Raw genomic sequence first — 49,891 nt, forward strand, 5'->3', positions numbered from 1 at the left:
GGCAGGGTGAGTGTGGCTCTAAAGAGGGAGAGAACTGCCAGAAGAAAGACTATGTTTAAGAAAAGAGCTACATCGGCCACCAGGCCCGAGAAACGGTAGTAGATGATCATGAAGACGATCACCAGGCTGGCCCCAATGATCCCGGATATGAGCCCTTTACGGATAGAATCAGCCCCCATGCTGGGGCCTACGGTGATGTTCTCGATGACCTTGACAGGGGCTGGCAAGGCTCCGGCCCGGAGGACAATGGCCAGATCCGAGGCTTCCTCATGGGTAAAGGCGCCCGAGATCTGGGCATGGCCTCCGGTGATCTTTTCTCTGATCACCGGGGCCGAACGAACAACGTCGTCAAGGACGATAGCCAGCCTTTTGCCGACATTTTCTTCGGTGATCCTCTCAAAGACCCTGGCCCCTCGATCGGTAAGTTCAAGGGCCACATAGGGCTCGTTGTAGGGGCCACCAATCCGGACATGGGCTGTCTTGACCATGTCGCCAGTCATAAGAGACTTCTTCTTGAGAAGGATCGGGGTCTTAGTGGTCCGACCGGTCCGGGGATCCCTTTCCACCAGGAAATAGACCTCGTCATCGGCAGGGATGTAGCCTTTCAGGGCCCGATTGACCTCTTCTCGGCTGGCCCCCGGCTTAAGGCGTCCTTCTTCGATGGCCTCTCTGATGAGTTTAGAGAGATTGATGCCAGCTTCATCGTCGACCAGCTTGAACTCCAGCTGGGCCGTTTGGCCGATGAGTTTAAGAGCTCGTTCTGGATCCTTTACCCCTGGAAGCTGGACAACGATCATATCCTCGCCTTGGCGGACAATAACTGGTTCGGCCACTCCGAATTGATCTATTCGATTGCGAATAATCTCCAAGGATTGGGCTACGGAGTTCTCCCGGATGAACTTCTCCCTTTCGGCCGAAAGCTTCAGGACTACCTGAGGAAACGTCTTGGCCTCATCGATGTTGACGATCTCAAGATCTGGGAAGTCCTCTTTGAGGATCTCCTTAAATCTGGCCAGGGCCTTTTTATTTGGAAGAGCAAAAACTATTTTACCGGGTTCGGATTCCTGGCGGACAACAGTGATGCCCTTGCGGGCCAGAACGTCCTTAAGGTCCCGGGCAGCAGCTTCGGTGGCGTTTTTGACGGCCTGGTCAATATCTACCTTAAGGACAAGGTGCATCCCTCCCTGAAGGTCCAGCCCTAACTTAAGCCCCTGACTGTAGAGATATTTCTTCCACCAGCCGGGAAGATTGGAATAAAAGGAAGGCAAGACAATAGCGATGGAGATCAGGGTAAGGACGAGGACAAGGGCAATCTTCCAACGTAACGCCTTAGGCATATGACCACTCCCGCTAGAAATTTCTTATTAAGGTCGTTTTTTCCTACTCCAGCAGGGTCTTCTTTTCAAGGGAAAACCAAGCTGGATTAAGGCGAAGATCTTCATTAAGTTTGCTTCTATGCGTCAGCTAAAGCGTCTGCTTAAGATCGTTATTGGCCTGATCCTGCTTCTGGTGGGCATCGCCATGATTGTCCTGCCAGGGCCGGCAACGGTAGTTATCCCCCTGGCCTTAGGTATACTCTCAAGCGAGCTCCCTTGGGCCAAAAAGCTCCTTGATTGGCTTAAAGAGCGGGTCAGCCCCTTGATAAGAAGGCTCAAACCCTATCTTTCCCGCAGGCCTAAGGTGGCCAAATAGATCAGATAAAGACAGAGAAAGAGAAAGCCTTTTTTGCGGTCAAGCTCATGGGTTTTCCCCAAAAAGAGGCTGACAAAGAGGGCCAAAGTGGCCACGACCACCATGGCAATATCGAGATTCAGGCTGCTCCTGAAGGGTATGGGAGAGATAGACGAGGTAGCCCCCAGGATCCAGAAGATATTAAAGATGTTTGAACCGACCACATTGCCTACAGCAATCTCTGTCTTCTTCCGAAAGGCGGCCACCACTGAGGTTACTAGTTCCGGAAGCGATGTTCCCAGGGCGACAATGGTCAGCCCGATAAAAGCCTGAGAGACCCTTAGAAGCTCCACCAACCCCCGAGCCCCATCGACGACCATGTTCCCTCCAAGGCCAAGTCCGGCTATTCCTCCTAGGGTCATCAGGAGGGCCAGAGGCCAAGGAAGAGATTTTACCCGGTAGTCAACCTCATCTTGGCGATCGAGCCCAAAGGCGTAGAAGAGAAAGATGGCAAAAAATGAGAGGAGAACCAGACCATCTGAGCGGGAGATCATAGAGGGCAGATCGTCAAAAAGACGATCATTGGCCATGAAAAAGAGGACCACCACCGCCAAGAGACTAAAGGGGATCTCCTTCCAGACGGTTCCCAGATGGATGGTCAGGGGATAGACCACGGCGGAAGTTCCCAGGATGAGGAGGATATTGGCTATATTTGATCCCAGGATGTTACCAATGGCCAGATCAGGGCTTTTCTTGACAGCAGCGATGACATTTACCAAAAGTTCTGGAGCAGAGGTCCCAAAGGCGACTACGGTGAGGCCAATAGCCCGCTCAGAGACTCGAAGCCTCTTGGCTAAAGAAGCAGCCCCTTCCACCAGAAAGTGCCCTCCAGATAGAAGAAGGGCAAATCCGCCGATGAGAAGAAGGATATCCTTCATTTTCTGCCCCTCTTCAAGCTCCGACTTAAAGCCTTCTCCAGCTCGATGAGAACGAAAAAGATCATCCCGGAGGTAAGGATTACCAACCATCCCAGGGGTTCAAAGGGCCTTACCGAGAAAATCTTGTTGAAGAAAGGCAGGTAGGTGAAAGCCAACTGGAAGATTAGGATGGCCAAAAGTCCAAGGACGACGGCCTGGTTCTGCCAGATATCACGTGGCGAGACAACTGGAGCCAGTAGTCTTCGGCAGTTAAGAAGATAGAAGGCCTCAAAGAAGACGATCATGTTTACGGCCAAGGCTCTGGCCTCTTCTACCTGGAGAGATTTCTTAAACCACCATTCAAATCCCCCCCAGGCAAAGGCGGCCATAAGGATGGAGACCAAGGCCATCCGCCTGATCAGGTAGCCCTCAAGAAGAGGGGCTTGGGGGGGCCGGGGAGGGCGATCCATGACTCCGGCCTCTCGGGGCTCGAAGGCCAAGGCCACAGCCAGGGCTACAGTGGTGACTAAATTGATCCAAAGAATATGGAGGGGGAGGACCGGGAGAGTAGTGGCCAAAGCAATGGCTCCCAGGAGCAGAAGGCACTCTCCGCCGTTGGTGGGAAAGATAAAAAGAATGGTCTTCCTCAGGTTGTCAAAGACGGTGCGTCCTTCCTCTACGGCGGCCACTATACTGGCAAAGTTGTCATCGGTGATGACCATGTCCGAGGCCTCCTTGGCCACATCTGTCCCGCTACCCATGGCAATGCCGATATCGGCGGCCTTGAGGGCCGGGGCATCGTTGACCCCGTCTCCAGTCATGGCCACAATTTCCCTCTGGGCCTTTAAGGCCTGGACGAGTCGGAGTTTGATGGCCGGGGTGACCCGGGCAAAGATGTCTGTCTGCCGGGCGATTCGGGAGAATTCCTTCTCTTCAAGGTCTTCTAAGGCCCGCCCTTCAACTACCCGGCCTTTTAGACCGAGCTGGTGGCCAATGGCCTGGGCGGTGAGCGGATGATCACCGGTGGCCATTTTAACGGTGATTCCGGCCCGGTGGCAGAGGGAGATGGCCTCTGCTGCCTCTGGCCGGGCTGGATCTATCATGGCCAGAAGTCCTAGGAATCTCCAGCCCTTAGAAGAAACAGTCTTTTCGGTAAGTGGAGGAGAGAGTTTTCTTTCGGCCACAGCTAGTACCCGGAGCCCGGAGCGGGCCAACTCCTCCACCAGCCCAAAGAGTTCCTCTTCTCCAGTAAGGGGGAGGATCTTCTCAGGGGCCCCTTTGATGAAGGCCATCTCCTGGCCATCGATCTCATGAAGACTGACCATGAACTGGCGGTCCGAATCAAAGGGCAGAAGATCAAGGCGGGGAAAACGGGTCCGTAGTTCTTCATCAAGACCGGCCTTTCTGGCCACCACGATCAGGGCTCCCTCAGTAGGGTCGCCATCGATAAGCCACTGCCCCTCTTTCTCTATAAGGCTTGCTTGATTACAGAGCAGGCCGGCTAGAAGGAGCCTCTTGAGCTGGAGGTCAGCTTCAGCAGAGATGGCTTCCTTCCCAAGGAGAAGCCTTCCGTGGGGGGCATAACCAACCCCCTCAACCTTTATTTCCCTCCTGTCTGGCAGGATGATCTTCACCACGGTCATCTCATTGCGGGTAAGGGTTCCGGTCTTATCAGTGCAGATCACCGTAGTGCTTCCCAGAGTCTCTACTGAGGGGAGGTAGCGAATAATGGCTCCCCGGCGGGCCATTCTCTTGACCCCAATGGCCAGGGCCACGGTCATAATTACTGGAAGACCCTCTGGAATGGCCGAGACAGCTAGGGCCACGGCGGCCATAAAGGATTCCTCAAAAGGCAGTTTGCGAAAATAGCCTAGAAGAAAGGTAAGAGCGGCAAAGGCCAGGATGGCAAAGGTGACCTTGCGGCTAAAGACCTCCAGTTTGCGAGTAAGGGGCGTCTTGGGGGTCTCGACAGTGGCCATCATCTTGGCAATCTGGCCAAACTCCGTGGCCTCTCCGGTGGCCACCACCAAGGCCTGTCCCTCACCGGCCACCACCAGGGTGCCCGAATAGACCATGTTACGCCTTTCGGCAAGAGGAGTCTCTGGGGGCAGGGGATCAGCGGTCTTTTCTACCGGGAGGGATTCTCCGGTAAGGGCCGCCTCGTTAGTCAAAAGCCCCTTGGTCCAGATGACCCGAGCATCAGCAGGAACCTTGGCCCCGGCGGCCAGGGTAATCAAGTCGCCTGGAACGAGTTCCTCGGCCGGGATCACCTCTACTTGGCCCTCTCTTATTACCGTGGCCTTGGGGGAGAGCATTTCCTTTAAGGCCAGGAGAGCAGCCTCAGCCTGGCTCTCCTGGACAAAACCGATGACGGCATTGATGATGACCACGGCCATAATGACGGCGGCGTCGATAAATTCTCCTAGGGCCAAGCTTATCCCAGCGGTAGCCAGAAGTACGTAGATGAGGAGATCCCGAAACTGATCCAGAAAACGTAGCCAAGGGCTCCTTTGGGGGCCTGAGGGGAGACGATTGGGGCCGTATTGGGCCAGACGTCGCCGGACCTCTTGGTGACTTAACCCCCACTTAAGATCGGTCTTTAAGTGGGAGGCAGTCTCTTTGACCTTTAACGAATGCCAGTTGGATTCCATTATTCCGATTTCCTGAGAGCCTCTTGGTAAAGGGGCCAGAGGATTCGAAAGCAGGGGGTAAAGATCTGGGGTTCCTCTTTGAGGAGTTTTTCAACCTCACTTAAAGAGAAGAAACGTCCGTCCTCAAGTTCCCGGGGATTGGGACGAGGAGGCTTTTTGGTCTCTCCCCGGAAAAGGCAGACATGCTCCCAGCCCGTTTCTTCACAGGCCGGAAGCTTGAGGATAAGATCCAGATTACAGTTAAGCCCTAGTTCTTCAAGAAGTTCTCTCTTGGCTGCGATCATGTAGGGTTCTCCAGGTTCGACGTGACCAGCGGCAGAAGAGTCCCAGAAACCGGGGTGTTCGTCTTTATTTTTGGCCCTTTTTTGGAGATAAAGGCGCCCTTCTGGATCAAACAGAAAGATATGGACAGCGCGATGCATGAGCCTCTGCCGGTGAATCTCATCCCTGGCAAGTAGAGCCATCACTCGATCTTCTTCGTCACAGACCTCTAGCAACTCGGTGGTGCTCACCCGGTCCAATCGCATAACGACCTCCTCTTTTTATAAAAATATATGGGATCTTCGACCTTGATTATTTTCTCCGGCCTCCAGCCCGGCAGAGGAAAGTTACAGCTTATCACGGTGGCCCCTTCGGGGAGTTCCCGGTCGAGCTTTTCGGCCAGGGGCTTCATCAGGTCTGGGAAAAGATAGCAAAAGACCACTTCTGCCTCTGAGAGATCGACCTGCCAGAAATCCTCTCTCCGACAGACAACAGGGGCCCCCAAAAGGAGGGCCTTTAATCTGCATAAGAGATAAGCATAAGGATTTATTTCATAACCAATACCGCAGACTCCATATTTCTGCCAGGCGGCCAATAAAAAACGCCCGTCACCACAGCCCAGGTCATAAAGCCTGGTCCGGCCCTCCATAGGGACCTCTTTGAGAATGGCCTTTATCTTGGCTGAAGAGGTCCGGGTAAAGAGGGCCCCACCTGTCTTTTTGGCCACGGCGGCAGTGGAGACGGCGTAGGTAATCTTGAGCGCTGAAAGGGCCAAAAGAGGTGCCAGTAGCCATAAAAACTTCATCTTTTGACCACCTCTATCTCCCCAAAGGGTTCGACCTGGATGATAAAGATCCGTTCTTGCCTGGCCAGCTCAAGGAGGGCCAAAAAACAGGCAATAATTTCCACCCTGGAGGCCTCTTTTACAAAGGTCTTGAATAAAAGACGCCCCTTTAGGATAAGCTCATGCCAGATCTGATCGAGCTTTTCCTTCACTGAGACTTTGGCCAACCTTACCTCTAGGATCTCCGGAGGACGGTTCCGTTTGAGGAGATCTCTCAGAGCAGAGATGAGATCAAAAAGGGAGGCCTTGACCGGGGTTGGCCCCTGGTCGTATTCCTGGAGGCTGATTCCCCTGGGGAAGACATCGCGGTAAAGAACCGGACGCTCCTCAAGGGCCTCTGCTGCCTCCCGAAAACGTAGAAGTTCCACCAGCGGACGGACGATTTCCAGACGGGGATCTTCCTCCTCTGGGGGATCAGGCTTGGGGAGTAGCATACGGCTTTTGATGTGAAGAAGGGTGGCCGCCATGACCAGAAACTCGCCGGCTAGCTTGATGTCTAAAGTCTTCATAAACTCGAGGTATTCCAGATACTGACGGGTGATCTCAGCAATGGGAATATCATAGATGTTGAGACGATTTTCCCGGATAAGGTGAAGCAAAAGATCAAGAGGGCCTTCAAATTCTGGCAACCTCACCGGATAGAGGGCCAGTTGTTCGCCCATATCCTCTCCCGTCAGGGTCCAAAGATGCTCCGGCGGACTTCGGCCATGGTTTGGGCGGCAAATCTCTGGGCCCGCCGGCGTCCCTGCTGGATGATCTCCTCCAGAAGCCCTGGCTCGTTCTCTAATCTCTGGGCCCGCTCCCAGATGGGGCCAAGGCCCTCGATAACCTTTTCTGCCAGCTTTTGCTTGCACTGAACACAGCCGAGTTTGGCTGCCTTACAGGCAGATATAATCTCGGCTATCTCCTCCGGGCCAAAATAGAGCCGGTGGAGATGGAAGGCCACACAGCGGTTCTCCGGATCACCGGGATCGCTCTTCCGCGGACGATCAACGTCGGTGACCATCTGGGAGATCTTCTGCCGGACCACCTCCGGAGGATCGCTTAAAAAAATGGCGTTGCCGAAGGATTTGCTCATCTTCCGGCCATCTGTACCCGGGACCTTGGGAACCTCTGAGAGAATGGCCTCTGGGAGGGGAAAGACCTCGGTGCCGTAGAGATAATTGAAACGTCTGGCAATCTCCCTGGTGAGCTCGATATGAGGAAGCTGGTCGATGCCTACTGGAACTCGATGGGCCTTGTAGATGAGGATGTCGGCTGCCTGGAGCACTGGATAGCCTAGAAAGCCATAGGTGGAAAGATCCCGTTCTTTGAGTTGCTGGAGCATGTCTTTGTAAGTGGGATTTCGTTCCAGCCAGGAGACCGGGGTAATCATCGAGAAGAGAAGATGGAGTTCGGCATGTTCTTTGATCTCTGACTGGATGAATATGGTCGCCTTGGTAGGATCTATCCCCACCGAGAGCCAATCTATGAGAAGACGTCGGCTGTTGGCTCGAATGTCTCGGGAGTGGGCATAATCGGTGGTCAAGGCGTGCCAGTCGGCAACGAAGAAGAAACATTCGTATTCTTCCTGAAGGGCCTTCCAGTTTTCCAGGACTCCGTGAAGATGGCCTAGATGCAACGGACCAGTAGGTCTCATTCCCGAAAGAACACGTTTCTTCTCCACCATAGGTTACTCCTTGCCTTCAGATCTGTATCTGGCTGCCGAGGAGGAGGGCGCTTAGCCAAATAATTGGCGGCAATATAATTTTGTCGATAATGCCTGTAAAGACTAAGGCCAGGATGATAACAAAGCCTACCGGCTCAAGATAGGCGTAACGTCGGGCAAGATTAAATGGTAAAAGGCCATAAAGGATCTTGCTTCCGTCAAGGGGAGGAACGGGGAGAAGATTGAAGACAGCCAGGCCAATATTTATCTGGACGGCCAGATAAGCCATGAGAAATAGAGGCTTAAGGATGGCTGCGGCCAAGGGGGCCGAGACGGCCGAGAAGAGACCATATATTACTGGTCCAAGCCGAAGGACTGCGGCCAAGGCCACGGCCAGAAGAAGATTGGCCCCTGGGCCGGCCAGGGAGACCCAGATCATCCCCTGGCGGGGATTCCGAAAATAACGCGGATCCACGGGGATGGGTTTGGCCCAGCCGATGGCCTGGGTGAGGAAGAAGACCAGGGCTCCTAGGAGATCCAAATGCTTGAAAGGATTTAGGGTCAAGCGGCCCATCTTTTTGGCCGTCGGATCTCCCAAACGATAAGCCACATAACCATGGGCCAACTCGTGGACGGTAACCGCGGCCAGAATGGGCAGGATAAGGAGGACAATACGGAGAAGGATTTCGTTCACTTTACTTTGGCCCCCGGTTCAGCATCCTGGAGGGTGATAAGATGGAGTCCATTTTTATCCTCGGCTACAAGCATCATTCCCTGAGAGACAACTCCTCTTATTTTGGCCGGCTTGAGATTGGCGACGATGATAACCTTCTGGCCGATAAGGTCTTCGGGTCGGAAGTGTTGGGCAACTCCAGCGACAATGGTCCGTTCTTCTGGAGCCATGACTGTAAGTTTTAGGAGCCGATCGGCCTTGGGCACAGCTTCTGCGGCCACTATCTCGGCCACCCTGAGTTCAACCTTGGCAAAGTCATCGATGCTGATCAACGTCTCCTCCTTGACCTCCTTGGGAGAGGAAACTTCAGAATCCTTGGGCTTTTTACTGGCCTCGTCCTTGCGGGGAAAAAGGGCCGGCCCGCAGGTAGTCCTCCTCTGGGGTTTAAGGAGACCAAAAACCCTGGCCTTCTCTAGGGAAAGAGCCTCCTCGGCCTCAAGTCCCAAATAGGAAAGAAGCCTTCCAGCAGCTAGCGGCATTACTGGTGAGACCAAGATGGCCACAATCCGCAAGGTCTCCAGGAGATGGTAAAGGACGGTCTCTAGACGCTCCCGTTTTTCTGGATCTTTGGCCAACAGCCAGGGAGCCTCCTGGTCTATATATTTATTGGCTTTAGCGATAAGCTCAAAGACAGAGGCCAGAGCCCGATGGAACCGATAGGCTATCATCTCTTCTACATATCGGCTGACAGTTGAAAGGGCAGCCTCCCTTAGAGAGAGATCCTCGGCCTTAGGGATACCAGGGGTGGGGATCTCTGCCTGGTTGTATTTTCTCACCATGGTGAGACTTCTCTGGACCAGATTACCGAAGTCATTGGCCAGATCCGAGTTGAAGCGTCTCCGAAGGGCCTCAAGGGAAAAATTGGCATCAAGGCCAAAGGCCATCTCTCGCAGAAGAAAATAACGTAGACCATCGGCCCCGAACTGTTTTATGAGCTCTTCGGGCCGGACAATGTTGCCTAAGCTCTTGGACATCTTGGCCTCATTGACGTTCCAGTAGCCATGGACATGGAGACTTCGATAAGGTGGAAGCCCTGCGGCCCGAAGCATTGTCGGCCAGTATATACCATGAGGCTTGAGGATATCCTTGGCAATAATGTGGTGGGCCTCAGGCCAAAGGCGGGAGAAACGATCCTCATCCTCAGGCCAGCCAAGGCCAGAGACGTAGTTGATCAGAGCGTCAAACCAGACATAGGTGACGAAGGCATCATCAAAAGGTAACTCTATTCCCCAGGCAAGTCGGCTCTTGGGTCGGGAGATACAGAGATCTTCCAAGGGTTCTTTGAGGAAGGAAAGGACTTCATTGCGATAGCGCTCAGGGGTGATAAAGTCCGGATGCCTCTTAATATGATCTATCAGCCAGTCCTGATAGCGGCTCATCCTAAAGAAGTAGTTGGCTTCTTTAAGGTAAACTGGTTCAGTCTGATGATCAGGGCAGAGGCCATCGACAAGCTCCTTTTCGGTGAGGAATCTCTCACAGCCAAAGCAATAATGTCCCCCATATTCACCAAAATAGATGTCTCCGGCCTCATAGACCTTCTCCAAGAATCGTTTTACGGCCAGTTTGTGCGATTTGTCAGTGGTGCGGATGAAGTTGTCGTAGTCTATATGGAGTTTGGGCCAGAGGTTGCGGAAGGCCTGGCTCATCTTATCTACATAGTCTTGAGGACTGAGTCCAGCCTTACTTGCTGCCTGGACGATCTTGTCTCCGTGTTCATCTGTGCCCGTCTGAAAGAAGACCTCCTCTCCGGCCAGACGGAAAAAACGGGCCACTACATCGGCCACGATAGTTGTGTAGGCGTGTCCGAGATGGGGTTCAGCGTTTACGTAATAGATAGGAGTGGTAACGTAGTAGGGCATCAGCCTTCCTCCTTGGGGCGAACCTGTTCAATGGGGATGTCCACCTCACGACCATCCTGAAGCTCGAGGGTGACCGTACGTCTGAAGATATTGTGCCGGATCACCTTCCCCTCTCCCTGGGGGCAGAGATAACGTTTGCCAAACTTGGGCATCTCCTTCTTAAGATCTAGGTAGACCTGATGTTCGTAGACTAAGCAACATAGCAGACGGCCACAGATCCCTGAGATTTTGTTAGGGTTAAGGGGGAGGCTCTGCTCTTTAGCCATCCGGATGGAGACGGCGTCAAAGTCCCGGATGAAGCTGGCGCAACAGAGCTCCCTTCCGCAGGTTCCCAGGCCTCCGAGCATCTTTGCCTCGTGCCGGACACCAATCTGGCGCATCTCTATCCGGCTCCTCAGCTCTCGAACAAGTTCTTTTACCAGCTGACGGAAATCCACCCGGCCATCGGCAGTGTAGTAAAAGATGATTTTGCTTCCATCAAAAAGTCTCTCCACCCGGGTGAGTTTCATCTCTAGGCCCAGTTCTTTTATCTTGGCTTCGCAGACATCCCAGGCCTGATCCTCCAGGGCCAGGTTTTTATGATAACGCTTGATCTCCTTAGGAGTGGCCCTCCGCAGGACTGTTGGTAGGCTTCCGTTGAGCCCGGGGTAGAAGATGGGTTCGAGTACCACTTGTCCTACTTCAGGCCCATAAAGGCCCTCAACCAGAACCCAGTCTCCAGGGGCCAGGAGAAGGTCTTTGGCATCGAAATGGGAGGTGGGAAGCTCAGGACGGAGCCTGATTTCAACTACCCGCAGACCGCCGTTTCTCTGGGGAATTTGGGCCTTGATCTCCCTGGCCTCAGTCTGTCCTTTAGGGTTTGAAGGGCGTTTTTTGTCGCCCAGAAGTTTCTTGTTGGCCTTTTTGTTGCCCATAATTTGATCAAGATACCATGACCCTTAAAGCCTCGAAAGACGCAAGGCCAGGGCCTCTGCAACTAGACGGGGATTGCCTTGATGTTCTAGGCCCCAGATGGCCTCTTCAATAAGGGTTATCATCTCAGGTAGACGCTTATCTTCGGCCTCAAGAAGTTCTTCCCTTAAAAGCAAGGCCCAGGATTTAAGAATACTGATCATCTCTTCCCGGCTGCCGTCTATTCTGCTCGCCAGACGAAAGGCCTCAACCGGAGAGGCCCCCCAAAGGGCCTTTATCTGGGAGAAGGTCTCTCGAACCTTCTTCAAGCCTTCTGGTCCCAGGCTCATAGCTGCCCCCGGACTTCCCAGGGAAACCTTGGCCCCAAGGTGAGCATCCTCTGGGGGCAGACCCTGGTTGATGAGGACCTCTTCGGCCTCTTGGAGACAGAGGGGGCCGAAATAAAGACGCTGGCATCGGGAGACAATCGTTGGCAAAAGATCCTCGATTTTAGGGGCTACCATGACAAAATGGGTGCCCTGAGGAGGCTCCTCAAGGATTTTGAGCAGGGCATTGGCCGCCTCTCGCCCTAGCCTCTGGGCTTCATCGATAAGTACCAACCTCCTCTGACCCTCAAGGGGGGCAAAAGAGAGTTGTTCCTGGAGATTCCTGATATCGGCGATCCGGATCTGGACCCCTTGGGGCCTGATGAGGATAAAGTCTGGATGGGTTTGGTGGATCATCTTAAGACATGAGGGGCACTGGCCACATCCAGATCCCTCCTTGCAGAGGAGGATCTGGGCTAGGGCCTGGGCACAGGTGGCCTTACCGACCCCTGCCGGTCCGTAGAAGAGATAGGCCTGAGCGATCTGCCCTTGCTTCAGGGCCCTTTGAAGATGGGCCAGAGGACGTTGATGACCGATAATCTTACTGAAAGGACCCATGGTCTCTAAAGTTAACTTGTTTTTGGTTTCCTTTTCCAGAGGTCTTGTCTTCTAAGGGGTTGCTGGCTATGGTAAGCCCTTCGAGGGGCAAACATGGCCAAGGTGCGGGGGATATTTTTCGTTATTGTTCTGGTTCTAAGTGTTCTTATCCTGGGGCCTTTAACCATTGCCCTGGGCCCCTTTGACCGGACAGGCCGCCTTCCCCACAGGATCGCCCGTTTTTGGGCCCGGCTTCTTCTCAAGGTGGCCGGGGTCCGGGTGGAGGTGATCGGCCTGGAGAGGCTCGATCCAAACAAGGCCTATGTGTTTGCCGCTAATCACGCCAGCCAGTTTGACATCTTTGCCCTTGAGGCCGGGTTGCCCTTTGAGATTCGCTGGCTGGCCAAGAAGGAGCTCTTCAATATTCCCATATTTGGCCACGGTCTGCGAGCAGTGGGCAATATCCCTGTTGATCGAGAAAGCCCCCGGGAAGGATTGAAGAGTTTGGCCAAAGCTGCTGAGAAGGTCAAAGAAGGCCTCTGCGTGGTCATCTTCCCAGAGGGGACGAGAAGCCCAGACGGACGTCTCCTGCCTTTTAAACCCGGGGGAATGATTCTGGCCATAAAAAGTAAGAGACCTCTAGTTCCCTTGAGTATTGTCGGTAGCCACCAGGTCCTCCCCAAGGGTAAGATTCTCCCCCGGCCCGGGGAGATTAAGGTCATCATCGGGGAGCCCATCGATACCAGAGCCTACAGCCTGAAAGACAAAGAACGACTGGCTGAAGACTTACGCCAAGCCATTGCCGTTGGGCTAAAAAATTAGCCTGTGAGTTTTTTGGCCCGGGCCTGATTACGTCCGGCTTCAGTAAGGAAGGCCCCAAGGTCAGGCTTCTCTCCCTCAAGATCCCAGTGGACCAGCAACTGGATATCGTGGAAAATCTGGGCCTCGAGGGAAGAGGGGACCTTAGTAGAGAGGATTTTTTTTACCTCGGCAATCATGTCTTCTGAGGCCCTGATATCCTCAAGTATTTTTTGAAAATAGTCCGGGAATTCGGCCAGATAAGAGGCCATGAGGACGATAGCCAGCCTGCCGCCTTCTTCAGGGACAAGGCGCTCTGCGTATTGACGGCGAAGATTTATACGCTCGGTGGCCTCTGGCCTTTCTCTAAGAAGAGATTCAACTTTCTTCTCCAGGCGATCCTTGAGAAACTCCTGGCGCTGCTTGAGGAGCTCTGGTGAGATGGATCCTAAACACTGTTCGGCATAAGGGCAGTAAGCCGCACAGCCGAAATCCATCCGCGGATTCGGAAGACGTTTGCCACAGTTGGAACAACGTCGGGAGGCCTCGTCCTTGAAGAACTCGACCTCTTGACCGCAGTGGGGACATTTGACCTCAAAAATGGCGTCTTCTTTCCAATAGCGGGTATCCTGACCTGGACATCTCATATCTTAATCTTACTCTCAATTTGGATTTAATTTAAGGGGGGCGATCGCCCCCCTTAGGGCTCAACTTTATATCTTTCCGGCTTCTTTTCTCATCTTTCGGGCCATCTCTTTGATCTCGGCCAGGGTTTTCTTCATCTTGGCGTACCCGTACCAGGTAGTGTAATCCGGATTTATATGAAAGGCCCCCTGGAAGGTCTTCATCCGGTAGTCCATGAACATCATATAGAGGAGTTGTTCTATCTTGTAAGGGGTCTCGTAGAAGCGAAGGAGATCAGGATATGGATTACCATCAGTGGCCTTGATGATGCCCTCTCTCCTCAGAGAGGCCACGGTCTCGATGGCCTCGGCAAAAAGCCTATCGGCCTCCTTGAGCATCATGTCAGCGTCATGGAGCTGTTGCCTAACAAAGTTGCCGTTGTGACACTGCTGACAGACTTTGACCATCTTCTCCCGCTCGGCCTGCCACTCCTCCTTGCTAAGGCGGGCGACCTTGCCAGCCTTGACCACCTCAAGCCGTTCTGTAGGCTGACCTTGAGGGTCCAAGACCCGGAAGGCTTTAAGGATAGTCAGACGCCAGTTAAGCCATTCTTTATCTTCTTCGGGAAGCCTTACGCCCAGAAAACCCCAGGCCGTCATCACCCGGTGATCCCCTTCAGGCATATGACAAGTCTGGCAACGGGGCCCCCTTCGATCTTCAAGCTTCCGTCCCATGAGACGATCAAGTCGATAGGCTACGCCATGTTTGGATGAAGACCACATCTCCCATTGAGGATGATCAAAACCCATATGACAGGTCATGCAGGCCTCAGGTTCCCGGGCCTCGGCCTTGGAGAATGCGTGTCTTGTGTGGCAGTTCTGGCAATCCATGGCGTACTTGGGATAGTCTGGGCTGGCCTTGACTTCGGCAGTGGCCCCGAGAGAGTGGCACCCCCCACATCCCTTGCGTCCTTTGATAAAGGCCTCGGGTTGCATATGGGTGGTGGGCATGGCGTTCATGGCTATCCAGCCCAAAAAGTGTTTGCCAGCCATGTACTGTTTGGCTTGTTTAGGATGGCAACGCTGGCAGGTCTCGATGGAAGGAAGTTTTGCCTTGGCTACGTCTTTGGCGCTCTGGTGGTCTTTGCCATGACAGGAATAACAGGCCAAGGTCTTTGACATCTTACTACGATGGAAATCCTTGACGATTCCCGGGGTCACCTTAAGGTGACAGTTTTCACATGAGGATGGTTTACCCCAGGAAGGATTAGAAAAGAAGAAGACGGCCACAATGAACCCAATAACACCCCATCCCTTATACATCTCACCCTCCTTTAGCGTTTCTTTGAAAGTTGAGCCCTTTTAGGGTCAACCTTCTTGCCAGGAGATGGCTTCAACCGGGCAGGTATTTATGGCCTCCTCGCAATCACAAATTGCGCAGGCCTCTTCGTTCTTGACAAAGGATTTTTCTTCATCATCGAGTCAAAGACCTCTGGGCAAAGCTCCACGCAGGTCCCACACCCAATACAGGCCTCCCGGTCAACTACCAATCTGGGCACTTTTTCCTCCTTGTGTGGATGTTAGCTCTCTTTGATAAGTCCCTGGAGTTCCTTCATCAGGGGATCAAGTCCGGTTTTCTCTACGGCCCAGGCTAGACGTTTTCTGGGGCGTCCGTAACGATTGAAGAATTCTAGGACGGCTTCCATGGCTCCTAAGGCCTCCTTTTCCCCCGAGGCCTTGCCCAGCAGGACCCCTGGTCTGGGCCTGTATCCCCCTTTGCCACCGATATAGATCTTGAATCCGTCCCTTACGGCTACAAAGCCCAAATCTATATTGTTGGCCCAGGAGCAACAGGCCGGACAACCGCTGATGGCCACTTTGAACTTATGGGGTACAGGCCGGCCCTTAAAGGTGTAATAGATCTTTTCTGCTAGGGGAAAGGTCTCTTTTAGGGCCAGTTTACAGAAGGGAAGGCCTACACAGGTTCGGGGTTGAAAGGATGTTCCTGATTTGCGGACCTGGGCTCCGGCTGTCTCCAAAGCCTCAATGACCCCGGCAACCCTATCCTTCGGAATCCCCAAAATCATGATTTTCTGGGCTGTGGTCGGATGGACAAGATAGCCTTCCCTGGCCAAATCTGCGAGCAGGGAGAGGACTTCGGCCTTTAGGGCCAGCTGGGGAAGCTCAACAGAGATCGCAAAGCTTCCGTCCTTCTGGACAACAGCTCCCGGAATTTTGACCTCCGCCATTGTTACCCCCCTTTGTTTTTCTCGAACTTCAGTGCTTTGCCAAAAGTTCTTCAAAACGCTCCCAACCAACCTTCTGGATGATGGTTCCCAGACGCTCCCCTTTTCGGTTAAGTTTTTTATAAAGCCTAAGCACGGTATCCAAGGTCTCCAAGACCTGGGTCTCATCGGCCAGAGGGATAATTTCTCTGGCCAGTTGGGGATGGCGGCCCAGTTTGCCTCCGATCAGAATTCTATATCCCTTGGGCCCGGATTTGATCGTTCCTGAAGGGCAGATCTTGGCGCAGGCGCCGCAGGCGAGACATCTCTCCGTGGCAATTACCGGGCCTTCGGCCAGACTGATGGCCTCTTCCTCACAGACCTCAAGGCACTCCCCACAGGCCAGGCAAGATTCCCCCGTGACCTCGGGTATTGTCTGACCGATGAGGGCGAAGTCTCGGATGTGAACCTGAGAGCAGGCGTTGGGACATTCAGCAAGGCCAATTCGGAACTGATGGTGGTGTTTAAGGGGGCCGCCGACCTTTTCCTCCAGGAATCTGGTCAGATCGGCCTCTTTGAGAAGGGCCTCGATCTTTTTGAGAAGTTTTCCGGAGCTGGTCACAGCATTGGGACACCCACTGGTCCCGAAACAGGCCTCGACACTGAAACCCTCGCGGACCTGGGCGGCCTTGTCTCGCAAGACCCTTTTGGCCTCCAAGACATCGGCTTCAGAGACAATCCTTTTCCCCTTTTGGCGGACAAACTCCTCGACCTGCTTACGCACTCGGCTACGGACAAAAAATGGGACACGTTTGATCAGGGCCTCGGCCTCTGGTTCCCAGTGCATAGTTGGCCTCCTGAACTACCAGCTTTCCTCTCTAAGGATTTCACCTCTGGTGCTGATGGTAACCACCCGGAATGGAACCTTTCGGCCAGAAATCTCCAGCCCCTTTTTGACGATTACCGGAAGTCCTCCACAGCAGGGCACCTCCATAATAAGGATGGTGACTTCTTTGATGTCGGCCTGGCTGAAGATCTGAGCGAACTTCTCTACATATTCCTGAGGATTGTCGAATTTAGGACATCCGATAAGGATGATTCTTCCGGCCAGAAAGTCTTCATGAAGTCGGGAATAGGCCACTGGGGTACAGTCGGCCACCACCAATAGTTGCGCTTCCTTGAGGAAAGGGGCCGTTGGCGGGACAAGCCTTATCTGAACCGGCCAGTGAGAAAGGGCAGAGTTGGCTTGCCCTCGAGGGGTATTGGCACTTTGACAGGCCGGGGCTTCAGAGGCCAAGAATTGGATCTTGGCCGAGGGACAACCACAGACAGGGGATTCCTGGGCCTTTTTTTTCTCTTCAAGGTAGCGTTTGACGGCCTCTTCATCGAATTCTTCGGCTGGCCGCTCAACGATCCTCAAAGCCCCCTTGGGACATTCTCCCAGACAGGCCCCCAGACCGTCGCAGTATTTTTCGGCCACCAGACGGGCCTTGCCGTTGATAATTTCAATGGCCCCCTCGGCACAGGCCGGAACACATTTTCCACAGCCGTCACAAAGCTCTTCGTCTATCTCGATGATTTTACGGACACTTTTGACCATGATTCATCTCCTTCTTCGGTTAGTTTTTCCTTAAAATAAAGGCGAAAATTCTTTTTTCCCTTGATGCAGATCAAAGCCTTGCAGTTTTTAGGCAAGGATCTTACTTTGAGTGTCTCTTCTGGAGCCAGTTGAGGAGATTCCGGTAAGGGAGGCAGTTTAGAAGGTCTTGGGCCTCGCACCAGCCTCTCCTGGCCATTGCCACTCCTAGGGGCAAAAAAGCTAACTGTTCCAGGCTGTGGGCGTCTGTGCCGATGGCCAGCTTTACTCCGGCCTCTTTGGCCGCTCGGGCATTGACATCGTTTAGATCCAGGCGCTTGTAATAGGCATTTATCTCTAGGGCCACTCCGGCCTCTTTGGCCGCTGCCAAGACAGCCTTAAGATCAAGAGGGTAAGGGGCCCGTTCTCCGAGAAGTCGACCAGTAGGGTGGCCAATGATGTGGACGTAAGGGTTTTTTATGGCCGAGAGAATGCGTTTGGTAAGGGTGGCCTCATCTTGTCTGAAGCCACTGTGGATGGAGGCAATGACCAGGTCAAACTCCTTGAGAAGTTCATCTGGATAGTCCAGGGTGCCGTCGGCCAGGATATCAACCTCAGTGCCGAAAAGGAGTTTGACCTTCTTTTTTCTTCGGTTGAATCGAGAAATGGCCTCTTTTTTGGCGGCTATATCTTCGGACTTAAGCCCACCGGCCACCCGTAGCCCTTGGGAATGATCGCAGATCCCCACCCAAGAAAGACCCATGGCCTCAGCCCGCTCCCCAATCTCCTCAACACTGGCGACACCATCGCTAAAGCTGGAATGGACGTGAAGATCACCCAGGATCGCTTCATAGGCCACCAGATTAGGGAGCCTTCCCTCTAGGGCTGCCTCTATCTCGCCACGGTCTTCCCGAAGCTCAGGGGGGATCCAGGGGAGACCCACAGCGGCAAAGACTTCTTCTTCCTCCCGGCCACCGATCCGCTCCTCACCCCGGAAGATCCCATATTCGTTTATCTTGAGACCCCGCTGGACTCCAAGTTCCCGAATGCGAATGTTGTGGGCCTTAGAGCCTGTAAAATAGGCCAAGGCCGCTCCATAACAGGCCGGATCAACCACCCGCAGGTCGACCTGGATGCCTTCCTTTAGGCGGACACTAGTCTTGGTCTCCCCCCTAGCAATAACCTCTCCTATCAGGGGAAGCCCAACAAAGATCTCCATAACCTTCAGCGGATGGCGAGAGGTCACCAGGATGTCGATATCCTTGACCGTCTCCCGACGCCTTCTGATGGATCCGGCGATGTCGATCCGGTCAACCGGGGACTTTTGGCGGAGTGTGGCTACTAGGGCTTCAGCCAAGGGCAAAATTTCCCCCAGGGGTCTTCGTTCAACGTGTTTTTTAATAAGTCTGATTCCCTTGAGGATGTTTTCTTCGGTCTTGGTCCGGATGCCGGGTAAGCGACTTATCCGGTGTTCAAGGCAGGCCCTCTCAAGTTCTTCTATGCTTTTGATGCCCAGTTTTTCGTAAAGGAGCTTGGCTGTCTTGGGACCTACTCCGGGAATAGAAAGGAGGGTAATCAACTCCGGGGGAATCTTCTGTTTTAGCTCTTCGTACTTTGGGCAAGTCCCGGTGGCGATTATTTCTTTTATCTTGGCCGCCAGATCCTTTCCAACCCCCGGAATACGCTCCAGTTTCCCGGCCTGAGCCAGTTCAGCTACATCGGTGGTGAGGGATTCGATATTCTGGGCGGCCCGCTGATAGGCCCTAACCCTGAAGGGATTATCCCCTTTGATCTCAAGAAGGGCAGCAATGTTACGGAGAATCTCGGCTACGTCTTTGTTCTTCATGGAGAGCCTCTCTTGAGAAGCTTTCTAGCCAGGGAGGCATAAGGGCCCTGGGGGTCAACAGTAAGATAGTGTTTAAGCCAGAGGCGTCCCTCTTCCAGACGACCCATGAGGAGAAGGGCCTCACCCAGGGAGAAAAAGGCATCGGTAAACCCTGGCTCCAGCTCTACCACCCGGCGGAAGAAGATGGCCGCCAGCTGAGGTTCCCCTTCCTCCATGAGGAGGCAAGCCAGGTTAAAAGAAGCCTCTGGATGATCAGGTTCAAGCAAAAGGGCCTGGAAATATAGCTCTTTGGCCCGGGAGAGTTCCCCTTCCTGGTAGTCAATGTTGCCCAGGTTGACCAAGCTATCGGTATGGCGAGGGTCAAGTTTGAGGGCCTTCTCATAGGCCTCCTTGGCCCCAGATGAATCCCCCTGGGCCTCCCGGGAAAGCCCTAGAAAGAACCAGGCCTCAGCAGTGGTCGGAGCAAAAGGGATGGTTTGGGACTGTGGCGGAGAAAAGTCAAGGCAGAGTTGCCCTCCAGGCTCTATCAGGGCCCGACCCCGTCGCAAGACAAACCTGTTGCCCCGCATCTCCGTACGGTGAAGATCTTCAGGGGCCAAGCTCTTTAGATCCTTGATCAGCCTCTCTAGACTTGCCCCCTGATCAAGGAGGTCCCTGATCCTTCTCAGGGCTCTGATCTCCTGGAAACCCCAGAAGGGACCTTTCTCGTCCCTTCCAGGGAGGACGACTTTTTTTCGAGCCAGCCTTTCTATCTCTGGAGCCGAAAGGCCCGTGAGCCGGACGACCTCTTCCAGCCTGAAAACCTGCTTCATTCAAGAAGTCCTTCAAAGACCGGGGCCCGAAAACGGCCCTGATTGGTCACCTCCTGATAGGATACCAGACAGCGAAGTTCTGGTCTTACCCAGTGGGCTCCGGAAATCCGAGGGGCGAATCTTGGATGTTCGATCTCCGGAAGGCTCTTTAAAAGTTTGAGAATACGTTTTTGTTCGTCCAAACCAAGGCCGCTTCCCACCCGCCCCCGGAAGCGAAATCCTTTCTCGGTCTCCTCGGCGATCAAAAGGGACTTAAGCTCCCCTTTATTGTTTAAAAGATATCCGATGATGAAACAGAGGCTTTTTTTTCGGGGCTTGAACTTAAGCCAATAATGACTCCGCTGGCCAGGAAGATAGGGGCTGGTAATCTTCTTGGCCATTACCCCCTCAAAACCTTTGCGGCAGGCGGCCTCAAAGAAACTTTGTCCTCTTTGGAAGACGTAGCTTGATTCCACCAGCTGAGGATCCTCGGGAAGGACCTTTTTCAAAAATTCTTTTCGGTCAATGAGGGGTCTTTCCAAAAGAGGTTCAAAATTAAGGTAAAGGAGGTCAAAGACCATGTAGGTGGCCGGAAGATAGCGGCTTAAAAGGCGGATGCGGTCCCGAGAGAGGGTGTGCTCTCGTTCTTGAAGGCTCAAAAAGTGGGGGATCCCGTTTTTTAAAACGACGATCTCTCCGTCAAAAACTACTCCATCAGCAGGGATCTTGAGGGGGAGGTGCTCAAATTCTGGATAACGATAGGTGATATTACTAAGCCTTCGATTCTGAAGGCGAAGCCTCCCTTTTTCGATAAAAAACAAGCATCTGCTCCCATCCCATTTTATTTCGTAGAGGTAGTCAGGGGAGTCAAAGGGTTGACTGAGATGGGCGAGCATGGGTTTAAGACGTTCAGGAAGTCTGGCGGACACGTTTCCCTTTTGTCCTTTTTCTTGCTCGAACCAGCCTTTTCCTGGCAGTCTCCTCGGCGCTTTGCCTCAAGGCCTCCATAAGGCTGATCACCTTGGCCTTCTCCCTCTCTGGCCGGGGTTTAAGGGCTTCACCTCGGGCCTTGGCCTCAATGAGGGCCAGGACCGATTCTCGATAGTGGTCAACCAGGGTCTCAGGATCAAAGTCGATAGAAAGATTCTCTACGATGGTCTTGGCTAGATACAGACCTTTTTCATCACCCTGTTCTAGATTGATAGCTAGATCCTCAGCCGGGATGACCTCGTCTTTAAAATGGAGGGTACTGGTCAAAAACTTTCCCTGATAGGGCTTGATGATGAGGGGGCGTTCCTTATGCCGAATAATGGCGGTGGCTAGGGCCGCTCGTCCGCTTTCTTCCATAGCCCGATAAAAAAGGGCAAAGGCCTGACCGGCCGTGGATCCGTCAGGGACCAGGTAGTGAGAATCGGCGTAGAAGGCCGGAGGGATCTCTTCGGGCCTAAGAAAGCCTTTAACCTCTATTGCCTCTGAAGAGCCTAGGCGAAGCTCCTCTAGCTCCTCATCAGTGATAATTATGTAGTGTTCGTTGTCCAGCGGCCAGGCCCGGGCAATCTCTTCATCGGCCACTGCCCGGTCGCAGTTTGGACAGACCTTTTCGTATCGAATCCGGGTTCCGCATACCTTGTGGACTAAGTGAAAGGTGAGCCCTTTTTTGATCACGGCTTGATATAGCTTGACTGGGATAGTTACCAGAGAGATCTTCAAGACCCCTGACCAGATAGCCCTCATGCCTCCTCCTTTGCTACTTTAAAAGAACTCTATTCTGACCATATAGTTCCAGAATTTGGAGATCAAGGGGATTCTTGGAAGCTCGAAGATACTTTAGGTCTTATCGGTGTCTAGTTGCGGGCCTCTGGCAAAGGGACGGGCCAGAAGGAGTCCAGCCTCAAAGAGGAAGTAAAGGGGCAGGGCCATCAGGGACATATTAAAAACATCAGGTGTCGGGGTGAGGACAGCCGAAAGGATCGAAATTATCAAAATGGCGTGACGGCGATAGTGGGCCATGGTCCGAGGATGAACCAGACCGAGCCTTGACAGGAGTATCATTATCAGGGGTAGCTCGAAGATGAGGCCGAAGGAAATGATAAAAAGCCCTACAAAAGAGACAAATTTCCCTACAGATATGACTGGCTGGATCTTTCCTGTTCCATAGGAGAGGAGGAAGTTTATACCAAAGGGTAGGGTGACGAAGTAGCAGAAGGCGGCTCCTGCATAGAAAAGGACCGTGGCCGCAAATACAAAGACAATGCCAAAGAGACGCGAGAGATGAAAGGTGGCAGCCAGGGCCAGCCAGATACGCAAAAGGATCAGAGGCATGAGGACAAAGATGGCCGTGGCTACCGAGAGCTTGATCAGGGCGATAAAAGGCTCGGCAACACCAAAAAAGGCCAATTTCTGATTGAGATGATGCTGGAGATAACGCAAAAGGGCCGGAGAATAAAAGTAGATGACAGCCACTGTGGCCACAAAAATAGCCCCCATAAGGAGGAGGAAACGGCGCAACTCAAAAAGAAAGACCAGAGTGCGATGATAAAGGCTTGGATCAGTTGCCACCCGCATCAGGCCGACTGCTCACGGAGATATTCTATGGCGTTGCGGAAGATCTGAAGCCCCAGCCCCTCTTCTGGTAAGGACTCTCTGGTCCAAAAAGGATGATTTGTTCGGTGATTGAAAGCCTCAGGGTGAGGCATAAGGCCAAAGAGGCGGCCACTCGGGTCACATATTCCGGCAATGGCCACAGTGGATCCGTTGGGATTAAAAGGATACTGCTCGGTGGGCTCCTCCGTCTCTGGAGAGATGTACTGGAGGGTGTGGAGATTAAGAGAGAGGATATTTTTGAGGACTTCATCATCCAGGGTGACAAACTTTCCTTCTCCATGACGGATAGGGAGATATAGCCGGTTCAGGCCCCTGGTAAAGATACAGGGGGAGTCCTGATTGACCTTGAGCCAGACCCAGCGGTCTTCAAAGCGTCCGGAATCATTATAGGTAAGAGAAACCAAACGTTCGGTATAGCGACCTTCAAGACCTGGAAGGAGACCAAGCTTTACCATGAGCTGAAAGCCATTGCAGATACCCAAAACGACTCCTCCCTGATCGATGAAGGACAAGAGCTGGTCAAGGAGAGGTTCCCCAGTGGTCTTTACCCGGGCATAGCGAAATCGGTGGGCAGCTGCCTGAGCGGCTCCCAGGTTGTCTCCATCTAAGAAGCCTCCGGGCAGGCAGAGAAAGTTGTAATCATCAAGACGCTTTTCTCCATAAATAAGCTCAGCCTGATGGACGATATCCACCTGATCGGCCCCGGCTGCCCGGCAGGCATAGGCTGTCTCCCTCTCACAATTAGTCCCGAAACCGGCCAGAACAATAACCCTTACCTCTCCCATAAGAGCCTCTCCTGAGAAGAAATATCTTTCCATCTCTACAGCCTCTTGGGCATCACTTCAAGCCTCCAGGCAGGGTCAAACTTGACCAAGGACGACTGAAGGGGAGAAGATCCAGGAAGAATTTGAAAATCTTGCTGGCAAGGAGGTTCCCATGGTTCGGGTAATCACCGAAGACCTTGAGCTTTCCACCCGTGGCTTTGGCGACACCCATGACATAACCCCCCAGATAAGAGAAATACTCCAGCGATCTCAACTCAACGAAGGCAACTTGACGGTTTTTGTTCCCGGATCTACGGGGGCGGTGACGACCATTGAGTTCGAGCCGGGGGTCATCGAAGATCTACGCCGGACCCTAGAGCGTCTTGTCCCTACTGATATTGCCTACGAACACACCTGTCCAAGAGCCCCCAAACTTGCGTCAGGTTGTCTTGTCCCTACTGATATTGCCTACGAACACGACAAGGCCTGGGGGGATGGCAACGGGTTTTCCCACGTAAGAGCGGCCCTGATGAAACCATCTTTGAGTATTCCTTTCTCCGGGAGGCGGCTTCTTTTGGGGACTTGGCAACAGGTGGTCTTCCTTGATTTTGACAACCGTCCGCGCAGACGAAGACTCATCGTCCAAATAATAGGCCAATAAAAAAACGGGGCCTAAGGGGCCCCGTTTTTTTCTGGAAGAAGCAGATTTACCTTAGGAGTTCTTCCCGGCCCTTGATGAGATCCTCTACCACCGCTGGATCGGCTAGAGTGCTCGTATCACCTAGGTCTTCATATTGGCCAGTAGCGATCTTCCTCAGGATCCGGCGCATGATTTTGCCGCTTCTGGTCTTGGGAAGGCCGGGGACAAACTGGAGAAACTCCGGCGTGGCAATGGGTCCGATGACTGTTCTGACATGTTTAACAAGTTCTTTACGGAGCTCATCCGAGGGCTCATAGCCATCCTTAAGGATGACAAAGGCATAGATGGTCTCTCCTTTGACCTCATGGGGAACACCGATGACCGCTGCTTCGGCTACGGCTGGATGGGCCACTAGAGCGGATTCAAGCTCCATAGTCCCCAGTCGATGCCCGGAGACATTGATGACGTCATCAAGGCGTCCCATGATCCAGAGATATCCATCTTCATCCTGGCGGGCTCCATCACCGGTGTAATAGTAGCCTTTGAAACGGCTGAAGTAGATCTGTTTAAAGCGTTCTGGATCTCCCCAGACCCCCCGGAGCATGCCCGGCCAAGCCCTCTTCATGCAGAGGTGTCCCCCTTCGTTTACTCCGGCCGGAGTGCCGTCGTCTTTGAGGATTACGGGTTCAACTCCTGGTAGAGCCACAGTAGCTGATCCCGGCTTAAGAGGTACGGCGTAGGGGAGCGGAGAGATAAGGAAGCCTCCGGTTTCGGTCTGCCACCAGGTATCAACGATAGGACAGCGGCCCCGGCCCACGTTGGTGTAATACCAGAGCCAGGCCTCAGGATTAATGGGCTCACCTACGCTTCCCAGAATACGGAGGGAAGAAAGGTCATACCTCTGGGGCCATTCATCCCCCTCACGCATGAGGGCCCGGATGACAGTGGGAGCCGTGTAGAAAAGGGTGACCGCATAGCGTTCACAAAGCTCCCAAAAGCGTCCCGGATGGGGATAAGTAGGAACACTTTCATACATTATTTCCGTAGCTCCCAAGGTAAGAGGGCCATAAACAATATAGGAGTGGCCGGTGATCCAACCGATGTCGGCTGTACACCAGAAAATGTCCTCCGGTTTAAGATCAAAGACCCATTGAAGGGTATGGGCCGTATAGACGAGGTAGCCCCCTGTGGTGTGGAAGACCCCTTTAGGTTTGCCAGTGGAGCCGGAAGTATAGAGGATGAAGAGGATGTCCTCGGCATCCATCTCCTCGCACTCACACCAATCTTCAATATCATCGGCCCAGACGGCCTCGTGGTACCAGAGGTCTCGCTCATTGATCCAGTTTATCTCCAGCCCCAGACGTCTGACGACTACACATTTCTCAACAGTGGGGCAGTCCTTAAGGGCCTCATCAGCATTCTTTTTGAGTTCGATCTTGCGTCCAGCCCGCCAACAACCATCGGCGGTGATGAGGATCTTGGCCTCACAGTCCTGAATCCTGGTTTTGAGACTTTCGGAAGAAAACCCCCCAAAGACTACCGAATGAATGGCTCCGATGCGGGCGCAAGCTAACATGACCACCGGTAGCTCCGGGATCATGGGGAGATAGATGGCTACCCGATCTCCCTTTTTTATGCCCAGCTTTTTGAGAACATTAGCAAAGCGGCAGACCTCTCGGTGGAGCATCTGGTAAGTATAGACTCGAACGTCTTCATCGGGCTCTCCCTGCCAGATAATGGCAGCCTTGTTCTTGGTCTCGCCGGTCAGGTGCCGGTCCAGACAATTATAGCAGGCGTTGAGCTTTCCCCCCTCGAAGAAGCGAATCTCTGGCTTTTCGAAATCCCAATAGCAGGTCCGATCCCAGAGGCGAAACCAGCTGATTAGTTCTTTGGCCCGCTCACTCCAGAAGCCGTCGGGATCCTCCAGACTGTAGCGGTAGATCTCCCGGTATTCATGCATGGTGGCGATATAGGCCTCATCTCGGCCAACCTGGGGAGGATAGAAGATCCGCTGCTCTTTGAGGACCGATTCTATCTTAGTTGTTTGGGACATAGGGGGCACCTCCTAAAAAGATTGTGATTTTGTTAGCAAATCACAAAAAAAGCGGGGCCTTAAGGCCCCGCTTTTTTTGGACCCAGGTCCTAAAATAGATACTGTACAGAGAGAGTAAAGCGATTGGCCACATCGGTCTGTTTATCTCTTTCGGTCTCAATGTGGATGACCTCAAAGCCTACCTTTACCGGTTTGGTAAGCTGATACCAGATGTTGGCAAAATATTGGGTATTCTGAGTGAACTGCCGGTCAGAAAGATTAGCAACCGTGCGTCCCTCCATGATATCGCTGTCGCTGGGGTTGTCAAACCCAAATCCTACGGTGGCCGACCATCTGGGGGCAAAGAACCAAGTGAGATCAGCCCAGCCTCCGGAGGCCGAAACCGGATCACCGTTCTGGGTGGTATCAAGCTCGTAGCGGAGAAAGTTTTCGCCGATGCCTTCACCAACCCAGGCCTCTCCTTTGAAGAGAAACTGCTTGCCCAGAAGATAGAACTTCCATTCTGCCACCGCCAGCCAGCGATCGACGTTGTCGGAGTCTTGGGTCTCATAGCTGGCATGCCGATAGCCGGCACCCAGGGCGATCATATTTCCTGGGCCAAGGATGCCGCCGCTATAGGCCACTCTGGTCAACAACCAAGGCATACGATCCTCTCGGGCCGGGTCAATACGGCGATGTTTCATGAGGGCCACCAGGACCTCCCAGTTGTCGTTCAATTTCTGGCGGACTGTAGCCTGAGGGACCCGCCACCAGAGGTTGCCTGCAGCAGTAAGGATACCAAAGTCAACGGTTGAAGGGTTGAGCCGGGCAATGGGAATCCAGTCTTGGCCAATACGCAGGCTGGTCTTAGTGGCCAGATTGGTGATGTCGGTATAGGCAAGCCGCATCCGGGGGATGAGGTTGTTGCCGTTGTTGTATCCATAGAAGTCCATCTCAAAACGTCCCTTGACCAGCCAGTTGCCCTCCTTGTGGGCTGCCCAGAAGCCGAAGCGCGTATCCCGGGGGTTGAAGTTGGTGGAATCGTTGCTCACGTCCGGGTGTTGGGCCCGATTGGCCACCGCCCCAATGAAATCCTTGTAGTAAATCATCTGGGCAGTGTCATAGTTGAAGTCGGTTTTGATCTTGCCGTAGAGAAGCCACTCGGTGTTCTTTTTGCTAAAGACCGGCCGGGCCTCCTTGGCCACCACCTGAGGGGCTACTCCCTGGCTTTGAACTTGTTCCAGCTTCTTCTGGAGGGCCTCAATCTGGGCCTGCATTTGGGCCTGCATCTCGGCCATCTGGCGTTTTAAGACTTCGATCTGGGCCTTAAGTTCTTCCGGGCTTTCGGCCCGGGCAGGAATACTCACCATCAAAAGGGCCAAGAGAACCAGGAACAAAGTCTTTAATCGGTTCATCTCTCACCTCCTGTAATTTTTTCATCTTAAATGGTCATTTTTAGCTCAATCGCAAATTTTAAGCTCTAAGTCAAGTCATGGTTAAAGAGCTAGGACTCAGAGGATCAGGCCCCCAAAGGCGGCGTCTACCAACTCTTTGAGTCTTTTTACGGCCTGAAAGGCGTAGCGCAACATGTCTTGGTCATGGGCCGAGAGCCTTCGGGGATCAAGGTAAAAAGTTATCGGTTCCCCTCTTTGCCAGGAGTCGATCTGGGCCTGGAGGGCGTAGTGGACGAGAATGTGGAAGGCATGTTCGGCATATTCGGCGTCTTCCCGGGAGAGGACTCCCCTTTTGACTAGGCTCCGGAGGCGCTCAAGGGTTGAGGCCTCGGTAATGCCGGCCTTGAGGGCCAGAACCCTTACGGCCTCAACCACGAAGATGAGCCCGCTTTGTTTAAGATTGAGTTTGCCCCGATAAGGGCCCTCCTTTTCAGTGATGAACTGGCGAAAAAGCCCTAGGGGGACCTTATGGCCGGCCTCTTCCTCATACATCTGCCGGATGATGTTGTGGTGTCGTTGAATAAGTCCGATTTCATAGGCCTGGAGATCCTCAAAAAGCGCTTCTTCACCCAGGATAGGGCTGGCGTCGAAGATAAGGGTCAGGTACCTCACGATGTGATAGGCATCAATTCCAAGCCAGATAAGAAACTGAGCCTTCCACTCCGAGAGCCGTTTCCTCCAAAGGGGATTCTCGGCCATGATGTAGCCCGGGCAACGGGGATAGCCTATTGCCTCAAGCAGAGAGCCGAATCTGGTGGCCAGCTTTCGAAAATAGCCATCAACGGCCTCGTATTGGCCATCGGGATAGTCGGCCAGGATGAGACCGTGGTCTTGATCAGGAGCTAAAAGGGCCTCGGCCCGACCGTGACTTCCGGTAAGAAATAGAGAGAAGCGGGCCGGGGGGGGGGTGTTCATCTCCTCTAGGGCCAGCTCAAAGGCTCGGCGGTGAAGGTCTCGATGAATGAGGGAAACCATAGTCATGATCTCTGTGGCCGGAAGACCAATTGAGAGACGATTAGCGGCCAGAGCCGGCAGGCTAGCCTTTAGCTCGGCCAGTTCCTCCGGACCTTTGGCTGCCTCTATCTGGCCGATGATCACCAGGGGCTCAGAGTGGGTGAGACGGATTATCTGACGCAGGGTGATAATGCCTACAACCCGATCGTCCTCTACTACCGGAAGGTGCTTGATGCCGTAGCGGGCCAACAAGGACAGTGCCTGATAAAGTTTGGCCCTGGGAGTCAGGGTCAGCGGGGGGGCGCTCATAATGGCTGCTGCCGGTGTTCGATCTGGATCAACCCCCTCCTGGGAGACAACTTTGGTCAAGATGTCCCGTTCGGTGATTATCCCTACAGGAGAGCCTTTTTCGGAGACGATTACCGCTGAGGATATCCGTCGTTTGGCCATCTCTTGGGCCACCTTCCGGACGGGAAGGCTCGAAGGGCAGGTAAAGACCGGCGAGACCATGACTTCGGCCACGGGTGCCTCATAGGAGAAGGGACTCAGGGCCTGAAGCCTCCTTCTTATGGCCTCTTGGGAGGATTCTGATCGGGACATCTAAAATTTCCTTTGAAGTCTCCTCAAAGAGTACATCTTCCGGCAAAACTCAAAGAGATCCTTAAGGGTTTTTATTCCCCGGCGCTCAAGATAAGGAATAAAGCGGAGGAAGATCTCCGCGGTAAGCAGGGCATCTCCCAGGGCGCTATGGAGGCCGGCAACGACGAGGCCGAGGCGTCCGGCGATCTCGTCAAGATTGTGTCCGGGAAATTCCTCAAACAGTCCGTAGGAGATAAGCAGAGTGTCCACCACCGGCAGATCAAGCCTTAAGCCCTGACGTTCGGCCTCAATTTTTAGAAATTTGAGATCAAAGGCCGCATTGTGGGCCACTAGCACGGTTCCCTCACAAAAGGCGAGAAACCGTGGGAGAACCTCAGCCAGACTGGGTTTGTCTCGAACCATCTCGTCAGTGATACCATGGATCTTGGTCGCTGCCTTGGGAATCGGGCGTCCTGGATTAACTAAAGTGTGGAAAATAGCCTCTCTGAGCAGGCGTCCTCCCTCCAAACGAACGGCTCCGATGGCGACGATCTTATCTCCCAAAGAAGGCTCAAGACCGGTGGTCTCGGTATCAAAGACTGTGTAGCGAAGCTGTCTCAGGGGAAGCTCAGGATCAACATTTGGAGAACAGCTGGCAGCAAAAAGGTCAAAGTCAAAGGCCACCGGACGCCAAAGTCTTGGGGCTTCGGTAACCGTGAGGCTTGAGAGGTCCTCTTTGGGACCTTCTCCTAGGCTGTCCGGAGGTTGCCGTCCAGGAGGACTCTGAAAGGTCATCACTATGCCCAAAGTTTGCCCTCTTTGGTCCTTCATGAGACAGGCCCAGCCATTTAGACCTTGGTGGGAAATGGGGCGACAGGCCTCTGGGGCCTTCTCCAGATCCTCAAGGATCCTAAGGAGAAAATCCTGATCGAAGACGGAAAGAGCGCTTCCACCGAGGAAGGCCCTGTCTTCTCCAAAGAGCCTGTTGGCTGCCGGGTTTACCAGAACAATGCGAAAATCACGACTAATGACCAGGACCGCCTCGGCCAAGCTCCGCAGTATCAAGGCCAAGGCGTTTTTTTCAAGTTCAAGCCTCCTAGTAGCCTCCTCCACTAGATGTTCAAGCTCAAGGGCCCGTTTGCCAAAGGCTGTTCTCAGGTGGCGGAGATATCCAGCCAAGGCCTCAAGGGAATGGGGGGCCTCGTTAAGGCCCTTAATGAGCTCAGGGGCATTTTCCATAACTAGAATCTCAGCCTCTTTGGCCAGCCGGCGGATCTCCCGTAAAGGATAGGTATAGATGAGCATCATCAAAAAGAGGAGCCAAAAGGTATAGGCAAATCCGAAGACTAAAAAATAAAAGAAGGTCTTCTTATCGGCGGCTGGGATCTGGTGGAAGAGCCAGATAAAACCCACCCAGAAGACACCCAATACCCCTGCCAGCCAAAGGAGGAGAAAAAGGGTCCTCAGTCTTAAAGCCGGTGGCCACATAGGTAAAGAACGCTACTTTAGATAGGGAAGCATGGCCTTGAAGGCCGTGGTGTCGGCCCTTCGGAGAAGTTCGTAGATGACCATTTCCGTGGAGACCACAGGGAATCCCAGGGATCTTAAGTGGTTGAGGCCATAGGTCATGTTTTCAAGGTTTCTTGAAGAGGTGGCATCAGCTACCACCCTGGGGACAAAGCCGGCCAGGGAGGCCCCCAAGGCGGTCTGATAGACGCAGATGTGGGTCTCTACCCCGCAGAGAAGAATTTCTTTGCGTCCTATGTTTTTGGTTACCGAAAGGATCTCGGGGTTCGCGAGGGCATTAAACTCTATCTTGTCATAGAAGGGAGTCCCAGTCAGGAACTCTCTCAACCCCGAGACGTAGGGGCCAAGGCCTTTGGCATACTGAGTGGTGGCCACAATGGGAATCTCCATGATCTTGGCCAAGTGAATCAGAAGGGAGATGTTCTTCTCTACCCGCTCGGCCTCACTTATGGCGGCCATGAGTCGTTCTTGGGGATCGATAATCATCAAGACACAGTCCTTGGCCTCTAATAGTGCCTTCTTCATAGAAACCTCCTACGGGTATTAAGGGGCTGTTGCTGATCTAGCTCTGGTATTCGGAGGAGACGTTCCTCCGGGGGCTTTTCAAGTTCGCTTTGCAGGTATCGGAGACGGTCGGCTATAGTCGAGGGCTTTTGGGATATGTTGTGGAGGATCCGATAGATAATTCCTGGGCCCTTCGCCAGATCGGGTTTAAGCTCAAGGGCTTTTCGATAGTCTCTTATGGCCTCTTGGTATCTTCCTAAGTGATCAAAGACGATCCCCCTGTTGGCCCAGGCCTCAGCAAATTCAGGATCCTTCTGGATGAGAGCATTTAGGATCTTAAGGGCCTCAGAATAGTGTCCGACCTGGATATGGACCAGGGCCTCTCCCAAATAGGCCGGGGGGAAGTTGGGATTTATTTTCTGGACCGTCTTAAAACACTCAAGGGCCCGGTCATATTCACCCCTCTCCAAACGGTAATTCCCCTCCCGGTAAGTCATCTCTCCTGGAAACTCCTCGTAGTCGGCGGTGACCTTGAGGAATCCCCAGACCAGAAGCCCCACACAGATCAAACCCAGGGTGAGATTTCGGAAATCTTTTCTGTCCATGGGTCAAAAGAGGGGGGATTTCCCCCCTCTCTTTTAGTCTGGCATGTCGAGGTCAAAACGGGCCTTTTTAAGATCAGCGATGTCCTCCACCAGGGCAACGATCTCCTTGTCTGGCATGGTGGACATTTCCATCTTATAGGCCAGGAACCACATCATAAAGACCCCTAAGGCCCACCAGATAATCTGCCAGGCCCAGATAGAGGGTATGCCAAAGATCCAGGTCGTCATATCCTTGGGATTGCCAAAGATGGTGTTGCTGAGAACCGCTCCCGGACCTATGGCGAAGAAGAACCAGATGAGGGTGATGGCCCAGGCCCAAGGAACGAGTTTTTTCTTTCCCGGGGAAAGGCCGGCGTGGTCCTTTAGGAAATTGTGGAATTGGGCCTTGTGTTCTTGGGATTTTTTGTCCTGGGTGAAGGCGCTGACTATGATGGCTATACCCAGATTGAAGATGATCCCCCAACCTGCAGAATGGATGGTCAGGGGCCAGCGTCCCCAGGCCTTAATTCCTAGCCATTTCTGGCCGATGGTCTCTGTGCAGGTGACAGCCACAAGGCCGGCAATGAGCCCTAAAACAATGCCTTGTCTGGTCAGCCAGGGCCAGTAGCAGATACCGATGAGAGCCGGCCACATCTGGAATCCATAAGCCACGGCCAGACCTCCCAAAAGGACCAGGGCGTCTTTTGAGGTGGTGGCCACGATAAGGGCTGCCCCAACAACAATAAGGACGGCTATCCGACCAAAGAGTTTCTGTTCAGCATGGGAGGCCTCTGGCCGGAGATAATAACGATAAAGGTCCCGGGTGATCATCCCAGCCGCGGTGGACATATAGGCCGAGCCTGTGGACTGCATGGCGGCCAGGGCACAGACAGCCAAAAGCCCTACCAGCCAGGGGGCTGTCTCGGCCATGATATTAATTAAAGCCGGCACTAACATTCCCTGTTTCCCGGGCATCTCCATAAGGTCTTTGTGAAGGTTAAGGACGTCTTTGGCCAGGCCCAGCTCAAGAAGCTTGTGGTCAGCACCGATTAAGTGACCTCCCATCCCCTGGATGGCCGTAAAAACGATAAGGATAAAACCAATGCCTGCCGAAGAAGCCCAGACCTGCTGAGGAGCAAAGGGCTTGGGATTCCTGTTGGAGAAAGCCCACATGGAGAAGGCCGGAGCCGACTGAATGCCCATGAGGGCAAACATGTAGGTGAGGATCATCACTCCTGTCCAGGCTCCGCCTACCGCACTGGGCCCACTTTTGACAAACTGGATCACCCCCGGGATGGCCACGTAGTGACTATAACCATCCGGGGTGAGTTTGGTGTCCACTTGGGTCATCTTGAAGATGCCTTCCTGAAGGGCATGCCAGCCGCCTACTGATTTGAGGGTGATCAGACCAATGGCAATAATTCCCAAGGCCAAAAGGATACACTGCATGGTGTCCACATAGGCCACGGCCCTCAGGCCCCCCATAGCTACATAAAGGATGACCACAATGGACAAAAGCCACATGCCGACCTCGACATCCAGGAGACCATCGGTAAGGACGTTGAAGAGAAACCCCGAGGCCCTTAGCTGGACTCCCAGATAAGGGATGGAGAATACTAAAGCAACAATGACTACCAAAAGACGGATAATATTAGACTGATAATAATGGGCAAACATCTCCCCTGGGGTCACATAACCGAACCTTTTGCCCAGCATCCATTGACGTTTGAGGAAAATGACTCCGGTAAAAGGAATAGTAATGGCATAAAATGAAGCAAAGGCATACTGAAAACCGTCTCTGTAGATAAGGCCGGGGTGGCCGATAAAGGTCCAGCCGGAAAATGAGGTTGCCGTTGCGGCTAAGACGAAGACCCAGAGGGGGATCTTTCGCCCGGCAATGAAGTAGTCAGAGGCCGTCTTCGCACTCCGGGCCCCTTTGATACCCCAGAAGATACAGTAAATCCAGTAGAGAGCGACAAAGACAAACAGCCAAATCACCTTTGGCGCCATAGGAACCTCCTCTCTGTGATCTTTGTGTTAGTAAAGCCTCAAGAGCACTCTCGCTTTTATCACCCCCCTTTTTTTTAAAACTTCTGGTCTTGCTGAATATCCCGTTTGTCAAAAAAAGTCAAAAAGAAACATTTTTCGGTAAAAAGAAGTCTTGTTTTTGTTGTTTTTTGCAAAACTCTGGCGGAATAAGGAGAGGTAGGTCTATTCCTGGCGGAAAATAATCTCATCAGGCAATTCGTTTATATCTCCAGGCCTTACAGGGAGATGTTGGGCCAAGCTCTGGCCCATTTCTTTGATGATTTCGCACAATCCCTCGATGGCCTGCCCCTGTTTTATCTTCTGGGCCAGTTTTTTTGCCCAGCGGTCAAGAGCCTCTTGGCTGACATGGGCCATTATTCCTTTGTCGGCTAAGATCATGACCCGTCGTTCAAAGAGGGAGATAAAGATGAGGACTCCGGTGGCCTCTTTTGTCTGGTGGAGCCCTTGTTCGAGGAAGGCCCTTTGGGCCCGAAAAAACACCTTTTCGGCCCTTCTCCTGGGGCCGATGAGGGGTTTCTTCAAAAAGGGGAAGCGACGTATAAGAGGATAAGAGGCCAGAGAGAGGCCGAACTCTAAGGGGACGTAATGCCAAAGGGAGGCAGAGAAGAGTCCTACTGTAAGAACAAAGGCCAGAAGATGGCCCAAGATGAGGGCGCTCAAGATCTCAGCTTCCCGATAGCGTCCGCTCTGGGAGACAACCATAACAGCAATCTCAGCCGCTGTGGCCTTCTCGGCCTGGGCTATAGCCTGAGCGATCTTTTGCTGACCAGCCGGATCAAAGGGATGGGGAAAGGTCTTCATCTTTTTCCTCCTTGGGACCGAAGGCGGCCCTTTTAAGGGCCCTGATCTCCTCCGGTCTCAGATACCGCCACCTTCCTGGAGCTAAATCTCCTAGGCTTAAAGGCCCAAAGCGGACTCGCTTGAGGTACTTTACCGGATGCCCCAAAAAAGCGAACATCCTCCGGATCTCCCTCTTGCGTCCCTCGGTCACAACGACCTCAAACATAGTCGTCCGTCGGGTGCGTCCCAGTCGTTTTATTGATCGAGGCCTCACGGTCCGACCCTCCACTTCTACTCCCTCTTCAAGAAGGCGCCTTAAGGCCCCAGGGCTCGGATGGCCTTTTACCTGGACACGGTAGACCTTTTCCACCCCGTAACGTGGATGAAGCAGTCGGTTGGCCAGCTCCCCGTCGTTGGTAAGAAGCAGAAGCCCTTCGGTGGCGTTGTCAAGTCGGCCAACAGGAAAGACCCGATAAGGGACCTCGGCGATAAGGTCCTTTATGGTCCTTCGCCCGTAAGGATCTGAAAGGGCCGTAAGATAACCAGAAGGCTTATGAAGGAGGAGGTAGACCGGTGGCTCGATGGAAATCAGCTGCCCATCGACGAGAATCCGGCTCTTTGTTGGGTCTACCTTTAGTCCCAGCTCGGTGACCACCCTTCCATCAACCATCACCCGACCGGCTCTGATAAGGGCCTCGGCCTTTCTCCGGGAGGCAATCCCGGCCCGAGAGATCAGTTTTTGGAGCCTTTCTTCGCTCAAGGACCCTCCTCGGATGTGTTCAATAGTATGAGTCTCAAAATATTAACCTCAGATTTGTTAACATCAAAATTTATTTGCCTCTAGCTTATAAATTGTTTTATTATAAAGACAAAATTAGACAAAATTACACTAAAATCCCAAAGGAGGTTGGTTTTGGATAGAAGGTGGCTTTTTCTTCCCATTTTTCTGACCTTGTTGGTCTTTAGTGCCTGTGCTCCGCGTTCTATAACAGTAATCAAAAGTGATTGTCCTTATGGCCCTCGGGGCCGAGGCGAGCAATGGGCCTTTATGGGTAAGAAGGATCAGGCCCTTATCGCCAACGAGCTCTGTGGAGCCGGAGATTTGGAGAAGATTCTGGCCTCTTCTAAACTTTCCCCTGAAAAGAAAGACCAGATCTATTTGGCCGTCTGCTCCCCTGAGGCCTCTCCTCAGAAGTTCTACCATCTCTATCGCTCTCTTTCCCTTGAAGAGAGGCTTGACCTCAAGAAGGCCTTCCAGAAGTTTGGCTACTATCTAAACGAATATGGTTGATAGTCTTGTCGGGGTCGGGTCCGACCTCCCGGTCGTCTTTGGTAACCTCCCTGAAAAGCCCTCTCTCGAACCAGAGAATTCGGTCACAGAGGGAGGCCAGAAAATAATAGTCATGAGAGACGATAAGGTAGGTCCTTTTTAAGGATTTGAGGATTTTTTTGAGCTTATTGGTGTTGGCCGGATCCAGGTCTCCGGTGGGTTCATCAAGGATAAGGACCTCTGGTCTCATGGCCAAAATGGTGCCCAAGGCCACCATCCGTTTCTCTCCTCCAGAGAGCCGGTAGGTGGGGCGCTTCTCGAGGTCTCTTAATCCAAGGAGATCTAAGGTCTCGGCGACCAACCTCTTGACCTCATCCCTGGGAAAGCCCAGGTTCAGGGGGCCGAAGGCGATATCTTCGGCCACCGTAGGGCAGAAGAGTTGGTCTTCTGGATCCTGAAAAAGAAAGCCGATTCGTCGCCTCACCTCGTAGAAGTCTTCCTCACGGCGGCGTTTCTGTCCGAAGATAATTACCTGGCCAGCCCGGGGGCGGTTGAGGCCCATAATGAGTCGCAACAAGGTCGTCTTGCCTGCCCCATTTGGGCCCATAAGACCGATTCGTTCTCCCTTTTTGAGAACAAATGAAAGATTTTCAAAGATCACCCGTTCCGGATAACTAAACTCTATCTCCTCCAGGCGGATAAGATCCTCTGGTTTCCGTTGATCCTGCATATCCTCAAGACGCTTAGATATCATGCCCAAGGGATGACGGAAAGTCCTTAGCCAAAGGCCCATATGGCCAAGGCCAACCAATAGGCCCCTGAGAGCCCCAGGAAGAAGACATCCCTTCGGTTCAGGTGGAAGTGATGATATACGGGAAATGTCCCTCTGAACCCCCGACAGACCATCGCCTGATAGATCCTTTCGCTTCGATCATAGCTACGGATGAAAAGGCTGGCCAGAAGATAGGCATAAGTCCGATAGGTGAGCAGGTTTGTCCGGGGGCGAAAGCATCGGAGTTTGGCGGCTTCAAGCATCTTTTTGAGCTCTTCTTCCAGGACATGGAGATAACGAAAGGTAAAAAACAGAAGCTGGACAAACCTTGAGGGTAGATGGAGATGATGAAGGGCATGAGCCAGGGTAAAGACTGAAGAGGTGGAAAGGAGAAGAATCATGGCCAAGAGGATAATATTGACCTTGGCCAAGATGAGTCCGGCCAGGATCAAACCCTCGCGGCTGATCTTGACAGCTCCTATCCGGTAGATGATCTCTCCGGCAGTGCTGAAAGGAAGGGTCAGAGCCAAGAGGATGACAAAGGTGTTTACCAGGGCCATCCGTTTGGCCACCTCTAAGAAGGGCAAGTCTGAGCCGGCTAGAAGGATGATGACAAAAGAGGCGGCCGGAAGAAGAACGCCTGGTTTAGGGCTGGTGGCTACGACCACAGCCAGGAAGCAAGCGATGGTAATCTTGACCCGGGGGTCGAGTTGGTGGAGGAGACCGGTGCCTTCGGCAAAACTTTCCCTGATCAAGGCCGCCTCTTGCGGGAATAAAAATAGGCCAAGGCTCCGAAGAGACCGGCAATGTAGCCTAGGCCGCCAATGATCTCTGAGGTCGAAGGTTTCTCTTCCCGACGGGCCATTTCCTTTAGGGTCTTGTAAAGGGGGGCGAGCTTGAGATCCAGTTGCTGGCCGACGATCTCCTTGAGCTTTTCTTCATCAAGGCTACAAGTTTCCTGTTTGGAGGGGGAGAAAAGGGTGCCAATGGCCGCTTGGGTATCTTGGTTCGGCCTTTTTTCTCTTAATGAGAGGTGGTATTCGGCCCGATGACCGAGTTCGGCAATGGCCACGATCATCAAGTCTTTCTTCCGGGGAGCGTTAAAGACAAATCGTCCTTCTCTGTCTGTTCGTCCGGAAACAAGGACCTTGTCGCTGCCGGTCTCATAGATCTTTATAAGGCTACCTTTGGCGGGAGTGCCATCGTTGAAATAGACCTCGACGACCACCTTTTCTCCTTCGCTATAGGCAAAGACATTTATCCGATGGCCCCAGGCTGGGGAGGGAAGAAAAGGTATGGTCAAGACCAGGAGCAAAAGGCTTAAGGCTTTTTTCATCTGACCCTCCTTGCTCGGGCAACGGTCAAGGACTCCAAGATCTCCGGCTTAGCCCGTTTGATAAAACCCACCAAGACGGCTGAGACTATCCCTTCGATGACCATTACCGGTAGATGGGCTACCAAGACCAGCCTTGCGGCCGGATAAAAGGCCTCACCTCCTGCGGCCAACTCCAAGGCAACCATCATGCCCGTGACGGCTATCCCCAGGGCTGCGGCCAGGGATGCCCCTATCTGGGCCAGCCGTCCATTGCCTTGGCGGACTAGAAGCCCAAAGAGATAATAGGCTACGATCCCGCCGCCAGCCATGTTCAAGGTGTTTATCCCCAGAGTGGTCAGCCCTCCGAATTGAAAGAGGACGGCCTGGAGGAGCAAAGCCACAAGGAAGGCCGGGAAGATTATCCAGCCGAGGATAAGGCCAGCCAGGCCATTTAAGACCAAATGGACCGAAGTCGGTCCTAAAGGGATGTGGATTAGAGAGGCGATAAAGAGGGCGGCGGTAAAGAGGGCCGTTTGGGGGATCTTTTCGGGCTCAAGCCTTTTGAGACCAACCGCCACTCCGGCCAAGGCCGCCAGCCCTCCGCCAACCAAGATAGGTACAGGAAGGATGCCGTCGGAGATATGCACTATTTCACCTCTTTAGGCAAGGAATAGGCCTTTATCCAGATCACGGCGTCAAGTTCAACTGGATACTCCTTACCTTGGTATTTTAAAGTCCCCCCTTCTCCCAGGGCGGAAAAACCCCACCATCCAGACCAGGGGATAGTGTAGCAGAAGATACCGTTTGCATCGGTTTTGATTACCTGGGTAATGAAGGGATCTGCCGGGGGTTTGATACCCTGGTTGTTCAAAAATTCAACCTCTACCTCGATGTTGGGAGCAGGCTTCCCGTTGATGAGAACCAATCCCCGGAAGGTGTTTCCGGCCCAGAGACCGTAGGGGCGGGTCAAGGGGACTATTTCTGCGACCAGGCCGATCTTCTTGTCCCAGCCTTCCTCGGCCCCAAAGGCATTGACCACTACCTTGGTGACCTGTTTTATGAATTTTTCTTCTGCGGGCTCAAAGTATGGTTGAGGAACTAGATAAAATAGATGATCTCCAGGGCGCTTTAGCTGGTATCGGGCTTGCCAAGCACTGACCTTCGATGGCCTTCCAGGAAGGCTGGGAATCTTGATCTCCTTAAGACTTTGCTGGAGATCATATCTTTTGCCCCGTATCATGACCCCGAAGGCCTCGGGACGCTTCATCTCCATATTTGGTCCTCCCTCGACCGGATGGGTAAAAACCATCTGAAGCTCAAGATTTCGGGGCTCATCCACAGTGACGATGTCATCAGAGGGGATAAGGAGCTGAAAATGGGCCTCACTTCTGCCAGCAAGGAGAAGATAAAGCCCCAAGACCACCAACACTAGGCAGACACCTCTTTGGACATTCATAGGACTCCTCCGGATAACAATTTTTTTTAGATGTGTAGCACCAATCCTTTTCCCTGCAAAGATTTTTTTCTTGACTTTTTCTTCTCTCTCTTTTATAACTCTTCTTCAATAATATTGATTCCAAAAAAACTTGTTCTCTTGACACTGGGGCAAAGGGATCCAAGATTCTGAATTACGAAAAAGGAAGAAAAATTCTTTAAAACTGAACATTCTAGATCTACAAAAATCTACAAAATCTGTATCTGTAAATAAGGAGGAAGATCTATGTCTTGTAAGAGCTGTGGTTCAAATGGGCTGACCGAGGAGCAGAAGAAGATTCTGGCTGCTTTAGCCGAAAAGGGAGAGCCTTCAGGCTGCAAAGACATTGCCCAGGCCATCGGCCTGAGTAGTCAGGCGGTAAGTTGTCGTCTGAGGAGTCTAAAGTCAAAAGGCTATGTGGAGAGTCCAGCTAAGGGCAAATACGTTATCACCGAGACTGGCAGGGCCCAGGTTGGGGCCTAAAGGGATCAGAAAATAAACTTTTTAAGGAGGGAGTTATGGGAAGTCTTAAGGGAACTCGCACCGAAAAGAATCTGCTGACCGCCTTTGCCGGTGAGTCTCAGGCTCGCAACCGTTATACCTACTTTGCCTCCCAGGCCAAAAAGGAAGGCTATCAGCAGATTGCGGCCATCTTTGAGGAGACAGCCAACCAGGAAAAAGAACACGCCAAACGTCTCTTTAAGTTCCTGGAGGGGGGTATGGTTGAGATTCAGGCCAGTTTCCCGGCCGGAGTGATCGGCAATACCCTTGAGAACCTAAAGGCCGCTGCCGAAGGAGAAAATTACGAACACACCCAGATGTATCCGGAATTTGCTCAAATCGCCCGGGAGGAAGGTTTTCATGAAATTGCCGCTGTCTTTGAGGCCATTGCTGTAGCCGAAAAGTTCCACGAGGATCGCTACAAGGCCTTGGCTGCTAATATTGAGGCCGGCAAGGTCTTCAAAAAGGACACCAAGGTTGCCTGGAAGTGTCGCAACTGTGGCTACATCCATGAAGGTGAAGAGGCACCGGAGACCTGCCCCTCCTGTGCCCACTCCAAGGCCTATTTCGAGGTGGTCTGTGAAAACTGGTAAAAGGAGGATAGTCTCATGACTTTAGTAACTAAAGAGGCCCCTGACTTTACCGCTGAAGCCGTGATGCCTGACAACTCTTTCTCCAAGGTCACCCTTTCTTCTTACCGGGGGAAATACGTCATTCTTCTCTTTTATCCCCTGGATTTTACCTTTGTTTGCCCTACGGAGATCCTGGCTTTTGACAAAAAACTTGAGGAATTCAAGAAGAGAAACTGCGAAGTCTTAGGGATCTCGGTGGATTCAGTCTATAGTCACTTTGCCTGGAAGATGACCCCGGTAGACAAAGGGGGGATTGGCAATATTCAGTACCCTTTGGTCTCTGACCTAAGCAAAGGCATCTCTCGTTCTTACGGGATTCTCTTTGATGAATCTGTTTCCCTGAGAGGGCTTTTTTTAATCGACAAGGAGGGAATCGTTAGACACGAGCTGGTCAACGATTTGCCCTTGGGGCGCAGTGTTGATGAGGCCTTAAGGATTCTTGATGCCCTTCAGTTCTTTGAGGCTCACGGAGAGGTCTGCCCGGCTGACTGGCATCCAGGTGAGGAGGCCATGAAGCCTTCTCCAGAAGGGGTGGCAGAGTATTTAGCCAAACACGCTAAATAGATGTACTGGGGGCGTCCTGCCCCCTTTAAAGTATTGTAGGTTAGGAGGTGGGGCATGAGAGTTATCTTTAGTGTCTTTATCCCTTTGATAGCTTTGGTTTTTTCCTTTTCCGCCCCGGGTTTTTCGGCCCAAATGGGGAAATATAAGTATTCTGACTTTAAAAAGCCGATTACCTGTGCCGGTTGCCATAAGGAGATCTATCAGGAGTGGCAACAGAGCATGATGTCCAAAAGCTATACCCATATCTGGGATGAGGTGGAATACTTCAAGTTGGCCCTTCCCCACTCTCAAAAAGAGCCCAAGGTGGCTGGAGTCAAGGCTGGCTGTATTGGTTGCCATTCTCCGCTGGCCTTTCTAACCGGAGATATTCCCCCTAAGCCTGTTTCCGCCAATTCTCGGGCAAACGAAGGGGTCAGCTGTGAGGTCTGCCATAGCATAACCGGAAGCACGGAAGAGGAGCCCTTTAACTTCAGCTTCATTGTTGAGCCTGGTCGAGATAAGCAGGGTCCCCGTAAAGATGCTAAAAGCCCTTTTCATGGGGTAGTCTATTCCGAATTTTTAAAGAGCCCCAAATTCTGTGCTACCTGTCATGATGAACAAAGTCCTTATGGAGCCTGGGTCAAGGAAACCTATAGAGAATGGAAGGCTGGTCCTTATGCCAAAGAAGGGGTGCGTTGTCAAGACTGCCATATGTATCGGGCCCCGGGTAAACCGGCCATTGGTGGTAAAGAGCGCCAAGACATGGCCCACCATGTCTTTCATGGCTCCCATGTGCCCTCAAAGCTCGCCGGAGTCATAGACCTAGCCCTTTATGTCAGCAAAAAGGAACTCTCTCCGGGTTCAAGGCTGAAGATTCGGGCCGAGCTTTTCAACGGTAAGGCAGGACACATGGTCCCCTCGGGATCCTCTGAGGAAAGGATGCTCTGGCTTGAGGTCTGGGCCATTGATGCACAGGGTAAGAAGTTCCACCTACCGGTGGATAAAAAAGGCTTTAAGGGAGAAGAGTTCACCATTGCCGACTCTTCGGTCCGGGCCTATCAGGCCATTGGGGAGATTATGGAAATCAAGGGCTTTAAGGGCCTAAAAAGAGACGGAGATCTGCCTGATGGGGCCCGTATCTTCAGGCGTCCATTCTTTGATCCGAAGGGGCGGATGACCATCTGTCAGTGGTACACCAAGGAAAATACCCTGGTTGACTATCGGATAGGTCCTCGGGAGACCAAGGTGGAGACCTATACTTGGCGTCTGCCTAAAGATGTTGCCAAAGGGCCTTTGACCATCGAGGCCACTCTCTATTACAGCCAGGTGCCAAGCTCTGTGGGCAAATTTTTTGAGCTTCCGGCCGAAGAGTATCAGCCCATTGTGGTCAACAAGGCCATCTTAAAGCTTGAGGTTAAATAGTTACAGGATAGTTCTTGATTAAAGATGGGGCCCAATAATAGGGGCCCCTTAACCCTAAAGGATTATTTACTATCTTTAGGAAACCTTGCTAAATAAGGAGGAAGGTTCTATGACTAAGCTCTTGCAGATCTACAAATGTGAGATATGCGGCAACATGGTAGAGATGGTCCACGAGGGTCAGGGACAGCTTGTCTGTTGTGGCCAGCCCATGAAGCTTATGGAGGAAAATACCGTGGATGCTTCTTTGGAAAAACATGTCCCGGTGGTGGAGAAGGTCGACGGTGGTTTTAAGGTCACAGTGGGTAGTGTCCTCCACCCTATGGAGGAGAAGCACTATATTGAGTGGATAGAAGTGATTGCCGATGGAAAGGCCTATCGACAGTTTCTCAAACCGGGAGAGGCCCCGGAGGCTGTCTTTATGATCGAGGCCGATGAGGTCGTTGCCCGGGAATACTGCAATCTTCATGGACTATGGAGGAAGTAGATGCTTAGCGAACGGATGGAAGAGGCCCTTAACCGACAGGTCAATGCTGAACTCTATTCAGCCTATCTCTATCTCTCTATGGCCGCTTACTTTGAATCCAAAAACCTAGAAGGATTTGCCCGTTGGATGAAGATGCAGACCCAAGAAGAGCTTATGCACGCCATGAAATTCTATAATTTCATTAATGAGCGTGGCGGCCGGGTGAAATTGGCCCCCATAGAGGGCCCACCTGTTGATTGGGCTTCACCGCTGGCAGCCTTTGAGGCGGCCCTTGAGCACGAACGGTACGTCACCAGCCTTATAAACGACCTGGTCAATCTGGCCCTGGAGGAAAAAGACCACGCAACTAATATCTTTCTACAGTGGTTTGTCAGTGAGCAGGTGGAAGAGGAGGCCTCCGTGGGGGCCGTGGTTGAGCGTTTGAGGTTGGTGGGGGACTCTCCCCAGGGTCTTTTTATGGTTGATCGAGAACTTTCTCAGCGCACCTTTACCATTCCTCCGGATATGACCGGAGAGACCTAAAGCAATCTTATTTTTATAAGGAGGTTCAAACTGATGAAGAAGTATATGTGTAGTGTGTGTGGCTATGTCTATGATCCCGAGGCCGGGGATCCCATAAATGATATTCCCCCGGGGACAGCTTTTGAGGATTTGCCAGATCACTGGGTCTGCCCGGTCTGTGGGGCCTCTAAAGAGGCCTTTAACCCTGCGGACTAATCCTGGCCCTGAAATGGCACCGGAGAGTGTGATTATGAGCAATGTGATCGAGATCAAAAAAGACATCTATTGGGTAGGGGCGATTGACTGGAACATCCGCGACTTCCATGGTTACTCTACCAAACGGGGGTCCACCTATAATGCCTATCTAGTCAAGGATGAGAAGATCACCCTTTTTGATGCCGTCAAAAAGCCTTTTGTCAGCAGCTTGATCCACAATCTCATCAAGGTGCTCGGAGATCCAGCTAAAGTGGATTTTATCGTCGTTAACCACGTGGAGATGGATCATTCTGGTGGTCTTCCAGAGATCATCGAACGCCTAAAGCCGGAAAAAGTCTTCTGTTCTCCGATGGGCTACAGGGGCCTTAAGGAGCACTTTCATTCCCTGGCTGATTCTTGGCCACTAGTAGAGGTAAAGTCCGGGGATTCTATAAGTATTGGGCGGCGAACAGTCAAATTCCTGGAGACCAGAATGATCCACTGGCCCGACAGCATGGTCTCCTATCTTCCTGAAGAAAAGGTCCTCATCTCCCAGGATGCCTTTGGGCAACATTATGCTACCAGCGGCCGTTTTGACGATGAGGTGGACTATGCTGAACTCATGCAAGAGGCAGCCAAGTACTATGCCAATATAGTCCTTCCCTTTTCTCCCCAGGTCCAGAAGCTCCTGCAGACCCTAGAGGAGATGGGGCTTGAGATAGAGATGATCCTCCCGGATCATGGGGTCATCTGGCGCAAACACCTTAAGGATATCCTTGAGGCTTACAGGCGCTGGAGTGCTTATGAGGCCAGACCTTTTGCCCTGGTAGTCTATGCTACTATGTGGCGGAGTACGGAGAAGATGGCTCTGGCCATTGCCGATGGTCTGATGGCTGAAGGCCTCCAGGTCAAGGTAATGGACGCCAGTATTGAACACCGCAGTGATATTATGACCCAGGTCCTTGAGGCCAAAGGTCTGGTGGTTGGCTCCTCAACCCTCAACAACCATATGCTCCCTCAGATGGCCGACGTCCTCACCTATATTAAAGGACTTAGGCCTCGACAGAAGGTGGCGGCGGCCTTTGGCTCTTACGGCTGGAGTGGGGAGGCTGTCAAACACATGAACAAGGCCCTTGAAGAGATGAAAGCCAAATTGGCCCATCCGGGCCTGAGGGTCAAGTTTGTCCCCACTCACGAGCACCTTAAAGAATGTCGAGATATGGGTATTACTGTTGCCAGGGCCATAAAAGAAGACCTGGCCTATGGTTAAATGGCTCCCTACACGAACCCTAAAAGGGGAGATCCTTAAGATCCTTAAAGAAGAGGATCTCCCCTCTCTTCAAAAGAAACTATTTAACTATCCCCCCAGAAAGGTCATCAATCCCCTCATTGGGGCCCTCTGCCATGGAGATGAGGTGCTTCGTTTCAGGGCTGTTGCGGCCATAGGGGAGGTCGTCTTGCGGCTGGCCGAGGAAGACATGGAGGCAGCTCGGGTGATTATGAGGCGTCTGATGTGGATGCTCAATGAGGAATCTGGTGGGATTGGCTGGGGAGTACCCGAGGCCATGGGAGAGATAATGGCCCGGCATCCTGGCTTGGCCGAAGAATATGCCCACATGCTCATCTCCTATCTTCGGGAAGATGGTAATTTTCTCGAATATGAACCTCTCCAGCGGGGAGTCCTCTGGGGGGTGGCTCGGCTAGCCGTTTCTCGGCCAGATATTTTGATCAATAGGAGGGCCCCTGGCTACATTAGACCTTTTCTCAGGGCTTCGGATCCCTTGGCCCGGGCTATGGCCGTTTTAGCCCTGGGGCTCCTCAAAGATAGACAATCCCGAAGGGAGATAGCCCTTTTGCTGGAAGACGACACTCCGGTTGAGTTCTTCTGGTGGGGAGAACCCATTAATACCAAAATAAAGCATCTGGCTGAAGAAGCCTTGGCCAGAATAAATCGGCCCTAACCGAAGATCTTATTCAGTTCCTTCCAACCTTTGATAGAAGCCAGAAAAAGGAGTTTGTCGTCTGGTTCCAGACTAAGTGGCCCCTGGGGGAAGATAAGGTGGTCTTTTCTAACTAAGGCGATCAATTCGGCTTCCTCAGGGATAGGGACATCTTTTATTGAGTGACCTAACCAAGGTGATTGGGGTGTAATGGTCTGGATGACCAGACGTTTTCCATCCGGGAGTTCAAGGGGAATTCCTAATTCGAGGAGGACTAAGAGATTGAGATGGCCGATGGTCTTAGGGATAGAGACCTTGCGTTTGAGAAGAAGGTCAAGGGCTGTTTGGAGAAATTCTTCCTGATGGGCTGCAGACTCAGCTCGATTAGGAACTTGATATTCATAGAGGCTCTGATATTTGAGCCCAGCAGCAAGTAAGTTCTGGACGAGGTAACTCAGAAGGACGGCTAGGGCTGCAGGGACCAGGAGAAGATAGGCCCCGGTCATCTCTACAACCATAAACATAGCAGCAATGGGGACCCTGGCTGCTCCTCCAAATACAGCGGCCATGCCTACCACGACAAAAGAGGCCGGTGGCAGATGGGCCAGCCCGGCCATTGCTCCCCCAAGCATCCCCCCGACGAAAAGGCTAGGAGCAAAAACACCTCCTGATCCCCCGGAAGAGACCGTCAGTGGGAAGGCCAACATTTTGGCGAAAAGCAAGACCATCATTAGCCTCCAGCTGAGGCCCCCATCCATGGCCATTTGGATCCAGCCATATCCGCCTCCGAGAACCTGTGGCAACCAGATGGCTATAATTCCCAGCCCAAGCCCTCCCAAAGCGGGTTTAAAATGGGGTCTAATGGGGATTCGAAGAAAAAGGTCCCGAAGGCCATAAAAGACGACCGGCAGCACGGTGGCCACTGGCCCACTTAGGATGCCTAGGATGGCATACCAGTAATATTCCCGAACATCGACAAAAAGACCTGGTGGAACCTCGAAAAGCGGGCCACATATTCCCATCAACCCCATGGTCGTATAGGCAATTACAGCTGCTAGGAGGGTGAAAACCAGGGCTGAGGCCTCGAATTCCATCTCGCTGTAGAGGACCTCAATAGTGAAAAGGGCTGTGCCTATAGGGGAGCGGAATATAGCCGAAAGGCCGGCAGCAGAACCCATGAGCATCAGAAGACGGCGATCTTCAGGAGGCCTTTTGGCCACTCGGGCATAAAGGGATCCAACGCCAGCACTGACTAAAGCTGTTGGCCCCTCTCGTCCGGCAGCCCCTCCAGAGCCGATAGTTATGGCGGAGGCAATCATCTTCAGAAAGGGTACCCTGGCCCTTATATAGCCGCCTAGGCGGTGAAAGGCCCGAACCATGGCGTCGGTACCATGGCCTTCGGCCTCAGGGGCCCAGGTATAGACAATTAGACCTGAGAGAAGGCCTCCCAGGGTAGTCGCTAAGGGAATCATCCAGCGGCTACGAGGGCCAAAGACTTCCATGAGTGCCCCACCTTCATTGGGAAGCCCTGGGGGGAGATAGCCGGCCAGGTATTGGAGGAAGATCTTCTGAGCCACTCCCAGGAGGAAGATAAATACCTTGGCGCTTAAGGCTCCAATGATTCCTAGAAGAACGGCGTCAAGGACTAACCGCCTCGTTCGAACCCTCATGAACCCCTCAGAAGTGCAGAGCCGCAGATCTTGGAAGTACTTATAAGTACGATTTGAGAGCTCTCAACGCTAAGGCTTGGTCGAAATAAAAATAAAAAGAAAGGCGGGCTGAGGCCCGCCCTTTGAGTGGGGGAGCTTTTATTTTTTAAGGGCCTCAATGAGTTCATCGACACTCATTGCCGGGAAGGTAGAGGGGATGACTGTCCCCCTTGATCCTAGTTCTACAGAAAGCCTGGTTACAGTGGCATTATCCGGGGCCTCGAGGATATTTATAAAATCATAAGGACCCATCACTGCATACTGAGCCAAGATCTTGACCCCCATAGCCTCTACCTCTTTGTTTACTTCTTTGATTCTCTCCGGCTTTTTTTTGATGGTCTTGCGGCCTTCATCGGTCAACTTGGTCATCATGATGTAGACAGGCATAAAAACCTCCTTTAGCTTTGTTGAAAAATAATCATCATTGGAAAATAAATGTCAAATTTTTTTTAAAAAAAATAACTATTTAAAGATGTTAAATAATTTTTAACAAAAATCTTGTTTATCGGTCAATAGATAAACTTTTTCTCCCAAAATGGTCCTGACCAGCCTTTTCCTAAAATTCTCCTCTCTCCTGAATCCTGCCATCTTTCAAATTATTCTTCATGGTAAAATTTTAAATAAAGATTTTGACAAAAATAAGCTTTATGATAGATAATTCATGGGGAGGGGGAATATGAGGGAAAAAATTATTCTGTTCATTTTCTTTCTCTTTATATCTACTAATATCTTAATAAATGATCTTTTTGCTCTTAACAGGGATGATTGTCTGGGCTGCCACGGTAATGAAGATATTCTCGATATGTCACCTGAAGAACGTCTGGAGATGGTAGTTCCCACGCCGACTCGGAAGCCGGTTAAAAAGGGTTGCATAAGCCTTTATGTGGATGAGAGTAGGTTTAGCGCCTCTGTTCATGGAGATCTTGATTGTCTGGACTGCCATACTGAAATAGCAAAAATCCCTCATCCTCAGAGAATGGGTGTTGTGGATTGTTCTGCCTGTCATGAGGACGCTGTCAGTCAGTATCAGAATAGTAAGCATGCAAAAGTTAGTAAATGTTTGTGTTATGAGTGTCACAATCCCCACTATGCTAGAAGTTTTCATCAGTTATCTATTGGTGAGAGAATCTCTATCTGCCTTCAGTGTCATGATGGGGTATCTCATGATTGGTTGCCCCAGCAAGAGTATCATTTTAAGTATTTAGAATGCACGGTTTGTCATACTCCTAAATCAGAAAAAATCCCTGGTTTTCTTTATTGCTTCCAAAGCTAATGGTCAGGTGAGTTCTCTTTCTTACGAGCGATTGAGAGAAATTCTACATACTAGATCTTTGGATATTAAAAGTTTGATTGATATTAACGCTGATAATGTTATTCAACTTTCTGAGATTGAGACCTTATTTTCTAAGATAAAAGGTGCTGGTTTGTCTCCTTTTCTTGAAGAAAGAGCCTTAGTTTTAAGGCCTTATCATAACTTTACAGATGAAGTTAAGCATATAAAAGATTGTACTTTGTGTCATACTTCTCGGGCTCCCTTTTATGATAAGATCTTTTTAAAGATTCCTATCTCTAATGGTTGGATTTCTCTTCTCCTTGATAAAGCTGTTCTCGCAAAAATGCCACCTATTCCTACAAAGGATTATTATTGGAGTACAGTACATGGTAAAAATGGAATTGAGTGTATAGAATATCATAAGGATCTCAAAGTTCTAAAAACCTCTGAAGGCTTTAAAGTCAAAACCCTAAAACCACCAGTTTGTGAAAATTGTCATGAAGATATTATGAGAGAGTATAAAAAAAGTCTTCATTACAGGGTTAGTAAAAGAATATGTTTTGGTTGTCATGATCCTCATTCCAGTGTCCCATTTTCTCAATTAAGTGCCGCGGAGCGGCGGAAAATTTGTACAAAATGTCATCAGAATGTAGAACGTAAGCATGATTGGCTTCCGCAAAGATCTATTCATTTTAAATATCTAGAGTGTGCTATGTGTCATTCTCCCAATGCTACAAAGGGTATTGTTTTTTATTTTAGGGCTATAGATAAGACTGATAAAGAGTGGCGCCTTACTTATGATGATATAATCTATTTTCTTGTTGATAAACAAGATGTAAAGGATTTTTCTGGTCAAGATATAATTAGTTTTATTGATAAAAATGATGATGGTTTTTTGGAGGATAGAGAACTTCTTTTCTTTATTAAACTCTTGAATTCATTTAAGCCTAAATGTTGGCAAGAGGCTGGAAAAAGATAGATCTTGGTGTTAATGTTTTGGTTCTAAGGCCCTCTCATAATTATACAGATAAGGGAACTAATGCTAAACAGTGTTCTATATGTCACTCTCCTCATGCAGAATTTTACTCTAAATTGGTTTTGGAAATTCCTGAGTCGGGTGGCTCTATTACCA

General features: G+C 51.9%; 54 protein-coding genes (1 of these 54 running past the window's edge). 15 read left to right on the plus strand and 39 right to left on the minus strand.

Annotation, left to right across the window (positions count from 1 at the left end; genetic code table 11):
• On the minus strand, window positions 1–1,337 hold the 5' portion of the coding sequence (gene secD, locus ACXJJX_RS07665) for a protein translocase subunit SecD (RefSeq protein ID WP_456433821.1). The gene continues 1,243 nt to the left of window position 1, outside the view; only the first 1,337 of its 2,580 coding nucleotides appear in the window; its start codon is at window positions 1,335–1,337; its stop codon lies off the left edge, out of view.
• 118 nt (window positions 1,338–1,455) lie between these two features.
• Here secD and ACXJJX_RS07670 point away from each other — a divergent pair, with 118 nt between their 5' ends.
• Window positions 1,456–1,692, plus strand: a complete 237-nt coding sequence (locus tag ACXJJX_RS07670) for a PGPGW domain-containing protein (RefSeq protein ID WP_456433822.1) — start codon at window positions 1,456–1,458, stop codon at window positions 1,690–1,692.
• On the opposite strand, the gene ACXJJX_RS07675 is transcribed toward ACXJJX_RS07670, so the two are convergent.
• Genes ACXJJX_RS07675 through holB form a run of 10 tightly spaced genes read right to left on the minus strand, consistent with a single transcriptional unit; the run spans window position 1,659 to window position 12,419 of the window.
• A complete protein-coding gene (locus ACXJJX_RS07675) occupies window positions 1,659–2,609 on the minus strand; it encodes a calcium/sodium antiporter (RefSeq protein ID WP_456433823.1) in 951 nt (316 codons plus the stop codon). The two genes, ACXJJX_RS07670 and ACXJJX_RS07675, sit on opposite strands and share 34 nt — an antisense overlap.
• Window positions 2,606–5,239 carry a cation-translocating P-type ATPase gene (locus ACXJJX_RS07680; protein WP_456433824.1) on the minus strand — a complete coding sequence of 878 codons (2,634 nt, stop codon included), beginning with the start codon at window positions 5,237–5,239 and terminating at the stop codon, window positions 2,606–2,608. Before ACXJJX_RS07680 ends, ACXJJX_RS07675 begins: the two co-directional genes overlap by 4 nt.
• Complete coding sequence (locus tag ACXJJX_RS07685; RefSeq protein WP_456433825.1) at window positions 5,239–5,766, minus strand: NUDIX hydrolase; 528 nt, start codon at window positions 5,764–5,766, stop codon at window positions 5,239–5,241. The genes ACXJJX_RS07680 and ACXJJX_RS07685 overlap by 1 nt, the downstream gene beginning before the upstream one ends.
• Window positions 5,748–6,305 carry a class I SAM-dependent methyltransferase gene (locus ACXJJX_RS07690; protein WP_456433826.1) on the minus strand — a complete coding sequence of 186 codons (558 nt, stop codon included), beginning with the start codon at window positions 6,303–6,305 and terminating at the stop codon, window positions 5,748–5,750. Before ACXJJX_RS07690 ends, ACXJJX_RS07685 begins: the two co-directional genes overlap by 19 nt.
• Window positions 6,302–7,006: a segregation and condensation protein A gene (locus tag ACXJJX_RS07695; RefSeq protein ID WP_456433827.1), complete on the minus strand. Its 705-nt coding sequence runs from the start codon at window positions 7,004–7,006 to the stop codon at window positions 6,302–6,304. Before ACXJJX_RS07695 ends, ACXJJX_RS07690 begins: the two co-directional genes overlap by 4 nt.
• Window positions 7,007–7,017: 11 nt before the next feature.
• Window positions 7,018–8,010, minus strand: a complete 993-nt coding sequence (trpS, locus tag ACXJJX_RS07700) for a tryptophan--tRNA ligase (protein WP_456433938.1) — start codon at window positions 8,008–8,010, stop codon at window positions 7,018–7,020.
• 19 nt (window positions 8,011–8,029) lie between these two features.
• Entirely contained in the window at window positions 8,030–8,686 is a 657-nt protein-coding gene (locus ACXJJX_RS07705) for a site-2 protease family protein (RefSeq protein ID WP_456433828.1), read from the minus strand.
• Window positions 8,683–10,584 carry a methionine--tRNA ligase gene (metG, locus tag ACXJJX_RS07710; protein ID WP_456433829.1) on the minus strand — a complete coding sequence of 634 codons (1,902 nt, stop codon included), beginning with the start codon at window positions 10,582–10,584 and terminating at the stop codon, window positions 8,683–8,685. Before metG ends, ACXJJX_RS07705 begins: the two co-directional genes overlap by 4 nt.
• A complete protein-coding gene (locus ACXJJX_RS07715) occupies window positions 10,584–11,498 on the minus strand; it encodes a PSP1 domain-containing protein (RefSeq protein ID WP_456433830.1) in 915 nt (304 codons plus the stop codon). Before ACXJJX_RS07715 ends, metG begins: the two co-directional genes overlap by 1 nt.
• Window positions 11,499–11,522: 24 nt before the next feature.
• On the minus strand, window positions 11,523–12,419 hold the full coding sequence (gene holB / locus ACXJJX_RS07720; protein ID WP_456433831.1) for a DNA polymerase III subunit delta': 897 nt from the start codon (window positions 12,417–12,419) through the stop codon (window positions 11,523–11,525).
• A 93-nt stretch (window positions 12,420–12,512) separates the two neighbouring features.
• Between holB and ACXJJX_RS07725 the strand changes: the two genes are divergently transcribed.
• Entirely contained in the window at window positions 12,513–13,220 is a 708-nt protein-coding gene (locus tag ACXJJX_RS07725; RefSeq protein WP_456433832.1) for a lysophospholipid acyltransferase family protein, read from the plus strand.
• Here ACXJJX_RS07725 and ACXJJX_RS07730 read toward each other — a convergent pair.
• The 12 genes from ACXJJX_RS07730 to ACXJJX_RS07785 form a co-directional block, all read right to left on the minus strand.
• Window positions 13,217–13,843: a zinc ribbon domain-containing protein gene (locus tag ACXJJX_RS07730; protein WP_456433833.1), complete on the minus strand. Its 627-nt coding sequence runs from the start codon at window positions 13,841–13,843 to the stop codon at window positions 13,217–13,219. The two genes, ACXJJX_RS07725 and ACXJJX_RS07730, sit on opposite strands and share 4 nt — an antisense overlap.
• A gap of 66 nt (window positions 13,844–13,909) precedes the next feature.
• A complete protein-coding gene (locus ACXJJX_RS07735) occupies window positions 13,910–15,142 on the minus strand; it encodes a multiheme c-type cytochrome (RefSeq protein WP_456433834.1) in 1,233 nt (410 codons plus the stop codon).
• A gap of 86 nt (window positions 15,143–15,228) precedes the next feature.
• A complete protein-coding gene (locus ACXJJX_RS07740) occupies window positions 15,229–15,378 on the minus strand; it encodes a ferredoxin (RefSeq protein WP_456433835.1) in 150 nt (49 codons plus the stop codon).
• Window positions 15,379–15,399: 21 nt separating this feature from the next.
• Window positions 15,400–16,068, minus strand: coding sequence for a ferredoxin-like domain-containing protein (locus ACXJJX_RS07745; RefSeq protein WP_456433836.1), 669 nt, complete (start codon window positions 16,066–16,068; stop codon window positions 15,400–15,402).
• Window positions 16,069–16,096: 28 nt separating this feature from the next.
• Complete coding sequence (locus ACXJJX_RS07750) at window positions 16,097–16,891, minus strand: 4Fe-4S dicluster domain-containing protein (protein WP_456433837.1); 795 nt, start codon at window positions 16,889–16,891, stop codon at window positions 16,097–16,099.
• 15 nt (window positions 16,892–16,906) lie between these two features.
• Window positions 16,907–17,644 carry an ATP-binding protein gene (locus ACXJJX_RS07755; RefSeq protein ID WP_456433838.1) on the minus strand — a complete coding sequence of 246 codons (738 nt, stop codon included), beginning with the start codon at window positions 17,642–17,644 and terminating at the stop codon, window positions 16,907–16,909.
• 100 nt (window positions 17,645–17,744) lie between these two features.
• A complete protein-coding gene (polX, locus tag ACXJJX_RS07760) occupies window positions 17,745–19,466 on the minus strand; it encodes a DNA polymerase/3'-5' exonuclease PolX (protein ID WP_456433839.1) in 1,722 nt (573 codons plus the stop codon).
• Window positions 19,463–20,278, minus strand: coding sequence for a tetratricopeptide repeat protein (locus ACXJJX_RS07765; RefSeq protein ID WP_456433840.1), 816 nt, complete (start codon window positions 20,276–20,278; stop codon window positions 19,463–19,465). Before ACXJJX_RS07765 ends, polX begins: the two co-directional genes overlap by 4 nt.
• Window positions 20,275–21,186, minus strand: a complete 912-nt coding sequence (gene ligD / locus ACXJJX_RS07770; protein WP_456433842.1) for a non-homologous end-joining DNA ligase — start codon at window positions 21,184–21,186, stop codon at window positions 20,275–20,277. The genes ACXJJX_RS07765 and ligD overlap by 4 nt, the downstream gene beginning before the upstream one ends.
• On the minus strand, window positions 21,167–21,991 hold the full coding sequence (gene ku, locus ACXJJX_RS07775) for a non-homologous end joining protein Ku (protein ID WP_456433843.1): 825 nt from the start codon (window positions 21,989–21,991) through the stop codon (window positions 21,167–21,169). Before ku ends, ligD begins: the two co-directional genes overlap by 20 nt.
• 93 nt (window positions 21,992–22,084) lie before the next feature.
• Entirely contained in the window at window positions 22,085–22,822 is a 738-nt protein-coding gene (gene tatC / locus ACXJJX_RS07780) for a twin-arginine translocase subunit TatC (RefSeq protein WP_456433844.1), read from the minus strand.
• Window positions 22,822–23,679 (minus strand): phosphoribosylformylglycinamidine synthase subunit PurQ, encoded by an 858-nt coding sequence (locus ACXJJX_RS07785; protein ID WP_456433845.1) that lies wholly within the window; start codon window positions 23,677–23,679, stop codon window positions 22,822–22,824. Before ACXJJX_RS07785 ends, tatC begins: the two co-directional genes overlap by 1 nt.
• Window positions 23,680–23,797: 118 nt before the next feature.
• On the opposite strand from ACXJJX_RS07785, the gene ACXJJX_RS07790 reads away from it, so the two are divergent.
• On the plus strand, window positions 23,798–24,286 hold the full coding sequence (locus ACXJJX_RS07790; protein WP_456433847.1) for a YjbQ family protein: 489 nt from the start codon (window positions 23,798–23,800) through the stop codon (window positions 24,284–24,286).
• Between the two features lie 46 nt (window positions 24,287–24,332).
• On the opposite strand, the gene acs is transcribed toward ACXJJX_RS07790, so the two are convergent.
• The 9 genes from acs to ACXJJX_RS07835 all read right to left on the minus strand — a co-directional run bounded on the left by acs (window position 24,333) and on the right by ACXJJX_RS07835 (window position 35,488).
• Entirely contained in the window at window positions 24,333–26,318 is a 1,986-nt protein-coding gene (acs, locus tag ACXJJX_RS07795; protein WP_456433848.1) for an acetate--CoA ligase, read from the minus strand.
• A gap of 89 nt (window positions 26,319–26,407) precedes the next feature.
• Window positions 26,408–27,712, minus strand: a complete 1,305-nt coding sequence (locus ACXJJX_RS07800) for a FlxA-like family protein (protein ID WP_456433874.1) — start codon at window positions 27,710–27,712, stop codon at window positions 26,408–26,410.
• Between the two features lie 96 nt (window positions 27,713–27,808).
• Entirely contained in the window at window positions 27,809–29,305 is a 1,497-nt protein-coding gene (locus ACXJJX_RS07805) for a putative nucleotidyltransferase substrate binding domain-containing protein (RefSeq protein WP_456433884.1), read from the minus strand.
• On the minus strand, window positions 29,306–30,697 hold the full coding sequence (locus ACXJJX_RS07810; RefSeq protein WP_456433886.1) for a 3'-5' exonuclease: 1,392 nt from the start codon (window positions 30,695–30,697) through the stop codon (window positions 29,306–29,308).
• An 87-nt stretch (window positions 30,698–30,784) separates the two neighbouring features.
• Window positions 30,785–31,336, minus strand: a complete 552-nt coding sequence (locus ACXJJX_RS07815) for an isochorismatase family protein (RefSeq protein WP_456433888.1) — start codon at window positions 31,334–31,336, stop codon at window positions 30,785–30,787.
• Window positions 31,333–31,920 carry a tetratricopeptide repeat protein gene (locus ACXJJX_RS07820; protein WP_456433890.1) on the minus strand — a complete coding sequence of 196 codons (588 nt, stop codon included), beginning with the start codon at window positions 31,918–31,920 and terminating at the stop codon, window positions 31,333–31,335. Before ACXJJX_RS07820 ends, ACXJJX_RS07815 begins: the two co-directional genes overlap by 4 nt.
• Before the next feature lie 33 nt (window positions 31,921–31,953).
• Complete coding sequence (locus ACXJJX_RS07825; protein WP_456433892.1) at window positions 31,954–33,909, minus strand: sodium:solute symporter family protein; 1,956 nt, start codon at window positions 33,907–33,909, stop codon at window positions 31,954–31,956.
• A 201-nt stretch (window positions 33,910–34,110) separates the two neighbouring features.
• Window positions 34,111–34,749 (minus strand): TPM domain-containing protein, encoded by a 639-nt coding sequence (locus ACXJJX_RS07830; RefSeq protein ID WP_456433894.1) that lies wholly within the window; start codon window positions 34,747–34,749, stop codon window positions 34,111–34,113.
• The gene (locus ACXJJX_RS07835) at window positions 34,724–35,488 is read right to left on the minus strand and encodes a pseudouridine synthase (protein ID WP_456433896.1); all 765 of its coding nucleotides are present in this window, start codon (window positions 35,486–35,488) and stop codon (window positions 34,724–34,726) included. Before ACXJJX_RS07835 ends, ACXJJX_RS07830 begins: the two co-directional genes overlap by 26 nt.
• Before the next feature lie 153 nt (window positions 35,489–35,641).
• On the opposite strand from ACXJJX_RS07835, the gene ACXJJX_RS07840 reads away from it, so the two are divergent.
• Complete coding sequence (locus tag ACXJJX_RS07840) at window positions 35,642–36,019, plus strand: hypothetical protein (protein ID WP_456433898.1); 378 nt, start codon at window positions 35,642–35,644, stop codon at window positions 36,017–36,019.
• Here ACXJJX_RS07840 and ACXJJX_RS07845 read toward each other — a convergent pair.
• Genes ACXJJX_RS07845 through ACXJJX_RS07865 form a run of 5 tightly spaced genes read right to left on the minus strand, consistent with a single transcriptional unit; the run spans window position 35,970 to window position 39,541 of the window.
• Window positions 35,970–36,752, minus strand: coding sequence for an energy-coupling factor ABC transporter ATP-binding protein (locus ACXJJX_RS07845; protein WP_456433900.1), 783 nt, complete (start codon window positions 36,750–36,752; stop codon window positions 35,970–35,972). The two genes, ACXJJX_RS07840 and ACXJJX_RS07845, sit on opposite strands and share 50 nt — an antisense overlap.
• Before the next feature lie 23 nt (window positions 36,753–36,775).
• On the minus strand, window positions 36,776–37,525 hold the full coding sequence (gene cbiQ / locus ACXJJX_RS07850; protein WP_456433902.1) for a cobalt ECF transporter T component CbiQ: 750 nt from the start codon (window positions 37,523–37,525) through the stop codon (window positions 36,776–36,778).
• Window positions 37,522–38,106, minus strand: coding sequence for a NikL family nickel/cobalt ECF transporter subunit (locus ACXJJX_RS07855; protein ID WP_456433904.1), 585 nt, complete (start codon window positions 38,104–38,106; stop codon window positions 37,522–37,524). The genes cbiQ and ACXJJX_RS07855 overlap by 4 nt, the downstream gene beginning before the upstream one ends.
• Window positions 38,103–38,732 carry a cobalt transporter CbiM gene (gene cbiM / locus ACXJJX_RS07860; RefSeq protein ID WP_456433906.1) on the minus strand — a complete coding sequence of 210 codons (630 nt, stop codon included), beginning with the start codon at window positions 38,730–38,732 and terminating at the stop codon, window positions 38,103–38,105. The genes ACXJJX_RS07855 and cbiM overlap by 4 nt, the downstream gene beginning before the upstream one ends.
• Entirely contained in the window at window positions 38,732–39,541 is an 810-nt protein-coding gene (locus tag ACXJJX_RS07865; RefSeq protein WP_456433908.1) for a DUF4198 domain-containing protein, read from the minus strand. Before ACXJJX_RS07865 ends, cbiM begins: the two co-directional genes overlap by 1 nt.
• Window positions 39,542–39,805: 264 nt before the next feature.
• Here ACXJJX_RS07865 and ACXJJX_RS07870 point away from each other — a divergent pair, with 264 nt between their 5' ends.
• The 9 genes from ACXJJX_RS07870 (at window position 39,806) to ACXJJX_RS07910 (ending at window position 45,798) form a co-directional block, all read left to right on the plus strand.
• Window positions 39,806–40,042 (plus strand): DUF8462 domain-containing protein, encoded by a 237-nt coding sequence (locus ACXJJX_RS07870; RefSeq protein ID WP_456433910.1) that lies wholly within the window; start codon window positions 39,806–39,808, stop codon window positions 40,040–40,042.
• Between the two features lie 35 nt (window positions 40,043–40,077).
• Window positions 40,078–40,653, plus strand: a complete 576-nt coding sequence (gene rbr, locus ACXJJX_RS07875; protein WP_456433912.1) for a rubrerythrin — start codon at window positions 40,078–40,080, stop codon at window positions 40,651–40,653.
• 15 nt (window positions 40,654–40,668) lie between these two features.
• The gene (locus tag ACXJJX_RS07880) at window positions 40,669–41,256 is read left to right on the plus strand and encodes a peroxiredoxin (RefSeq protein WP_456433914.1); all 588 of its coding nucleotides are present in this window, start codon (window positions 40,669–40,671) and stop codon (window positions 41,254–41,256) included.
• Between the two features lie 54 nt (window positions 41,257–41,310).
• A complete protein-coding gene (locus tag ACXJJX_RS07885; protein WP_456433916.1) occupies window positions 41,311–42,657 on the plus strand; it encodes a multiheme c-type cytochrome in 1,347 nt (448 codons plus the stop codon).
• 109 nt (window positions 42,658–42,766) lie between these two features.
• A complete protein-coding gene (locus ACXJJX_RS07890) occupies window positions 42,767–43,141 on the plus strand; it encodes a desulfoferrodoxin (protein ID WP_456433918.1) in 375 nt (124 codons plus the stop codon).
• Window positions 43,142–43,663 carry a ferritin gene (locus ACXJJX_RS07895; RefSeq protein ID WP_456433920.1) on the plus strand — a complete coding sequence of 174 codons (522 nt, stop codon included), beginning with the start codon at window positions 43,142–43,144 and terminating at the stop codon, window positions 43,661–43,663.
• Between the two features lie 33 nt (window positions 43,664–43,696).
• Complete coding sequence (rd, locus tag ACXJJX_RS07900) at window positions 43,697–43,858, plus strand: rubredoxin (RefSeq protein WP_456433922.1); 162 nt, start codon at window positions 43,697–43,699, stop codon at window positions 43,856–43,858.
• A 34-nt stretch (window positions 43,859–43,892) separates the two neighbouring features.
• The gene (locus ACXJJX_RS07905; protein WP_456433924.1) at window positions 43,893–45,107 is read left to right on the plus strand and encodes an FprA family A-type flavoprotein; all 1,215 of its coding nucleotides are present in this window, start codon (window positions 43,893–43,895) and stop codon (window positions 45,105–45,107) included.
• Entirely contained in the window at window positions 45,100–45,798 is a 699-nt protein-coding gene (locus ACXJJX_RS07910) for a DVU0298 family protein (protein ID WP_456433926.1), read from the plus strand. Before ACXJJX_RS07905 ends, ACXJJX_RS07910 begins: the two co-directional genes overlap by 8 nt.
• Here ACXJJX_RS07910 and ACXJJX_RS07915 read toward each other — a convergent pair.
• Both ACXJJX_RS07915 and ACXJJX_RS07920 read right to left on the minus strand, forming a co-directional pair.
• Window positions 45,795–47,447 carry a chloride channel protein gene (locus ACXJJX_RS07915; protein ID WP_456433928.1) on the minus strand — a complete coding sequence of 551 codons (1,653 nt, stop codon included), beginning with the start codon at window positions 47,445–47,447 and terminating at the stop codon, window positions 45,795–45,797. The two genes, ACXJJX_RS07910 and ACXJJX_RS07915, sit on opposite strands and share 4 nt — an antisense overlap.
• A gap of 138 nt (window positions 47,448–47,585) precedes the next feature.
• Window positions 47,586–47,873, minus strand: coding sequence for a GYD domain-containing protein (locus ACXJJX_RS07920; protein WP_456433930.1), 288 nt, complete (start codon window positions 47,871–47,873; stop codon window positions 47,586–47,588).
• A 289-nt stretch (window positions 47,874–48,162) separates the two neighbouring features.
• Here ACXJJX_RS07920 and ACXJJX_RS07925 point away from each other — a divergent pair, with 289 nt between their 5' ends.
• Together ACXJJX_RS07925 and ACXJJX_RS07930 are read left to right on the plus strand one after the other, a co-directional pair.
• Window positions 48,163–48,759, plus strand: a complete 597-nt coding sequence (locus ACXJJX_RS07925; protein ID WP_456433932.1) for a cytochrome c3 family protein — start codon at window positions 48,163–48,165, stop codon at window positions 48,757–48,759.
• A 73-nt stretch (window positions 48,760–48,832) separates the two neighbouring features.
• Complete coding sequence (locus ACXJJX_RS07930; protein WP_456433934.1) at window positions 48,833–49,738, plus strand: cytochrome c3 family protein; 906 nt, start codon at window positions 48,833–48,835, stop codon at window positions 49,736–49,738.
• The last annotated feature ends 153 nt before the right edge of the window (window positions 49,739–49,891 follow it).

This window comes from Thermosulfuriphilus sp., from assembly GCF_054026695.1.

Coding starts and splice junctions, on each gene's coding strand:
- ACXJJX_RS07670 (WP_456433822.1), top strand. CDS start 1,456: ATGCGTCAGCTAAAGCGTCTGCTTAAGATCGTTATTGGCCTGATCCTG.
- ACXJJX_RS07675 (WP_456433823.1), bottom strand. CDS start 2,609: ATGAAGGATATCCTTCTTCTCATCGGCGGATTTGCCCTTCTTCTATCT.
- ACXJJX_RS07680 (WP_456433824.1), bottom strand. CDS start 5,239: ATGGAATCCAACTGGCATTCGTTAAAGGTCAAAGAGACTGCCTCCCAC.
- ACXJJX_RS07685 (WP_456433825.1), bottom strand. CDS start 5,766: ATGCGATTGGACCGGGTGAGCACCACCGAGTTGCTAGAGGTCTGTGAC.
- ACXJJX_RS07690 (WP_456433826.1), bottom strand. CDS start 6,305: ATGAAGTTTTTATGGCTACTGGCACCTCTTTTGGCCCTTTCAGCGCTC.
- ACXJJX_RS07695 (WP_456433827.1), bottom strand. CDS start 7,006: ATGGGCGAACAACTGGCCCTCTATCCGGTGAGGTTGCCAGAATTTGAA.
- metG (WP_456433829.1), bottom strand. CDS start 10,584: ATGCCCTACTACGTTACCACTCCTATCTATTACGTAAACGCTGAACCC.
- ACXJJX_RS07715 (WP_456433830.1), bottom strand. CDS start 11,498: ATGGGCAACAAAAAGGCCAACAAGAAACTTCTGGGCGACAAAAAACGC.
- holB (WP_456433831.1), bottom strand. CDS start 12,419: ATGGGTCCTTTCAGTAAGATTATCGGTCATCAACGTCCTCTGGCCCAT.
- ACXJJX_RS07725 (WP_456433832.1), top strand. CDS start 12,513: ATGGCCAAGGTGCGGGGGATATTTTTCGTTATTGTTCTGGTTCTAAGT.
- ACXJJX_RS07730 (WP_456433833.1), bottom strand. CDS start 13,843: ATGAGATGTCCAGGTCAGGATACCCGCTATTGGAAAGAAGACGCCATT.
- ACXJJX_RS07735 (WP_456433834.1), bottom strand. CDS start 15,142: ATGTATAAGGGATGGGGTGTTATTGGGTTCATTGTGGCCGTCTTCTTC.
- ACXJJX_RS07745 (WP_456433836.1), bottom strand. CDS start 16,068: ATGGCGGAGGTCAAAATTCCGGGAGCTGTTGTCCAGAAGGACGGAAGC.
- ACXJJX_RS07750 (WP_456433837.1), bottom strand. CDS start 16,891: ATGCACTGGGAACCAGAGGCCGAGGCCCTGATCAAACGTGTCCCATTT.
- ACXJJX_RS07755 (WP_456433838.1), bottom strand. CDS start 17,644: ATGGTCAAAAGTGTCCGTAAAATCATCGAGATAGACGAAGAGCTTTGT.
- polX (WP_456433839.1), bottom strand. CDS start 19,466: ATGAAGAACAAAGACGTAGCCGAGATTCTCCGTAACATTGCTGCCCTT.
- ACXJJX_RS07765 (WP_456433840.1), bottom strand. CDS start 20,278: ATGAAGCAGGTTTTCAGGCTGGAAGAGGTCGTCCGGCTCACGGGCCTT.
- ku (WP_456433843.1), bottom strand. CDS start 21,991: ATGAGGGCTATCTGGTCAGGGGTCTTGAAGATCTCTCTGGTAACTATC.
- tatC (WP_456433844.1), bottom strand. CDS start 22,822: ATGCGGGTGGCAACTGATCCAAGCCTTTATCATCGCACTCTGGTCTTT.
- ACXJJX_RS07785 (WP_456433845.1), bottom strand. CDS start 23,679: ATGGAAAGATATTTCTTCTCAGGAGAGGCTCTTATGGGAGAGGTAAGG.
- ACXJJX_RS07790 (WP_456433847.1), top strand. CDS start 23,798: ATGGTTCGGGTAATCACCGAAGACCTTGAGCTTTCCACCCGTGGCTTT.
- acs (WP_456433848.1), bottom strand. CDS start 26,318: ATGTCCCAAACAACTAAGATAGAATCGGTCCTCAAAGAGCAGCGGATC.
- ACXJJX_RS07800 (WP_456433874.1), bottom strand. CDS start 27,712: ATGAACCGATTAAAGACTTTGTTCCTGGTTCTCTTGGCCCTTTTGATG.
- ACXJJX_RS07805 (WP_456433884.1), bottom strand. CDS start 29,305: ATGTCCCGATCAGAATCCTCCCAAGAGGCCATAAGAAGGAGGCTTCAG.
- ACXJJX_RS07815 (WP_456433888.1), bottom strand. CDS start 31,336: ATGAAGAAGGCACTATTAGAGGCCAAGGACTGTGTCTTGATGATTATC.
- ACXJJX_RS07820 (WP_456433890.1), bottom strand. CDS start 31,920: ATGGACAGAAAAGATTTCCGAAATCTCACCCTGGGTTTGATCTGTGTG.
- ACXJJX_RS07825 (WP_456433892.1), bottom strand. CDS start 33,909: ATGGCGCCAAAGGTGATTTGGCTGTTTGTCTTTGTCGCTCTCTACTGG.
- ACXJJX_RS07830 (WP_456433894.1), bottom strand. CDS start 34,749: ATGAAGACCTTTCCCCATCCCTTTGATCCGGCTGGTCAGCAAAAGATC.
- ACXJJX_RS07845 (WP_456433900.1), bottom strand. CDS start 36,752: ATGATATCTAAGCGTCTTGAGGATATGCAGGATCAACGGAAACCAGAG.
- ACXJJX_RS07855 (WP_456433904.1), bottom strand. CDS start 38,106: ATGAAAAAAGCCTTAAGCCTTTTGCTCCTGGTCTTGACCATACCTTTT.
- ACXJJX_RS07865 (WP_456433908.1), bottom strand. CDS start 39,541: ATGAATGTCCAAAGAGGTGTCTGCCTAGTGTTGGTGGTCTTGGGGCTT.
- ACXJJX_RS07870 (WP_456433910.1), top strand. CDS start 39,806: ATGTCTTGTAAGAGCTGTGGTTCAAATGGGCTGACCGAGGAGCAGAAG.
- rbr (WP_456433912.1), top strand. CDS start 40,078: ATGGGAAGTCTTAAGGGAACTCGCACCGAAAAGAATCTGCTGACCGCC.
- ACXJJX_RS07880 (WP_456433914.1), top strand. CDS start 40,669: ATGACTTTAGTAACTAAAGAGGCCCCTGACTTTACCGCTGAAGCCGTG.
- ACXJJX_RS07885 (WP_456433916.1), top strand. CDS start 41,311: ATGAGAGTTATCTTTAGTGTCTTTATCCCTTTGATAGCTTTGGTTTTT.
- ACXJJX_RS07890 (WP_456433918.1), top strand. CDS start 42,767: ATGACTAAGCTCTTGCAGATCTACAAATGTGAGATATGCGGCAACATG.
- ACXJJX_RS07895 (WP_456433920.1), top strand. CDS start 43,142: ATGCTTAGCGAACGGATGGAAGAGGCCCTTAACCGACAGGTCAATGCT.
- rd (WP_456433922.1), top strand. CDS start 43,697: ATGAAGAAGTATATGTGTAGTGTGTGTGGCTATGTCTATGATCCCGAG.
- ACXJJX_RS07905 (WP_456433924.1), top strand. CDS start 43,893: ATGAGCAATGTGATCGAGATCAAAAAAGACATCTATTGGGTAGGGGCG.
- ACXJJX_RS07910 (WP_456433926.1), top strand. CDS start 45,100: ATGGTTAAATGGCTCCCTACACGAACCCTAAAAGGGGAGATCCTTAAG.
- ACXJJX_RS07915 (WP_456433928.1), bottom strand. CDS start 47,447: ATGAGGGTTCGAACGAGGCGGTTAGTCCTTGACGCCGTTCTTCTAGGA.
- ACXJJX_RS07920 (WP_456433930.1), bottom strand. CDS start 47,873: ATGCCTGTCTACATCATGATGACCAAGTTGACCGATGAAGGCCGCAAG.
- ACXJJX_RS07925 (WP_456433932.1), top strand. CDS start 48,163: ATGAGGGAAAAAATTATTCTGTTCATTTTCTTTCTCTTTATATCTACT.